This window comes from Paraburkholderia ultramafica, assembly GCF_902859915.1.
Taxonomy (GTDB): Bacteria; Pseudomonadota; Gammaproteobacteria; order Burkholderiales; family Burkholderiaceae; genus Paraburkholderia; species Paraburkholderia ultramafica.
The window spans coordinates 57,672-113,569 of the sequence record NZ_CADIKK010000025.1; the positions used below are offsets into that span (position 1 = coordinate 57,672).

Here is a 55,898-nt window from a genome sequence, read left to right on the forward strand (position 1 = left end):
AATCGCCTGTGGAAGCTCAGCTTGCCGCGTCTGGAGTTGCAGGCATTGGCATTGAAGCTCGGCGCGGATGTACCGTTTTTTGTTTTTGGAAAAAATGCGTTCGCACAGGGTGTCGGAGAAGCTTTGGACGTTGTACAATTGCCGCCGCGCCACTTTCTAGTGGTGACACCGAGGGTGCAGGTTCCAACTGCAGCGATTTTTTCCGAAAAAGCGTTGACAAGAGATTCAAAGCCCCTCATAATTACGGACTTTCCTGCAGAACTTAGCTGCAACACTGAATGGCCAGAAAGCTTCGGCCGGAATGACATGCAGCAGATTGTCGTAGGAAAGTACACGGAAGTAGCGCAAGTGCTGCGATGGTTTGAAAATATCGCGCCGGCGCGGATGTCCGGATCAGGTGCAAGTGTCTTTGCAGCGTTCCGCAGTAAAGCTGAAGCAGAAGCGGTGCAAGCCAAACTGCCTGGCGAATGGAACAGTGCAGTGGCCGCCGGTCTGGATCAGCATCCACTCTTTACTTTCGCGTCATAAGTTTTGCATCGCTGAACGAAACTCCACGTTCGGCGGAGCTCAGAGTTAGTGTAGGGGAGTCGCCAAGCTGGTTAAGGCACCGGATTTTGATTCCGGCATGCAAAGGTTCGAATCCTTTCTCCCCTGCCAAAATTTCTCGCATTTCCCCTCGCCCCCCAGCTTGAAGCAGGTGCATGATGAGCAGCCATGACGGCCTGATGGTTTTTACTGGCAACGCGAATCCCGCGCTTGCACAGGAAGTCGTCAAAATCCTCGGTATTCCCCTCGGCAAAGCAATGGTTAGCCGTTTCTCGGACGGTGAAATCCAGGTCGAGATTCAGGAAAACGTGCGTGGCAAGGACGTCTTCGTTCTGCAATCCACGTGCGCACCGGCGAATGACAACCTGATGGAACTGATGATCATGGTCGATGCGCTCAAGCGCGCATCCGCTGGCCGGATCACCGCAGCCATTCCCTACTTCGGTTATGCCCGTCAAGATCGTCGCCCGCGTTCCGCGCGCGTCGCCATCTCGGCGAAGATCGTGGCGAACATGCTGGAAATCGCCGGCGTCGAGCGGATCATCACGATGGATCTGCACGCCGACCAGATTCAAGGCTTCTTCGACATCCCGGTCGACAACATCTACGCTACGCCCGTGCTGCTCGGCGATCTGCGCAAGCAGAACTATGAGAACCTGCTGGTCGTTTCGCCGGACGTCGGCGGCGTGGTGCGTGCCCGGGCTCTCGCGAAGCAGCTCAATTGCGATCTCGCGATCATCGACAAGCGTCGTCCGAAGGCGAACGTCGCCGAAGTGATGAACATCATCGGTGAAGTCGAAGGCCGTACCTGCGTGATCATGGACGACATGGTCGACACCGCCGGCACGCTCTGCAAGGCAGCACAGGTTTTGAAGGAACGCGGTGCGAAGCAGGTGTTCGCTTACGCTACCCACCCGGTTCTGTCGGGCGGCGCGGGCGAGCGTATCGCGGCTTCCGCACTCGACGAACTCGTTGTCACGGACACGATCCCGCTCGGCGAAGAAGCCCGCTCGTGCGCAAAGATCCGTTCGTTGAGCAGCGCCGGCCTGCTTGCCGAAACGTTCTCGCGGATCCGCCGCGGCGATTCGGTGATGTCGCTGTTCGCTGAAAGTTAAGTATTTGCGAAGGCGCAGCGTATCGCTATAAGCGGCACGCCGCGCTTTTGCACAATCGGCATGAACGAACGAAGGTTCGTGCCGCAGCTCTGGGGCCTCAGCCATAACGGCTTGGAGGCCCTGTTTTTACTGCCTGGTCGCGGGCAGTGCATTGGAGATTCAACATGAAAGTAGTCGCTTTCGAGCGTTCTTTGCAAGGTACGGGTGCGAGCCGCCGCCTGCGTAACTCGGGCAAGACCCCGGGCATCGTATATGGCGCTGGTGCTGAAACGCAATTGGTCGAACTGGACCACAACGCGCTGTGGCACGCGCTAAAGAAAGAAGTCTTCCACTCATCGATTCTCGACCTGGAAGTGGCAGGCAAGTCGCAACAGGTTCTGCTGCGCGACGTGCAATACCACCCGTTCCGTCAGCTCGTGCTGCACGTGGACTTCCAACGTGTCGACGCGAAGAAGAAGCTGCACACCAAGGTGCCGCTGCACTTCATGAACCAGGAATCGAACCCGGCAGTGAAGCTGTCGAGCGCGGTGATCTCGCACGTCGTCAATGAACTGGAAATCGAGTGCCTGCCGTCGGCACTGCCGGAATTCATCGAAGTCGACCTGGCGAAGATCGAAGCAGGTCAATCGGTTCACGCTAAAGACATCCCGTTGCCGGCAGGTGTTGCGCTGGTCGCTCACCTCGAAGCAGAAAACCCGGTGGTCGCAGCTGCAACGATCCCGGCTGGCGCAATCGCTGAAGGCGACGCCGCCGCTGCTGCTGAAGGCGAAACGCCGGCTGCTTAAGGACCTTTCGGGTACCGAGCAAGCAATCCTCTCGATCCGTTTTCAATGAAACGGTCGATGTGACCCGCCGAGGTTCGCCACGGCGGGTTTTTTTTCGGTTTTTTCGGCTCGGCTGAGTTCGGCTCCCGGGCCAGATGGACCTACGCAAACATGATCAAGCTGATCGTCGGGCTCGGCAATCCGGGCGCCGAATACACCGCGACGCGCCACAATGCCGGTTTCTGGCTGGTCGATCAACTGGCGCGCGAAGCAGGTACGACGCTGCGCGACGAGCGGCGCTTCCACGGTTTCTACGCGAAAGCGCGACTGCACGGTGAAGAAGTGCATCTGCTGGAACCCCAGATGTATATGAACCGCTCCGGGCAATCGGTCGTGGCGGTAGCGCAATTCTTCAAGATTCTTCCCGACGAGATTCTGGTCGCTCACGACGAACTCGACATGCCGCCCGGCAGCGTCAAGCTGAAGCTCGGCGGCGGCAGCGGCGGCCATAACGGGTTGAAGGACATCACCGCGCATCTGTCGTCGCAGCAGTATTGGCGGCTGCGGATCGGCATTGGCCATCCGCGCGATCTGATTCCCGAAAGCGCGCGCGCCGGCGCCAAGCCGGACGTCGCCAATTACGTGCTGAAGCCGCCGCGGCGGGAAGAGCAGGAAGTGATTGACGCATCGATCGAGCGTGCGCTTGCCGTGATGCCGAAAATCATCACGGGTGAACTGGAGCGCGCGATGATGCAGCTGCATCGTAACCCCTGAGCTGCTGCGCCGCTTGCGGCCGTATCGATGCTGTATCGCTGCTGTATTGTTATCGTTAGCAACCATCTTGCATGGGACCAGAGTAAGCGCTGAAGCGCTAACTCCAGTCGACCGCGCATGGGACTGGAGCAGGCGCTAAAGCGCTAACTCTGGTCGACCGCGCATGGGACCAGAGTAAGCGCTAAAGCGCTAACTCCAGTCGACCGCGCATGGGACCAGAGTAAGCGCTAAAGCGCTAACTCTGGTCGACACAGGAGAATCGCTTGAGCCGCTATTGGAGTGACATCGTTCACCGTCTGACGCCGTATGTGCCGGGCGAGCAGCCCGTGGTCGCGCATCCGGTGAAGCTGAACACCAACGAGAATCCATATCCGCCCTCGCCGCGCGTGCTCGAGGCGATCCGGCAGGAACTGGGCGACGCCGGCGAGTCGCTGCGGCGCTATCCCGATCCGACCGCGCTCAAACTGCGCGAAGCGGTTGCCGCGCATCACGGCATCCGCGCCGAGCAGGTGTTCGCGGGCAACGGCTCGGACGAAGTGCTGGCGCTCACGTTCCAGGCATTGCTGAAGCACGACAAACCTTTGCTGTTCCCGGATATCACGTACAGCTTCTATCCGACCTACGCGCGGCTGTTCGAAGTCGACTACCGGACGATCGCGCTCGACGACAGCTTCGCAATCAATGTCGACGATTACACGGCGCCGAACGGCGGCGTGCTGTTCCCGAATCCGAATGCGCCGACCGGACGTCCTCTGCCGCTCGCCGAGATCGAGCGTCTGGTGGCGAGAAATGCCGATTCGGTCGTCGTGATCGACGAGGCCTACGTGGATTTCGGCGCCGAGTCGGCGATTGCGCTGATCGACCGCTATCCGAATCTGCTGGTCGTTCAGACGACGTCGAAGTCACGTTCGCTGGCCGGCATGCGCGTGGGCTTCGCGTTCGGCAATCCGGCACTGATCGATGCGCTGAACCGCGTGAAGGACAGTTTCAATTCGTACCCGCTCGACCGGCTGGCGCAAGCCGCCGCCACCGCCGCGTACGAAGACGACGCGTGGTTTCGCGACAGCTGCGCCAAGGTGATTGCGAGCCGTGAGCGGCTGGCCGCGGGACTGACGGCGCTCGGCTTCGAGGTGGTGCCGTCGGCCGCGAATCTGCTGTTCGCGCGCCATGAAGGCTACGACGCGGCAACGCTCGTACTGCGGCTCAAGGGCAAGGAGATTTTCGTGCGCCATTTCAAGGCGCCGCGAATCGACCAGCATCTGCGGATCTCGGTCGGCACCGACGCCGAATGCGACATTCTGCTGAACGCGCTACGCGACATCTTCAGCGCGTACGTCGGATAGCACCGCGCGCAACGGAAAGCGTCGCTGCAAAAGAAAACGGCGAGGCCAAGGCCTCGCCGTTCGGTCATTCAAACATCGAATCTCACGCGCCCTTCGCGGCCTGCAGCGCGTGGTACTTCGCCATCAAGCCATCGGGCGTCTCCAGATGTTCCGGGTCGCGCGGGATGCACTCGACCGGGCACACCTGAATGCACTGCGGCTCGTCGAAATGGCCGACACATTCGGTGCATTTCTTCGGATCGATCACATAGATTTCCGGGCCCATCGAAATTGCGTCGTTCGGGCACTCGGGCTCGCACACGTCGCAATTGATGCACTCGTCGGTAATCATCAAGGCCATACTTCTCTCACTTCGCGCCGGCCGAAGCCGGCTCTGATCCGTCAAACCGACAGTTTACGCCGGTTACAGTTGCGCCGCCGAAGCGCCGCTGTTCGGATCCAGCGCGGCGACCTTCTCTGTCAGCCATTTTTCGACCGACGGGAACACAAACTTGCTGACGTCGCCGCCCAGTTGAGCAATTTCGCGCACGATCGTGCCCGAAATGAACTGATACTGGTCGGATGGTGTCATGAACATGGTTTCGACGTCGGGCAGCAGATAGCGATTCATGCCCGCCATCTGGAACTCATATTCGAAGTCCGACACGGCGCGCAGACCACGCACGATGACCCGCGCGTTATTGGTACGCACGAAGTCCTTCAGCAGGCCCTTGAAGCTCATCACCTGGACGTTCGGGTAGTGCCCGAGCACTTCATGAGCGATGTCGAGGCGCTCTTCCAGCGTGAAGAACGGCTTCTTGTTGCGGCTATCGGCAACACCCACCACCAGCGTGTCGAAAATGCTCGACGCGCGCCGAACGAGGTCTTCGTGACCGCGCGTCAGCGGGTCGAACGTGCCCGGGTACACGGCGACTACCATGAAACTTCTCCTCTCTTCACACAAAGGGGCACGTCAAAGCGTCCACGCGACGCATTTGGCACCGACCGCGCGCGTGACGACCAACCGCCCGGCGCCCGTTTTGGAACGCGCATTATTCCTTATTTTCGCGCTGCAGCAAATGAAAGTGGACAGCGCCCGCTTTCCCTTGCCGCACGATTTCCCAGCCGGCGAGCGCCTCGTTCCCGTTGAGTTCGAGCGCGTCGCCTGCTTCCACATACAGAAAACCTTCCGCGCTGACGAGCGGCACGGTCAGCGCGAGCGCTTTGCCGAGCAAGTCGCCGTCAAACGGCGGATCGAGGAACACGACGTCGAACGATCCGGGCGCGAGACTCGCGGCAAGCCGCAAACCGTCTGCCTCAGCGATTTCGATCGTGCGCGCCGCGAGGCGTTCCTGGTTCGCGCGCAACTGGCCGGCGGCTCGCGCATTGCGTTCCACCATCAACACCCGCGCCGCGCCGCGCGACGCGGCCTCGAAGCCCAGCGCGCCGCTGCCGGCGAACAGATCCAGGCAGCGCTGGCCATCCAGACGCTGGCCGAGCCAGTTGAACAGCGTTTCGCGCACGCGGTCGGGCGTGGGGCGCAAGCCGTCGAGATCGAGCACGGGCAAGGGCGTGCGCTTCCAGTCGCCGCCGATGATACGGATGGCGTGCGGCTTACCGCCTTTGGACAAAGCGCCATGGGCGCGTGAAGGTGCGGAACGAGGCATGCAGTTTCAATAACGTTATGAATGCGCCCGCGACGTCGAGATACGCGGGCCGGAGCGCCAACGTTACCACAGGGGCGCCGCGCGTCCAGCCTGGCCGATCGGCCGATACGACGGGCGGCGGCGCGCCTGATAAAATGACCGGCTTCCAGCGCCCTGCATCCCGCATCGCAACGCTGCCTGCCGCTCCCGCCGGTCCTGTGCCGGCTGCGCGCATCGGCGCGCGCTCTCACCACGCCAGATCATGTTCAGCTTTTTCAAACGATTCAAGGGTTCGAAAGAGTCCGATACCGCGGCAGACGAGCCGCAGACGGCGCCGGAAGGCCAGGCGCCCGAACTCGCCGCAGAGGCGCCGGTAGCGCCTGTCGCAGCGTCGGCCCCGCGACCGGCGGCTCCGGTTAGCAGCGATACACCGGTAGCCGCACCGGCCACCATTGAGCCGGAACCCGAGCCGGAAGAAGCCGCGCTCGAAATCGTCGAAATTGTCCCGCCGCCAGAGCAAGATGCGAGCGCCAAGCGCTCTTGGCTGACGCGCCTGAAGACCGGCCTGTCGAAGACGAGCTCGAGCCTGACCGGCATTTTCGTCGGCACGAAGATCGACGAGGACCTGTACGAAGAACTCGAAACCGCGCTGCTGATGTCGGACGCGGGCGTCGAGGCCACCGAATTCCTGCTCGAATCGCTGCGCGAAAAAGTGCGCAGCGAGCGCCTCACCGATCCGCAACAGGTCAAGAGCGCGCTGCGCACGCTGCTGGTCGACCTGCTCAAGCCGCTGGAAAAGTCGCTGATGCTCGGCCGCGCGCAGCCGCTCGTGATGATGATCGCCGGCGTGAACGGCGCGGGCAAAACCACCAGCATCGGCAAGCTCGCCAAGCATCTGCAAAGTTTCGATCAATCGGTGCTGCTGGCCGCGGGCGACACGTTCCGCGCCGCCGCGCGCGAGCAGTTGGCCATCTGGGGCCAGCGCAATAACGTGACCGTGGTGTCGCAGGAAAGCGGCGACCCGGCGGCAGTGATCTTCGACGCGGTCGGCGCCGCGCGCGCGCGCAAGATCGACGTCATGATGGCGGACACGGCCGGCCGTCTGCCGACCCAGCTGCATCTAATGGAAGAACTGCGCAAGGTGAAGCGTGTGATCGGCAAGGCGCACGACGGCGCGCCGCACGAGGTGCTGCTGGTGATCGATGCGAACACCGGCCAGAACGCACTCGCGCAAGTGAAAGCATTCGACGACGCGCTCGGTCTCACCGGCCTGATCGTCACCAAGCTCGACGGCACCGCGAAGGGCGGCATTCTCGCCGCGATCGCGCGGCAGCGTCCGATTCCGGTGTACTTCATCGGCGTCGGCGAAAAGGTCGAGGACTTGCAGCCGTTCAGCGCGGAAGAGTTTTCGGACGCGCTGCTGGGCGGTTGAACGCCAGCGCAACGTTCGCATGCGAACCACGCAAAAGGGGCACTCCACCGAGTGCCCCTTTTTTCATTCAAGACATCGAGCGATCAACATACCATCACGTCATTCGGTGTCGGGCTGCACACCGGGCGCCGCACGGGCAAACGCGTCGATCTGCATCGCGTGATCGTAGATGCGCTGGATCGTCGGAAACTTCGCCGTGTCGACCTTGAAGCGCTGCGCGTTGAACACCTGCGGGATCAGACACGTATCGGCGAGCGTCGGCGTGTCGCCGAAACATAGCTTGCCGGTGCGCGCATCACCGGCCAGATGGGCTTCGAGCGTCGCAAAGCCCGCTTCGACCCAATGCCGGTACCAGGCGTCTTTCGCGTCGTCGTCGACACACAATGTGTGCTTCAGATACTTCAGCACTCGCAGATTGTTCAGCGGATGGATCTCGCACGCGACCTGCAACGCCAGCGACCGCACGTACGCGCGGTCGGCCGGCGCCTTGGGCAACAGCGGCGGCTCGGGATGCGTCTCCTCCAGATACTCGATGATCGCGAGCGACTGCGGCACCGTCTCGTTGCCGTCGACGAGCGTCGGCACGAGGCCGTCGACGTTCACCTTGCGGTATGCGGGCTTCAGTTGCTCGCCGCCGTCGCGCACGAGGTGCACGGGCACGTAGTCGTACGGCAGATTCTTCACGTTCAGCGCAATGCGCACGCGATAGGACGCCGAGCTCCGGAAATAGCTGTAGAGCTTCATGTTGTCTGTTTCCTCCAAGCCGCCGCCTGTCAGACGACGCGTACGCTGAACTCGCCGAGTCCTTCCACGCCGCCCTTCATCAGATCGCCCTGCACTACCGCGCCGACGCCTTCCGGCGTGCCGGTGAAAATCAGATCGCCGGGTTGTAGTTCGAACAGCGTCGACAGATAGGCGACCGTCTCGGCCACCGACCAGATCAGTTGCGACACGTCCGAGCGTTGCTTTTCCTCGCCGTTCACCGACAACCAGATCGCGCCCTTGCCAACATGGCCGACCGTAGTCACCGGATGAATCGGGCCGAGCGGCGCCGAGTGATCGAAGCCCTTCGCGGTATCCCACGGACGGCCCATCTTCTTCGCTTCGGCCTGCAGGTCACGGCGCGTCATGTCGAGACCGAGTGCGTAGCCGTAGACATGGTCGAGCGCGCTCTCCGCGGGAATGTTCTTGCCGCCTTTGCCGATCGCGGCCACCAGTTCCATTTCGAAGTGGACGTTTTTCGACAGCGTCGGATACGGGAATTCGCCGGTGGCGCCGGGCGCGATGTACAGCACGGCATCGGCGGGCTTGGTGAAGAAGAACGGCGGCTCGCGGTCGGGATCATGACCCATCTCGCGTGCGTGCGCCTCGTAGTTGCGTCCCACGCAGTAGATGCGACGCACCGCGAACTGCTCGCTGGCCCCCACAACCGGCACCGCCATCTGCGGTGCGGGCGCAAATACATAACTCATCCCGTTCTCCGTTGCTCGATTTGTGCCGCCGACGCGGCGAGAAAACATCGAGTGTAACGCGCGGCAAAGCGCTGCGCGCGGCACTCCGCCAGGCGCGCGTCAGGCCGGCGCTGCGGGCGAGCCGTCTCGCCGGATCGCTATAGATGCGATACTCACACCAGATAGCGTCCCTTGAATACCGTGGCGAACCGCTTCATCGCGGTACGCCACCCCGTCCCATTGCGCCCGATGACCGACACCGCCACCGACACCCCCTTCCCGTGCGCCCGCTTCATCAAGGAAATCGGCCGCGGCCCGAATGGCGCCCGCGCGCTGACCGCCGACGATACGCGCACGCTTTACACCGCGATGCTCGACGGCCGCGTGGCCGAGCTCGAACTCGGCGCGGTGCTGCTCGCGTATCGCGTGAAGGGCGAAACCGCCGACGAACTCGCCGCGATGCTGGCGGGCGCGCATGCGTCGTTCGCGCCGATCCATTTGCCGCACGGCGAGTTCCGGCCCGTGTCGATCCCCAGCTACAACGGTGCGCGCAAACAGCCAAACCTGGTGCCGCTGCTGGCCCTGCTGTTGGCGCGCGAAGGCGTGCCGGTGCTGGTGCACGGCGTCACCGAAGATCCGGGCCGCGTGACGAGCGCTGAAATTTTCGCGCATCTGCAGATTCCGCACGCGCGCTCGCACGCCGATATCGAAGACGGTCTCGCCGAGCGCCGTCTCGCATTCGCGTCGATCGACGTGCTCGCGCCGAAGCTCGCACGCCTTCTCGTGCTGCGCCGGCGCATGGGCGTGCGCAATTCGACGCATACGCTCGTGAAGATCCTGCAACCGTTCGCGCCCGCCGGGCTGCGCCTCGTGAACTACACGCACCCGCCGTATCGCGACAGTCTCACGCAGCTGTTCAACACGCATCCGGACGCGGCCGCTGGTGGCGCGCTGCTGGCGCGCGGCACCGAAGGCGAAGCGGTGGCGGACACGCGGCGTCAGGTGCAGGTCGACTGGCTGCACGACGGCGTGTGCGAAACGCGCGTGCCGCACCAGCGCTCGTCGCCCGATGCGCCGGAAGTCGAGTTGCCCGAAGCCCGCGACGCTCTCACTACAGCCGCGTGGATCAGCGCCGTGCTGCGCGGCGAAGCGCCGGTGCCAAGCGCGATCGAGCGGCAGGTCGAACTGATCGTGGACGTCGCGAAAATACCTGTATGAGGGGTTGATGCGAGCCGCCCTGCCACTTCCACGGTGGCGGTTATCGCGGGGGAGTTGACGGCCGCGGGTTGACACACTGCTTCATGCCGTCATACATTAGACGTATGCGTTCCCTTCCGAACACCCTCCGAATTACGTTCGGCCGCCTAGCGCGGCCCCTATCGCTACGCCTGGCGTAAGTCACGCGTAGCGCCGCGCGCTGGCAACCCGTGTTGCCGTCGAGCGGTCCTCCGAGCAGTTCCGCAGTTCCCGTTTCACCCCCAACCGCAGTTCTTCACAACCAGTAGTCGTTTGCATCCGTCCGTTTACCGTGCGGACGAAGCGCGAGGGTCAAATGCACGTTGCCTGGGCATCATCCACGTTCGTTTTCGTCGTCACCATGACGCTGTTCGTGCGCGCCCGTTCGTTGTTGCCGCTAGCCACCGGCTGGCGGACCGTGCATACGTGGCAGTCCGCCAACCGCTCGATGCCACCCCCTTTCGCATACGACACAACGAACAAGGCACATCATGTTGCGCAATCCCGCTGAGAAATACCGTCCCTTCCCCGCTGTGCGTCTTACCGGCCGCAAATGGCCGAGCCGCACGATCAACCAGGCGCCGGTCTGGATGAGCACCGATCTGCGCGACGGCAATCAGGCTCTGATCGAGCCGATGAACGCCGCGCAAAAGCTCGAATTCTTCGACATGCTGGTCGCGATCGGCTTCAAGGAGATCGAGGTCGGCTTTCCGTCGGCGTCGCAAACCGACTTCGATTTCGTGCGCAAGCTGATCGACGAAAGACGCATTCCCGACGACGTGACCATCGAGGTCTTCGTGCCGTCGCGCGCGGAACTGATCGCGCGTACGTTCGAAGCGCTCGACGGCGCGCCGCACGCTATCGTGCACCTGTACAACGCGATCTGCCCGTCGTTTCGCCGGATCGTCTTCAACCAGTCGAAGGCCGACATCAAGGCGCTGGCCGTGGACGGCACGCGCATCGTCAAGGAACACGCGCAGGCGCGGCCCGGCACGCACTGGACCTTCCAGTACTCGCCCGAAACCTTCAATACGACCGAGCTGCCGTTCGCCCGCGAAGTCTGCGACGCCGTCGCGCAGACGTGGCGGCCCACGCGCGATCACAAGATGATCGTCAACCTGCCGGCGAGCGTCGAGGCGGCGACGCCGAACGTGTTCGCCGACCAGATCGAATGGATGGACCGTAATCTCGGTTATCGCGACAGCATCGTGCTGTCGGTGCATCCGCATAACGATCGCGGCACCGCGGTGGCCGCGGCGGAACTGGCGCTGCTGGCAGGCGCGGACCGCGTCGAAGGTTGTATGTTCGGCAATGGGGAGCGCACGGGCAATGTCGATCTCGTCGCGCTCGCGATGAATCTCGACGCGCAAGGCGTCGATACCGGCCTTGATTTCTCCGACATCGCCACGGTCCGGCGCGTAGTGGAGCGCTGCAATCAGATTCCTGTGGATCCGCGGCATCCGTACGCGGGCGATGCGGTGATGCGGGCGGCCGGTGCGGCTCAGCGCCAAGGCGGCGCCGCGGATCAGCACGGCGCGGCGGCCGCAATCGACGGGGCGAATCGTCCCGAGCTCAGCGAAGAGGAGCAGCAGCACACCGCTGCGTGAGATTCCAGCGAGAGCGCGTACCCCGCGCTCTCATGCAGCCGGCGCGCTCACGACGCGCAACCGGCCAGACAGAGGGGGCTCAAAAGGGCTCACTCGATCGCGCAACGTGTCGCCTGCCACGCAATCAGGCGCCATTGACCGTCTTCCTGCGTATGAATCGCCGTGTAGGCAATCGGAAACAGCAGCGCGCCGTTATTCGCTTCCATCTCGATCAGCGCGCGGCCGGTGACGACGCACGTTTCCCGTCCAACCGGCAGCACTTCCTGCGACTGCACCTCGATCTGCCGATAGCGGCGGCGCCCTCCAGTAATCCCGTCGATGAACTGCTGCTTCGTTTCGCGCTTGCCGTTCGTGTGGACATAGCTCACGTTGTCCGCGAGCAGCATGTCGAGCGATTGCCCGTCGCCGTCGACCATCGCACGAAAGCGTTCTCGCTCGAGCCCGCGAATCGCTTCGATTATCTTTGCCGCCATTGCTCAGCCCCTCGCACCGGTGAGCCGAACGCGGCCTCGGTCATCAGAAGTTATATTGCAAATATAGCTGGCTGAAATTTATACCAGGATTGGGCTCTTTGATACCGCCGTTGGAAATATGCTGGAAGCGGTAGCCCGCGAGGTACTGCTGGCGGCTGCCGAACTGCGCGCCGAGGCCCGCCATGTTGGCGAACTGAAACGCGGTGCTGAGCGTGAAGGTCGAAGAAATCCGGGGGCTCGACAGCAGCCGGATGCCCGCGCCTACTTCGACGAAGGGGCGGATCGAACCCGCTGCCTTGATGAAGCGGATAACCGGCGTCACGCCGATCTCGCCGATGTCGTTGTGCACGTTCCCTTCGTTGGTTTGCCACCAGGCCGCGTGCGTTTCGCCGATCAGCGAAAAATGCCAGTCGCCGATGTGCCATCATGTCAGACCCGGATCCCAGGCCACGCAGAGATCGAACTTCTTGATGTGGAGGTCGCCCAAGCCGCCGGCCACCTGCACGCCAAACTGGTCAGCCGAGGCCAACCCGGAAGCCCCCGATAACAGGGCAGCCAACGCGCCTCTTAGCGCCAGACCACGCAAAACGTCCTTTTTGTTGTCCATCTGGCACCCGAGCCCGCTTAACGTTGAATGATGCGTAACTGTTTTGCTGATTTCAATACAATCTTCGCAGGATGAGTGCGTATCAATATGACGCCACTTTCGCAATTAGTCACTTCATATTCGAAAAATATCGGCCATTTATAAGAGCAAAGGCGCTCTGCCGGCTAAATTCTACGACCTGCGCGCGGCATCCAAAAGAGGCGTACGATGGCTATGGAAATCTGAATTTCAATAGCAATTTGTGGAACTTGGATGCCCCTACATCCTCTAAGTATTAGCACTCGACAAATCAGAGTGCTAACATCCAACGCTGGAGTCGTTTACTGAGTACGCTTTTGTCTGATTCCAAAGGAGTTTCCTACGTGAGCCATGCAATGACCCTTCGGAGTACTTTGAGCCCGTCGTCGGCTAAGGCCGCTTCGGCAGGTGCACTGGCGCTCTCGCATTCCTCGCTGCTGCCCGGTCAACTGGGCAATATCGACGCCTACATCCAGGCCGTTAATCGGATTCCGATGCTGACGCCGGCGGAAGAACGCCAGTTCGCCACCGAATTTCGCGAGCAGGACAATCTCCAGTCCGCGCGCCGTCTCGTCCTGTCGCACCTGCGGCTGGTCGTATCGATCGCGCGCAACTATCTGGGTTATGGACTGCCGCACGCCGACCTGATCCAGGAAGGCAATATCGGCCTGATGAAGGCCGTGAAGCGCTTCGATCCCGAGCAGAACGTGCGCCTCGTGTCGTACGCAATGCACTGGATCAAGGCCGAGATCCATGAATACATTCTGCGCAACTGGCGGATGGTGAAGGTCGCCACCACCAAGGCGCAGCGCAAGCTGTTCTTCAACCTGCGCAGCCACAAGCAGGGGCTGGGCGCGTTCACGCAGGACGAGATCGACGGTCTCGCCAAGGAACTGAACGTCAAGCGCGAAGAAGTCGCCGAAATGGAAACGCGCTTGTCCGGCGGCGACATCGCGCTGGAAGGCCAGGTCGAGGACGGTGAAGAGTCGTACGCGCCGATCGCCTATCTGGCCGATTCGCATAGCGAGCCGACCGCCGTGCTGGCTTCGCGTCAGCGCGACAAGCTGCAAAGCGACGGTATCGCCAGTGCGCTGGATGCGCTGGACGCCCGCAGCCGCCGCATCATCGAGGCCCGCTGGTTGAAGGTGGAAGACGACGGTTCGGGTGGCTCGACGCTGCACGAACTGGCCGACGAATTCGGCGTCTCCGCCGAACGTATCCGGCAGATCGAAGCGAGCGCAATGAAGAAGATGCGCGGCGCACTGATCGAATATGCGTAAGGCCTGAAAGCCGTCAGCATGCCGGTTCGCCCGGCACGTGCTACCCGGCGCAAAGCCCCGCCCTCGTAAGACGGCGGGGCTTTTTTTGCCCGCGCGGCGGCGCGTTCGCGCATGCCCACCTCCGCTTAACAAGATACAAGGCCGCCACACCTTTCTTGACGTATCACAAACCAGATAGCAATACTGGATCAACGCGGCGAGTTTCGCGACCCAATGCCGCACTGCCGAATCAATGTGCGCGGGGTTCCGCTCCTAAAATCGGGATGCACTCGCCAGACCGCCTGAGCGGCCTGGATCCAGCCGGATTCACCGGTGTGAAGTCGCTTTCGACCGATCATGACCATAGCCCTCAATCGCAATACCACCCTCCGGTCGCGCTGGCGCAAGCGGCTCACCAGGTGGGTGCGCGGTCCGACGCTGGCGCGGGATATCGCCATCGTCCTCACCATCAAATTCGCACTGTTGATGGTGCTCAAATTCACATTCTTCAATCATCCGCAGGCGGAGCATATGTCGCTGCCGCCTGAACAAGTCGCGCAGGCGCTGTTGTCCGCGCCTGCCTCGCATCCGTCTCAAGGTGATCAACATGCCCGTTAGCGAAGTCGTAGAACTGTCGCGCTTTCAGTTCGCCATCACGGCGCTCTATCACTTTCTGTTCGTGCCGCTCACGCTCGGCCTCGCATGGTTGCTCGTCATCATGGAGTCCGTCTATGTGATGACCGGCAAACAGATCTACAAGGACATGACCCAGTTTTGGGGCAAGCTGTTCGGCATTAATTTTGCGATGGGCGTCACCACCGGTCTCACGCTGGAATTCCAGTTCGGCACCAACTGGGCGTACTACTCGCATTACGTCGGCGACATTTTCGGCGTGCCGCTCGCCGTTGAAGGTCTGATGGCCTTCTTCCTCGAGTCGACCTTCGTCGGCCTGTTCTTCTTCGGCTGGAACCGGCTCTCGAAAGTGCAGCACCTGATCGTCACGTTCCTCGTCGCGCTCGGCTCGAACCTGTCGGCGCTGTGGATTCTGGTGGCCAACGGCTGGATGAACAATCCGGTCGGCGCCGTCTTCAACTACCAGACCATGCGCATGGAACTCGACAGCATCTTCTCCGTGCTGTTCAATCCGGTCGCGCAGGTGAAGTTCGTGCACACCGTATCAGCCGGTTACGTGACGGCCGCGATGTTCGTGCTCGGCGTGTCGTCGTGGTATCTGTTGAAGCGCCGCGATACCGAGTTCGCGCTGCGCTCGTTTGCGATTGCCGCGGGTTTCGGTCTGGCGTCGACGTTGTGCGTGATCGTGCTCGGCGATGAATCCGGCTATCGCACCGGCGAAGTTCAGCAGGTGAAGCTGGCCGCGATCGAATCCGAATGGGAAACCGCACCGGCCCCGGCCCCGTTCACGATCTTCGGCATTCCGAACCAGGCGGAACAGCGCACCGACTACGCGATCCGGGTTCCATACGCACTCGGCATCATCGCCACGCGCTCGATCAGTGAGCCGGTGGTCGGTCTGAGAGACCTGATGGCGCGCAACGAAGCGCGCATCAAGAACGGCATGCTGGCCTACGCCGCGCTGCAAAAGTTGAAGCAAGGTGACGCAACCGACGAAGCCCGCGCCGCCTTCGAAGCCCACAAGGACGATCTCGGCTACGGCCTGATGCTCAAGCAGTTCACCGCGAACGTCACCGACGCCACGCCGGATCAGATCGCCCAGGCGGCCAAGCGGACGATTCCGCCGGTCGCGCCGCTGTTCTTCTCGTTTCGCCTGATGGTCGGCCTCGGCCTGCTGTTCCTCGCGACTTTCGTGCTGGCGTTCTGGTTCTGCGCGCAACGCTCGCTCTTGCTGGAGAAGCGCCGCTGGTTCCTGCGCTGGGCCGTGTGGGCGATTCCGTTGCCCTGGCTCGCGGCCGAATTCGGCTGGATCGTCGCTGAAATGGGCCGTCAACCGTGGAGCATCGCCGGCATTCTGCCGACCAACCTGGCCGCGTCGAATCTGACGCCTCGTGATCTGTATCTGAGTATCGCCGGCTTCGTGCTGTTCTACACGGTACTGTTCATCATCGAAATCATGTTGATGTTCAAGTACGCGCGGCTTGGCCCTTCGTCGCTGCACACGGGCCGTTACCACCACGAAGTGGAGCAGCAGTTGCAACAGCCGCTGTCGACCAACCCGGCAGCATGATTCGCCGCCACTCTGTTCCAAGGGAAAGATCATCATGGATTACGCAACCCTCAAACTGATCTGGTGGGCGTTGATCGGCGTGCTGCTGATCGGCTTCGCGCTCACCGACGGCTTCGACATGGGCGCGGCGATTCTGCTGCCCTTCATCGGCAAGAACGACGCCGAGCGGCGCATCGTCGTGAACACGGTCGGCGCGACGTGGGAAGGCAATCAGGTCTGGTTCGTCACCGCAGGCGGCGCGATGTTCGCCGCGTGGCCGCTGGCCTACGCGGCATCGTTCTCCGGCTTCTACTTCGCAATGCTGCTGGTGTTGTTCGCGCTGTTTTTCCGGCCGGTCGGCTTCGACTACCGCAGCAAACGTGAAGACCCGCGCTGGCGCAATGCGTGGGACTGGGGCTTGTTCGTCGGCGGCTTCGTGCCGGCGCTGGTGTTCGGCGTGGCGTTCGGCAACCTGCTGCAAGGCGTGCCGTTCTCGTTCGACACCGATCTGCGCGTCACATATCACGGCGGCTTCTTCGGTCTGCTCAACCCGTTTGCGCTGTTGTGCGGCCTCGTCAGCGTATCGATGCTGGCTGCGCACGGCGCCGCCTTCGTCAAGATGAAGACGGATGGCGTGATCGCCCAGCGCGCGTCGCGGGCGCTGCGGATCGCGTCGCTCAGCGGCGTGGTGCTGTTCCTGGTGGCCGGCGCACTGGTCGCCACGATGATCGGCGGCTATCAGATCGTCGACGCGCCGCCGCTCGACGCGGTCGCCAATCCGTTGCTCAAGACCGTGATCGGCGCACCCGGCTTGTGGCTGACCAACTACTCGCTGTTTCCGTGGATGGTGATCGCGCCCGTGGCCGGCCTCGCCGGCGGCGTGCTGGCCGTGTTGCTCGCGCGCTCGCGCTTCGAGAAGAGCGCGTTTCTGTCGACCGGGCTGATGATCATCGGCGTGATCCTGACCGCGGGCTTTTCGATGTTCCCGTTCATCATGCCCTCGTCGCTCGACGGCCGCAGCAGCCTGACCATGTGGGATTCGACTTCGAGCCGCCTGACGCTGGAGATCATGCTGATCGCCGTGATCATCTTCCTGCCGCTCATCCTGCTGTACACGAGCTGGGTGTATCGCGTGATGCGCGGCAAGGTGACCTCCGCGGCGCTCAAAGAGAATCACCATTCGATGTATTGATCGACACTACGCTTAACAGGAGTTTGTGATGTGGTATTTCAGTTGGGTGCTCGGTATCGGCGTCGCGTTGGCGTTCGGCATCATCAATGTGATGTGGCTCGAATCAAGCCGGCCGGCGGAAGCGGCAAAGCCCAAGACGCGCTAACGCAGCACGCGCCGGCAGCATGCCGGTAAACGTAAAGCGGCACCTTGAATCAAGGTGCCGCTTTTTTATTGCCGCATTCCTGAATGCGCAGGAAGCGCAGAGCGCTTCCCTGGCAGCCCTGCATGCGCGTTATGCAGGCAAAGGCGTTGCGCCGCCGCTTTCCGACATCCGCGTCGCCAGCCTCGCGGCATAGCGCTGCGCAGCCTCGCCGACGACGATATGGAACGTGTCGCCGGAGACCCATGCGGTGTCGAGCGTTGCCAGACGCGGACGATCGACCGCCGACGGATCGCGCACGACGATACGCAGACGCGTCGACGCCACCGGATCCAGCGACACCACGTTGCCCGCGCCACCGAACACGGCGAGCCAGCGCAGCGGATCCGGATCGAGCGGGCCGCCGTGAGTATCCGTGGCAACCGGCGCCGGCGCGGCAGCAGCAGCCGGAGACGCAGCCGCCACCGGCTTCACCGCATCGCCGCCGCCCTGCGCGATCACCGTGCGCATCTCATCCGCGATGATGTCCGCTTCCGGTCCGATGATCACCTGCACGTTGGTCGCACCGCGCTTGAGCACGCCACGCGCGCCAATCGACTTCAGTTCGCTCTCGGAGACCTTGTTCGAATCGACCACCGACAGACGCAGACGCGTCGTGCACGCATCCACCACCGTCAGATTCGACGCGCCGCCGAGCGCCGCGATATAGCGCTGTGCGCGCGGTACAGCCGCACCGGCTGCCGGCGCCACGAAACCGCCCGCCGTGAACGAATCGACCTGCTCGTCGGCGGCAGCGGGTTCGCGGCCCGGCGTCGCCATGTTGAATTTGCGGATGAAGAAGCGGAACAGCCCGTAGTACACCACCGAGTACACGATGCCGACCGGAATCGCCCACCAGCCCTTGGTCGACAGACCGAAGTTCAGCACATAGTCGATGAAACCGGCGGAGAAGGTAAAGCCGAGGTGAATGCCGAGCGCCGAACAGATCGCCAGCGACAACCCCGTCAGCAACGCGTGGATCGCATACAGCAGCGGAGCGAGGAACATGAAGCTGAATTCGATCGGCTCGGTCACGCCGGTCAGAAACGACGTCAGCGCCATCGAGAACAGCAGGCCGCCGACCACCGCGCGGCGCTCCTTCGGCGCTTCATGGAACATCGCCAGACACGCGGCCGGCAGGCCGAACATCATGACCGGGAAGAAGCCCGTCATGAATGTGCCCGCAGTCGGGTCGCCCGCGAAGAAGCGATGCAGGTCGCCCGTCACCGCGACGCCGCCCGGCGGCGTGAAGGTGCCGAACACGAACCACGTCAACGAATTGAGGATGTGATGCAAACCCGTGACGAGCAGCAGACGGTTCAGCACGCCGAACACGAATGCGCCAAACGCGCCCGCGGTGGTCAGCCAGTGGCCCGCCGTATCGATCACGGCCTGCACCGGCTGCCACACGTAGCCGAACGCAATGCCGAGCGCGAGACAGACCACCCCCGTGGCAATCGGCACGAAGCGTTTCCCTCCGAAGAACGCGAGGTAGTCAGGCAGCTTGATGTCCTTGTACCGGTTGTACAGCAAGCCCGCGACGATACCCGCCACGATCCCGGACAACACGCCCATGTTGAGCTTGTCGTTGATGTCCTTCATCACCGCGGTCTGGACCAGATAACCGATCGCACCCGCGAGGCCCGCCACGCCATTGTTGTCTTTCGCGAAACCAACCGCCACGCCGATCGCGAACAGGAGCGGCAGGTTGTCGAAGATCGCGCCGCCGGCGTCGGCGATCATCTTGATGTTGAACACATCGGGCTGGCCAAGCCGCAGCAGCAGGCCGGCAACCGGCAGCACTGCGATCGGCAGCATCAGCGCGCGTCCCAGGCGCTGAATCTTCAGAAACGGATTCCCATCCATTGATATCTCCAATCTTTGTCTCGTGGTCGAACGTCGTCGTTGAGTTTTGTCGCTATACGTACTGACTGCGCGTAATGACTGAGCGAAGCTGGTTGTGGACCGTGTGAGGTTCAGTCCAAAGGCCAGGTTTCGCGGCTTGCTGCTCTTACCGCCTGCGCCGATTCCAGCGCCAGGGCATCCTGGGCGCGTTGGCGGCACAGCTGATAATCGAGGTTGCGTACCCGCGCCTTGATGCCCGGCACCGACACCGGGTCCACCGACAGCTCGGTCACGCCAAGGCCGACGAGCAGCGGCATCGCGAGCGGATCGCCCGCCAGCGCACCGCACACGCCGACCCATTTGCCATGCTTGTCCGCGCCTTGCACGGTGGCCGCGATCAGGCGCAAGACGGCCGGGTGCAAGCCATCGGCTTGCGCGGCGAGGTCGGCCTGGCAGCGGTCCATCGCGAGCGTATATTGCGTCAGATCGTTGGTGCCGATCGACAGGAAGTCCGCGTGCCGCGCGAGTTGATCGGCCAGCAGCGCCGCCGACGGCACTTCGATCATCACGCCGACTTCGATCGGCTCGGTGCGGCCCGACTCGCGGGCGAATTCATCGATACGCTTGCGGATGCGGATCAGCTCGCCGACGTCGGTGACCATCGGCAGCAGGATGCGCACGGCGCCGAGCGGCTGCACCGCGAGCAGGCCGCGCAACTGATCGTCGAGCAGATCGGGGCGTACCTGGGCGAGGCGAATGCCGCGCAGGCCGAGCGCCGGATTCGGTTCGGGCGGCAGCGTCAGATAATCGACTTCCTTGTCCGCGCCGACATCCAGCGTGCGGATGATCGCGGTGCGGCCGCTCAACGCATCGACAATCGCCTGATAGCTCTGCCGATGTTCGTCGGTGGTTGGCGCAGCGGGGCGATGAATGAACAGCAGTTCGGTGCGCAGCAGGCCGACGGAATCGGCGCCGTTCTCGACGGCGGTTTTCGCGTCGTCGAGCGTGGCGATGTTCGCGGCCACTTCAATCGCGCGGCCATCGGACGTCACCGCTGCCTGCTGCGAAGTGCGGCGGTTTGCTTCGCGCACATCGGCGAGGCGGCTGCGCTCCCGCCGCGCACGTTCGACATCGAGCTCGGTCGGCGCGAATTCGAGGCGGCCGGTGCTGGCATTCACCACCACTTGCGTGCCTGGCTCGATCGCATGCAACGCGTCGCCGACCGCCACCAGCGCGGGAATGCCCGCCTGGCGCGCGAGAATCGCCGCGTGCGAGGTCGCGCCGCCGCGCGCCATCACCAGCGCGGTAACCCGCGAGCGATCCAGCGAAGACAGATCAGACGGCGTGAACTCTTCAGCCGCGAGCACGGCTTCTTCCGGCAGCATGCGCGCCGCGGCGTTCGTATAACCGAGCGCGCGCAGCACACGCTTGTCGATGTCGCGCAGATCGGCGGCACGTTCCGCGAGCAGCGCATCTTCGATTTTGCTAAGGATTCCGATCTGTGCGCGGATCGCTTCACGCCATGCAAAGCCAGCACTCTTGCCGAGGCTGATCAGATCGCGCGCGGCGTCGAGCAGCGTCGGATCTTCCAGCAGCACGCGATGCACCGCGAAAATCCCCGCTTCGCCGACCGCGCCGCGTTGCGACGCATCGCGCACGGTCGTGTCGAGGTCGGCATCGACGCTGGCGATCGCCTTGTCGAGCAGGCGGCTCTCCGCAGCGGACGTGCCGCTCGCCTGTTCCGGCGGATCGACGTCCGCGTCGTCCCAGCGCACCAGCTTGCCGACCGCGACGCCCGGCGCCGCGCAGACACCGGCGAGCGTATTCGGCGCGAGCGGTTCGCCCGCCGGGCGCGACACCGTTTGCGGCGCCGGCGAACTTTGCCGCGCCGGTTTTTCTTCGACTTCGCCGTGCGCTTCGCGTGTCAGTTCGTGAGCGATCGCGTCGACTGCGGCTTTCGCTTGCGGACCGACGCCGAGCAACTCGACGGTCGCACCTTCACCCGCGCCGAGGCCGAGCAGACCGACCACGCTTTCGATCGCCGCCTTGCGCCCTTCATAGCGCACTTCGACGTGCGCATCGAAACCGCGCGCCGCTTCCCGCGCACGCGCCGCGGGGCGCGCATGCAGACCGCCCGCATGAACCAGCGTGACCTGCTGACGAGCTTCTTCGGTCACGTTCGTCGCGCTCGCCTCACGCGCGGCGTCGGCTGCCGCGCCGGCGCGAGCGCGCAGGATCAGCAGCGGCGTTTCACCCGCCTTCAACAAACCGTGTTGCGCACGCTCGACGATTTCGAACGCATCCGAATTGGCAATCGCGATCACCGACACGAGACTCGGCGCATTCAACGCGATCTGATCCTGATCGAACTCGATCAGCACGTCGCCGGCGCGCACGTGTACGCCCTGCTCGACCATCGGCGCGAAACCTTTGCCGTTCAGCTCGACCGTGTCGATACCGATGTGCAGCAAAATCTCCGCACCTTCGGCGGTCGCCAGCGTGAGCGCGTGACCGGTGCGCGCCAGATGGGTAACGGTGCCGTCGCACGGCGCGACGAGTCGCCCCTCGAGCGGATCGACGCCAATGCCGTCGCCGAACATGCCGCCCGAAAACACCGGGTCGGGCACCTTCGCGAGCGGCACGACCGGACCGGTCAGCGGCGCAAGCAAAACAATATGGCCTTCAGAATGGCTCATCAAGCGGGACTCCTCGACACGTCGCATCTGATTTCTCGTCAGTGAGTTTCGGTGACTTTGTTGAGATGGCGCGGCGCATCGGGATTGCGCCCGCGCGCGGCGGCAAGGCCGGCGGCCATCACGTAAAAGGACAGGATGGCGGAGATCGGATCGAGCGCCGCATGAGCGGTGGCGGCAAGCGGCAACGTCGCTTCCGGCACGTCGTCCGGTGCGGCGAGCAGCACGCGCGCGCCGCGCGCCTGCATGTCGCGCGCGAGTTGCAGCAGGCCGGCCTGTTCCGGTCCGCGCGGGGCGAACACCAGCAGCGGATAGTCGCGGTCGATCAGTTCCATCGGACCGTGGCGCACTTCCGCGCTCGAAAACGCTTCGGCCTGAATGCCGGAGGTTTCCTTGAGCTTCAGCGCGGCTTCCTGCGCGATCGCGAGACCCAGACCGCGGCCGATCACGATCATGCGCTCGATGCCGCGCAGTTCGTCGACGGCCTTCGACCAGTCGAGCTTGCCCGCGCTTTGCAACGCGTCGGGCAGCGTGTTCAGCGCGCCGAGCAGGTCGGCGTCGTTCTGCCAGTGCGCGACCAGTTGCGCGGAAATCGACAGCATCGCGATATAGCTCTTGGTGGCCGCGACGCTGAGTTCCGGACCGGCGACGAGCGGCAGATGCCATTCGCACGCATCGGCCAAAGGCGAGCTCGGCGCGTTCACGGCGGCAACGGTCAGCGCGCCCGCGTTACGCAGCGCTGCCATCGTGCCGACCAGATCCGGGCTCTTGCCCGATTGCGAGAACGCCAGCGCGAGCTGATCGCGCACCTGCAGCGGCGCCTGTTGCAGCGTCGCGACCGACATCGGCAGCGACGCAACCGGCACGCCGAGGCGGCTCATCGTCAGGCTCGCGAAGTAACTCGCCGCATGGTCCGAGCTGCCGCGCGCGACCGTCAGCGCGACATGGCGCGGCTGCGTGGCGAGCTGCGCCGCGAGGGCCTTGACGCGCGAGGTGTCCGTGAGTTGCGCGGCGACCGTTTCAGCGGACGCCAGCGCCTCTTTAAGCATATTCGACAATTGCTTCTCCTTCGACGTAAGTCGCGGTCAACGCCAGTTCACGATCGAACACGACCACGTCGGCCCAGGCGCCGCGCGCGATACGGCCGCGGTCCTCGATGCCGAGATAGTCGGCGGCATAGCGCGACAAACGGTTTGATACATCGGCGATCGGCAGGCCGATCGAGACGAGATTGCGCAGCGCCTGATCCATCGTCAGGGTGCTGCCGGCGAGCGTGCCGTCGGCGAGACGCACGCCGCCCAGGCACTTCGTCACGTGCTGGCTGCCGAGGCGGTATTCGCCGTCGGGCATGCCGGTGGCCGAGGTGCTGTCCGTCACCACGTACAGGCGCGGAATCGCGCGCAACGCGGCGCGGATCGCGCCCGGATGAACGTGCAGCAAGTCGGGAATGATTTCGGCGAACTCGGCGTGCGCGAGCGCCGCGCCGACCAGTCCAGGATTGCGGTGATGCAGCGGCGACATCGCGTTGAACAGATGCGTGAAGCCGCAGGCGCCGTGCTTGAGCGCGGCGACGGCGTCGTCGTAGGTGCCGAGCGAATGGCCGAGTTGCACGCGCACGCCGCGCGCCGCCATCGCGGAGATGATCTCCATATGGCCGGCGATTTCCGGCGCCAGCGTGACCACGCGGATCGGCGCGATCGACAGATACTTCAGCACTTCGCCCATCACCGCCGAGACAGCCGCGTCCGGTTGCGCGCCGAGCTTGCCGGGGTTGATGTACGGTCCTTCCAGATGCACGCCGAGCACGCGTGCGCCGCCTGGCGTGCGCACCTTGGCGTTGTTGCCCAGCCCGGCGACCACCTTCATCAGTTCATCGCGCGGCGCGGTCATCGTGGTGGCGAGCAGACTGGTCGTGCCGTAGCGCGCATGCGTGCGGGCGATGACTTCGATTGCGTCGCCGCCTTCCATCACGTCGGAACCGCCGCCGCCGTGCACGTGCAGATCGATGAAGCCGGGCAGGATGTACGGCGCGTCGTTCGTCGACGGATCGACGCGTTCGCCGATGAGCGCCGTGATGCGGCCGTTTTCGTATTCGAGCGTGCCGTGAATCCACCCATCGGTGGTGAGTATGTTTCCGTTCAGCATGATTCTCTCTGGTGAGGCTTGATACGGGTGTGACTGAATTGCGCTCGCCGTATTTGACGGCCGGCCGCGCGGGCCGCTCAGTTACGCAACTCAGGTGCGCAATTCAGCGACGAAGTCGTAGTAGTCATCGCGGCAATAGGTGTCGGTCAATTCGATTGCGCGCTGGTCGGCGCTATAGCCGATACGGGTAATGACCAGCAGCGCCGTGCGCGGTTCGATGTCCATCAACGCGGCGATCTCGCTCGACGCGTTGACCGCCCGAAAGTGCTGCAACGCGCGCACGACGGCGGCGCCACGTTGCTCCAGATAGCTGTACAGCGACACGCCGATCGCCTGCGGGTCGGGCACGATCGCCGCCGGCAGCGCCGAATGCTCGACCGCCATGACGATGCCGTCCGCGCGCCGCAGCCGCCGCAGACTGGCGACCGCCGCGCCGGGCGACAGCCCGAGGTGCACCAGCTCGTCCCGGTTGGCGGCGCGGATAGTGCGCTCGAGCCACACCGAGTCCGGCCGGAACCCGCGCTGCTGCATCTTCTTCGTGAAACCGGTGAGCCGCGACAGCGGATCTTCGACGCGCGGCGTAATGAAGCTGCCCGCGCCCCGCGCGCGCCGGATCAAGCCCTGCTCGACCAGCAGCTCGATCGCCTTGCGCGCAGTGATGCGCGACACGCCGATCGCGTCCGACAGCGTGCGCTCCGAAGGCAGCGCTTCACCCGCCGACCACACGCCGCAATGGATCGCCGTCGCCAGATTGCGCGCGAGCTGCAAATAGAGCGGCGTGACGTTGCGGGCGTCAGGCATCAGTGCGGACCAGCGAGTTTCCATGGGGCTCCGGCGGCCGCCGCGAATAGGTCGGCCTACGAAAAATGAGAGCCCATTATATAACCAACATAATACCAGTCAACCAACTGGTTCCATGCTGGTATGACGAGCCGCAAAGCCTTGCTGGATAAGGCTCCGAAGGGCTCGAGAGGGCTTCTGGGAGGGCGTTTGCACGATAAGGATTTACCCGTATTCGAGCCCGTCGGCGGATACCTGTGCGGCCCTCGCCGGATCCCGTCGCGGCCGGAGCCATGGTTGCTGATCGATACCTTTTTAATACCAGCTCGGTGCGCGCGTGGCCGGCGTGGCTTTGTTAACGACAGGCGTTCAAATATAGTGCGGGATACAAGCCATAGAAATTCCCCGGGGAGCAGCACTTGACTGATTCCGAGGCGCGCAGGCGCGCTCAGGCCGTCCGCCATTTCAACCGCTTCTATACCCAGCACATTGGCGCACTGCATGAGCATCTGACGAGGAGCGCGTTCTCGCTGACGGAGGTCCGCGTGCTGCACGAGCTTTCCCGCGAACGTGCGCAGACGGCGTCGGTGCTCGGGCGCTCCCTCGGTCTCGACAGCGGCTATCTCAGCCGGCTGCTGACCAGTTTCGAACGACGCGATCTGATTACGCGCCGCCCGTCCGACCTGGATGCGCGCCAGTCGCTGATCGCGCTCACCGATCACGGCCACGCGGCCTACGCGCCGCTCGATGCCGCCGCCATCGAAGAAGTGTCGGCGCTGCTCGGCAGCCTCACGGCGCTCTCGCAGGAACAGCTGATTACCGCAATGAAGCTCATCGAGCGGCTGCTCGGCGACAAACCGAAGCACGATCTCGTGACACTCCGGCAGCCGCGCGCCGGTGAGTGCGGCTGGCTCGTGCATCGGCAGGCGCAGTGGTTCGCCGCGGAATACGGCTGGGATCAATCGTTCGAGGGATTGCTGGCGCGAGTCGTCGCCGATTACACGCAGCGCAACGATCCGCTGCGCGAGATGTGCTGGGTCGCCGAGCAGGAGGGGATGGTGGTCGGCTCGGTGTGCATCGTCGGCGTGTCGACGACGGTGGCGGGCGTGCGCTTACTGTGGGTCGAGCCGGATGTGCAGCGCCTCGGCATCGGCACGCAATTGCTCAGCGAATGCGTGCGGTTCGCGCGACGCGCGGGTTATACGAAGCTCACGCTGACGACCGCCAGCATGCTCGCACAACCGCGGCGGCTATGCGAGCGCGCCGGCTTCAGGCTCGCCGGCACGGCGGCAGAGCGCCGCTTCGGCAAGGATCTGATCATCGAAAGATGGGAACTGGAGTTGTAGAGGCAGGCCCGGCGCGGACGTGGCAGCACGCGCCTGCCCGGCACTCGTCGCTTAGAACGACGGCACCATCGAACCCTTGAACTGGGTCTTGATGAACTGGCGCACGTCTTCCGACTGATAGGCCGCGACCAGCTTCTTGACCCACGGCTTGTCCTTGTCCTGCGCGCGCACCGCGATCAGGTTCGCATACGGGCTATGGATGTCTTCCAGCGCGATCGCATCTTTGGTCGGCTGCAGGCCGGCGGCCAGCGCGAAGTTCGTGTTGATCACGGCCGCGTCGACATCCGACAGCGAACGCGGCAGTTGGGCAGCGTCGAGTTCGACGAACTTGATCTTCTTCGGATTCTCAGCGATGTCGAGCGGCGTGGCGTTATTGCCGCCCGTGCCCGCACCGGCCTTCAGCTTGATCAGGCCTTGCGACTGCAGCAACAGCAGCGCACGGTTTTCGTTCGACGGATCGTTCGGCACCGCGACCTTCGCGCCCGGCTGCAGATCCTTCAGCGACTTCAGCTTCTTCGAATAGACGCCGAGCGGCGAGATGTACGTGAGACCGGCATTGACGAGCTTGTAGCCGCGTTGCTTGATCTGGCTATCGAGGTACGGCTGGTGCTGGAAGCTGTTCGCGTCGAGATCGCCTGCGTCGAGCGCGGCGTTCGGCTGCACGTAGTCGTTGAATTCGACGACCTTCACGTTCAGGCCTTCGCGCTTCGCCACCTTGGTGACGACTTCCCAGATTTGCGCATCCGGGCCGCCGATGGTGCCGACCTTGATCACTTTGTCGTCGGCGTGCGCGCCGAAGCTGGTCAGGATCGCCGCGCCGGCGATCACTGCGGAGAGGGCTTTGAGGAGGTTTCTGCGCTGCATGTAATTCTCGCTGTTTCTAATCGACTGTTTCTAACCGATTCTCTGATCGGTGTCAGACTCGGGTGGAAGCCGGCGGCGGCATTTACTGATGCGAGCGCGCCGCCAACCAAACCCGCGATGGTCTCATAGGCACGGCAAGATGGGAAATATCACGATCGCATATGGGTATGCGCATGAACGGCGCGGGACCGGACCGCGTGCGCGGAAAACCGGGCACGCGCGTGGCAAGGTGGTTAGAAGGTGGTCCAGTCGTTGTCGGTGGCGGTCGCGGTGGTTGTTGTGGTGGTCGACCTTGCCGCGTCGGCAGACGTGCGCGCCGGCGCGGGCCTCGCGCTCGCAGTTGCTCCAGCCGATGCGGACGATGCCGATGCCCGCGCGGACAACTGCGGCTCCGCTCGTGCGGACACCTTGCCCTGGGCCGCCGCGCCGCCGTCCGGTGTTGCAGCCGGAAGCCCCGCTGGCGCCACGCCACGCGCGGCACCCGCAACAGCGCGTTCAGCCGGGCCCGCGGCACCGTTCACTCGAAACGCGCTGACTGTGTCGCGCAAACGCCCCGCCTGATCCTGCAACGAGGCCGCCGCGGCCGCCGCCTGTTCGACCAGCGCGGCGTTCTGCTGCGTCACTTCGTCCATCTGCGTGACCGCGCGGCCGACCTGCGAGATGCCGCTGCTCTGCTCCTCGGACGCGGCCGCAATTTCGCCCATGATGTCGGTCACGCGCTGCACTGCCTGCAGAATCTCGCCCATCGTCGCGCCGGCCTGCTGGACCAGCGTCGAACCATTGTGCACGCGCTCGACCGACGCGCCGATCAACTGCTTGATCTCCTTGGCCGCCGTTCCCGAACGCTGCGCGAGACTGCGCACCTCGCCCGCGACGACCGCGAAACCGCGCCCCTGCTCGCCGGCGCGTGCCGCCTCCACCGCCGCGTTCAACGCGAGAATGTTGGTCTGGAAAGCGATCCCTTCGATCACGCCGATGATGTCCGCAATCTGCCGCGAGCTATCGTTGATCTCGCCCATCGTGCCGATCACGCGGCTCACCACGTCGTTGCCGCGGGTCGCGATGTCGGACGCGTTGTGCGCAAGCCCGCTCGCCTGGCGCGCGTTGTCGGCGTTCTGCTTGACCGTCGCGGTCAGCTGTTCCATGCTCGCGGCGGTCTCCTGCAACGACGCCGCCTGCTGCTCGGTACGCTGCGACAGATCGCCATTGCCGGCGGCGATCTGCTGCGTCGCCGACGCGATCGATTCCGCCGAGCGCCGGATCTCCCCGATCGTCCGCTGCAAACGGTTCTGCATTTCATTCATCGCGGCCATCATGCTGGTCGTGTCCTGCGCACGAACCTCGACCGCTTGCGTCAGATCGCCCTGCGCGATACTCGCCGCGAGCCGCGCCGCCTGATCCGGTTCGCCGCCGAGACTCGCGCGCACGTTGCGAATGATCAGCACCATCGCCAGCGAGATGACCGCGCCGATGACCAGCACCACGACGAGGTGGCCCAGCAGCGTTTCGTAGTACACCGTGTCGATGTCCTTGATGAACACGCCGCTCGTGATGTTCCAGTCCCACGGCGCGAAACGCACCACGTAACTGATTTTCGGCACCGCCGTTTCGCTGTGCGGCAGACGTCCGCGATACTGCGCGAAACCGCGCCCGCTTGCCTTGGCCGCGTCGACGATCGCCACGTACAGGAGCTTGCCGTCCGGATCCCTGAAGTCGCCGACCGGCTTGCCGGTCATTTGCGGCAGCGTTGGATGCATCAGCACGACCGGCTTCGAATCCATCACGAACAGATAGCCGGCTTCGCCGTAGCGCATGGTGGCAAGACGTGCGAGCGCTTCGCGCTGGGCGTCGGCCTCGCTCATCTTGCCGCTCTGCGACAGCGCGTAGTAACCGCTCACGACACCTTGCGCCGCCTCGACGAGGTTCACCATGCCCGACTTGCGCTCGGCCAGCATCGTGCTGCGCGTTTCGACCGCGCTCCACAGCCCGACGCCGAGCAGCCCCAGCCATACGAGCGCGAGCGACAGCCATAGTTTGCGATTCAGACTCATCCTGCTCATTGTTGTGGTCTCTCTGGTGTGATTCGTCTTCTGTCTGCGGCGCGAGCGTGTGGCGTCGCGATGGGCGAAAACGATTGCCATAGATATATCGGCATGCGAGGCGGCCAACTTGAGAGACCCGGACCCGGCGAGGAAACCGGTTGTGTTGCGAGGCAGCGGCATCATCCTGGCGGTGCGCATCGAGCGCGAGAAGCTGGATCAGATCCTCGCCAGCGACCCGTTCGCCGAGCAGAAACTCGCGCGTTACGAGGTGACGGAGTTCAAGACGACGCGTCTCGCGCCGGGGTTGAATTTGCCGATGCTGGCTTGAGGGTTGGGTTACAGCGAGGGGATTGAAAATGGGCTCGTGATTGGATCACGCGCCCATGGGTATTTTTCTGCGTATCAGTATCAGTCGAGCAGCAGTTTGATATCGTGCACCCACGGCGTAGCGCCCTGGCCATCACGCGCGAACAGACGCAGCTTGCCTTGCGTGTCGAACACGTAGCTCGCCGCAGTGTGATCCATCGTGTAGCTGTCGGGCGTCTTGCCCGGCACCTTCGCGTAGTAGATGCGGAAGTCTTTCGCGAGCTTGACGAGTTGCGCGTCATCGGCAGGACGCAAGCCGACGAAGGTCGGGTTGAACGCCGGCACGTACTGCGCGAGCAATTGCGGCGTGTCGCGCTCGGGGTCGACGGTGACGAACAGCACCTGCACACGCCTGGCGTCTTCCGGGCCGAGTTGCTGCAACGCTTGCGAGAGCTCGGCCATCGTGGTCGGGCAGACGTCCGGGCAATGCGTGTAGCCGAAAAACAGCACCACCACTTTGCCCTTGTAGTCCGCCATCGTGCGGATTTTGCCGGACGTGTCGGGCAGCGAAAAGTCGCTCGCGAATTGGGTATTGCCGGTGATGTCAAGATTCGTGAACGCCGGCGGCTGCTTGCCGCAGCCCGCTACCAGCACTGCGCCGCCCAGCGCGCAAGCGATCACAGCAGCACGCGCCGCGCGCGCGAAGCGGTTTTTGAACATGGTATTACGCGCCGATCACGACGCGCGCATAGTGGTCGATCAGCAGCGCGGCGAACAGCAGCGACAGATAGACGATCGAGTAACGGAAGGTTCTGCGCGCCAGATCGTCCGAGTAGTCCCGATAGATCTTCCACGCATACGCGAGAAACACGGCGCCCAGCAGCACTGCGGCGCCCAGGTACACTACACCGCTCATGCCGGAGACGAACGGCATCAGCGTGACCGCGAACAGGATCACCGTGTACAGCAGGATATGCAGGCGCGTGTACTTTTCGCCGTGCGTGTTCGGCAGCATCGGCAGGCCGGCGTTTTCGTAGTCTTTGCGGCGATACAGCGCGAGCGCCCAGAAATGCGGCGGCGTCCACACGAAGATGATCAGCACCAGAATCCATGCGTCACCCGGCACGTGGCCAGTGACCGCAGCCCAGCCGAGCGCCGGTGGCATCGCGCCCGACGCGCCGCCGATCACGATGTTCTGCGGCGTAGCCGGCTTGAGCAGCAGCGTGTAGATGACCGCATAACCGACGAACGTGGCCAGCGTGAGCCACATGGTCAGCGGATTGGCGAACGCGTAGAGCGTCCACATGCCGAGGCCGCCGAGCACGGCCGAAAACAGCAGAATCTGCGAGGTGGTGATCTCGCCGCGCGCGGACGGCCGCCACGAAGTGCGGCGCATCTTCGCGTCGATTTTCTGTTCGACGAGGCAATTGATGGCGAATGCGGCACCGGCCAGCAGCCAGATGCCGACGGTGCCGCCGATCAGCACCGTCCACGGCACCATGCCGGGCGTCGCCAGGAACATGCCGATGACAGCGCAGAACACGGCGAGTTGCGTGACGCGCGGCTTCGTCAGGGCGACGTACTGGGAGACCCGGCTACCGGGAGTTTGGGAGAGTGTTGTGCTGTCCATGTGGAGTCACGCTGGCGCGGCATCGCCCGCAGGGAGCACGGCGCGGCCGGGACGGCTATAAGCGATCCGAAAGTTTAACATAACGAGCAAAAGCAGCAGGATCGCGGCCCCGCCGTTATGCGCGACCGCAATCGGCAACGGCCACTGCAGGACGATGTTCGACAGCCCCGTGATGAACTGGATCAGCACCACCAGCAGCACGCCGTTCGCCGGGCGCCGCAGCGACTCGAAGCGGCGCAGTTTCAGCGCGAACCACAGCAGATAGGCGATCACCACGAACGCAAACGTGCGATGCGTCCAGTGAATCGCCACCAGCGCGTCCTGGGTAATCATGTCGCCGTCGCCGGTCATGCCGAGCGCGCGCCACAGGTGGAAGCCGTGCGCGAAGTCCATCGGCGGAATCCACTGGCCGTTGCAGGTCGGGAAGTCGGTGCACGCGAGCACCGCATAGTTCGTGCTGACCCAGCCGCCCAATGCGATTTGCGCGACCAGCAGCGCCAGACCCGCCAGCGCCGCCGCGCGCCTGCGCGCGGCTTCGGGCTCGTACGCGGGCAACGGCGTGAGCCGCGCGGCCAGCCAGCCGAGCGTGCCGAGCAGCGCGAGGCCGAGCAGCAGATGCGTCGTCACGATGATCGGCTGCAGCTTCATCGTCACGGTCCACGCGCCGAACGCGCCTTGCACCAGGATCAGCAGCAGCAGCGACGTCGGCCACCACGGCGACACATGCAGCGGACGGCGCTTGATGCGCGCCGTCCACGCAATGATCGTCTGCGCGATGATCAGCACGCCGATCGCCATCGCGAAGTAACGGTGGATCATTTCGATCCAGGCCTTCGTCATGCTGACCGGCCCGGTGGGCATTGCCTGATGCGCGGCCGAAATCGCCGCGTGCGCGATGAACGGCGACGAGGTGCCGTAGCAGCCCGGCCAGTCCGGACAGCCGAGCCCGGAATCGGTGAGACGCGTGAAGCCGCCGAACATCGCCAGATCGAGCGTCAGGAAGGTGGTCAGCCAGACCAGCTTGCGGAATTTGTTGTCGTCGGCCTTGACCCACACGTAAGACAGCGGCAACAACGCGATACACAAGCCGATCAGGGCCAGTTGCAGTACAAACATCTTTTTCTTACCCTGGTTGCGGCTTCAGCCGATGCTCGACCATTTGAGCAGCTTGGTCACGTCGCCCTTGATCTTGCTGGGGTTCGGATCTTTCGGGAAACGCATCATCAGATTGCCGTTCGGATCGATCATGTAGATGTGGTCGGTAACCTGGGTGCCTGTGTCGGCGGGCAGCCATGCGGACACCTGCGCCGGATCGGCGATCAGCATGTTGGTGTCGGGATAGGCGGTTTGTATCACGTCGGCGACCTTGCCCGTATCGGTGCGCAGCCACACTTCCACGACGCGCTCGCGTTCCGGGCCTTGGGCTGCGCGGATCTGCCGCATGAAGTAGAGCTTCGTGACGCACGCTTTGTCGCACGCGCTGTTGTCGACCGAGATCAGCAGCCAGTGGCCGCGCAGCGTGGCGAACTTGAGCGGCTTGCCGTCCTCGCCCGTGACCACGAGCGAGTCGGGAATCGGCCGTTGCGGGTCGACCAGTGTGCCGTAGCTCGTGCTGCCGCCGGTCGGCTTGACCACGTAGTACATGAAATACGACACGGCGATAGGCGCAGCGCAGATGATCGCCAGCAGCAGCAGGATCCAGCGGCCGCGCTGCCACGAACCTTTGCCATTGGGTTGACCGGGCATCGGTTTCGAAGCGGCGGGTTTGCCGGCTTGCGGCGAACGGGGAGATTGCGTCGACACTACAGGACCTCTTTCAATGATTGCGCGGCTTGCCGGTTCTTTGCCGGACCGGCAAGCCGCATGTGCTGCGTCACGCGTGGCGCGCGTGCTCTTTCCCACTACGCGCCGGGCGCGTGCTGTTTCCTCGCGGCGCGGCGCGCGGCATACAGGCCGAACACCAAGGCCGCGGCTGCCATGCCCCACCACTGGAACATGTAGCCGTAGTTGCGCTCGACGCCGCTGGTCGGCGCAGGCCAATCGCGGACCAGTTTGTCGCCGTCGTCGCTCAATTGCTGAATCACGAACGATTGCAGCGGCAGCCCGGTTTCCGCTGCATACGCGGCGGTATCCAGATTCTGACGGATCAGCTGGTGCGTAGCCGAGCCACCCTGCCCCAGCTCGAAGGCGCGCGACGCGTCGGCCCGCGCGATCCCTTCGATCTCGATCTCGCCTTGCGGCGTCGTGTACGGCGCGATGGTCTCGCGACTGCTCATGTTGCGCGGCAGCCAGCCGCGATTGACCAGCACGTAGCCGCCGTCAGCCAGCTTAAAAGGCATCACGACGTAAAAGCCCGGCTGATCGTTATACGGCCGATTATCCAGGTACACGATCTTGTCCGCGACGAAACTGCCGCGCGCCTTCACGCGATGAAATTCGATGTCCTTCAGTTCGACCGGCGCGGCGCTCACAGGCTGCGCGGGCGCGTTTTCGAATTGCGTGATGTGCGCTTCGAGCGCTTCCTTCTGATGCGCGCGGTCGCGCTGCCAGAAACCGAGCCGCACCGTCACGACGACCACCAGCAGAATCAGCAGCGCGGGAATCAGGCGAATCTTCATTGGATGTGCTCCAGCACCGCTAGCGGCGCCCTCTGGAACCCACGGCAAACGCCTGCGCGCGGTGCGATAATAAACCTCCTGCTTCTGCGCTTCCTGGTTTCAGCTGGTTCCATGCACATTCTCGTTCCCATCGCCTTCGTCCTGATCATCGCCAGCATGGTGTCGGCGCTGTATTTCATGATGCATGACAAGGGCAAAACCAAGCGGATGGTCTGGTCGCTCGCCACGCGGGTGGGCCTGTCGATCTCGCTGTTCCTGTTCATCCTGTTCGCACACTGGATGGGTTGGATTCAGTCGACCGGTATTCCTTACGGGCGTTGAGTCCGGCGGAACAATCCTCGCACTGCCAAACAAAACGCCGCCCTGACAGGGTCGAGGGCGGCGCTGCTTGTGTGCCTGCATACTGCTCGTGCGCCCCGCCCCGAAGGACGTCGCGCGAACGGCCCGCACACATTCCGGATAGCCGGTCGGCGCAGGCCAGACTGCGTTACAGCCAGTACACGACGACGTACAGCCCGAGCCACACGACGTCCACAAAGTGCCAATACCAGGCGGCGCCTTCGAACGCGAAGTGATGCTCCGCCGTGAAGTGGCCGCGAATCAGCCGCGCCAGCACCACCGCCAACATCGTGCCGCCGAGGAACACGTGGAAACCGTGGAAGCCCGTCAGCAGGAAGAACGTCGAACCATACACGCCCGACGCCAGCGTCAGATTCAGTTCGTTGTACGCGTGGAAGTATTCGAAGCCCTGCAGGAACAGGAAGCAGACGCCCAGCACGAGCGTGGCCGCCAGCCAGACGATCGCCTTCTTGCGATGATTCTCACGCAGCGCGTGGTGCGAAACCGTCAGCGTGGCGCCCGAGGACAGCAGCAGCGCCGTGTTGATGGTCGGCACCGGCCACGGCTGCATCGACTTGTAGGTCGACACCAGCGCTGCCGGACCGTTGTTCGGCCATACCGCCGAGAAATCCGGCCAGATCAGCTTGTAATCGAGACTGCCGAGCTGATGCATCGCAATTTCACGCGCATAGAACAGCGCGCCGAAGAACGCACCGAAGAACATCACTTCGGAGAAGATGAACCAGCTCATGCTCCAGCGGTACGACTTGTCGACATTCTTGCCGTACATGCCGCCTTCCGACTCGGCGATCGCGTCGCCGAACCAGTGCCATAGCGTAAAGAGCAGCCACAACAAACCGGCGACGACGCCGAGCGGCGCCCAGTCATGTTCGTTGATCCAGGCCGCAAGCGATCCGAGCATGACCAGCAATCCGGCAGCGGCGCTGATCGGATGCCGCGACGGATGCGGTACGAAATAGTACGGGCTCTCGTTTTGACCGCTCATTCTTGATTCTCCACTTCAGTCCAGTTGTTCCGGAAGCTCCGGCTGTATCTTCGGCGGCGCGTCGATACCGCACCGCTTCACTCCAATTCGTGGGCCCTGCGTCGCCCCGCCCTGCTCGCACACCTGAACGTCTCAACCCACCACGGCGCGCACGATCAGGATCAACACGACGATAAATATCGCCGCACTGATTAGCGCGGCCGCGATCACATGCAGCGGGTTCAGCTGCGTTGCATCCGCTTCCAGATCGCGGCGCTTGCGCACGCCGAAAAACGACCAAAGCACGGCGCGCATCGACTGACCAAAACTGCTCTTGCGCGGACTGCCGCCGTTATCACTCATCTTGTCTCGTCTTCCTTCGCCTGCGGCTCGCGCCTTCAGGCGGGATTGGCGGCGCTTGCCGCCGGGTTGGCCGTGGGCGCCGCGCTGCCGGCCGTCGCCGCGGCCGGCGTACTCAATTCAAAGAAGGTGTACGACAACGTGATCGTTTTCACATCCTTCGGCAACTTCGGGTCGACCACGAACACCACCGGCATCCGCCTGGTCTGATTCGCCGTCAACGTCTGCTGCGTAAAGCAAAAACACTCGATCTTCTTGAAGTACTCGGTGGCCTGCTTCGGCGCGTAGCTCGGAATGGCTTGCGCCTGAATCGTGCGCGCCTGTTCGTTGCTGACCTCGTACATCACTGTTGTCACTGCGCCCGGATGCACGTCGAGGCTGTGCTGCTGCGGCTTGAAACCCAACGGGCCGCGCGCGTTCGCGTCGAATTCGATCGAGATCGTGCGGCTCATGTCGACCTGCGTATTCTTCGCCTCGCGCGCCGTGGCATCACGCTGCACGAGGTTGTTGACCCCGGTGATCTGGCAGATCGCGCGATACATCGGGATCAGCGCGAAACCGAAACCGAACATCATCAACGCGACGATGAACAGCTTGATCAGCATCGAACGGTTGAAAGAGCGGTCGGCTTGAGCCGGCGGTTGCGTCGACATCTCAATCCTCAACAAACCTGCAAACAGACTTGAACGGCTACGGCTGCCTCAGGCGAACCAACACTGCTTGATGATGACGCTCGCGAAAAAGATCGCCGCGATGGCGAACATCACAAGACCTATCCGCCTGTTGCCCGCGCGGATCTGTTGCGGTGTACGTCGTTCCTGTGGATTGCGCGTCATGCTCGACTTTCTGAAAACTTTCCGTGACTGGCGGATGGCAGCCGCCGCCCGGCGGCGGCCCGGTTCCACGTAGCGACATAGCGCGCCGCCGGAACCGGGCATCTCGCCGCTGACCGCTTACTCGACGGTCGGCGGGTGTTCGAACGTGTGGAACGGAGCCGGGCTCGGCACGGTCCATTCGAGGCCCGTTGCGCCGTCCCACGGCTTGTCGCCAGCTTCTTCGTGCTCGCCGCCGCCACGGTAGGCCGGCAACGCAACCGCGAACAGGAAGTAGACCTGCGCGAGACCGAAGCCGAACGCGCCGATCGAGATGACCTGGTTCCAGTCAGTGAACTGTGCCGGGTAGTCAGCGTAACGACGCGGCATACCTGCGAGACCGACGAAGTGCATCGGCAGGAACGCGAGGTTGAAGAAAAACATCGACGCCCAGAAGTGAATCTTGCCGCGCGTTTCGTTGTACATCCAGCCGGTCCACTTCGGCGACCAGTAGTACCAGCCGGAGAACAGTGCGAACAGCGAGCCCGCCACCAGCACGTAGTGGAAGTGCGCCACCACGAAATAGGTACCGTGATACTGGATGTCGAGCGGCGCCATGGCCAGCATCAGACCCGACAGGCCGCCAAACGTGAACACCAGCAGGAAGCCGACCGCGAACAGCATCGGCGTTTCGAAGCTGAGCGAACCGCGCCACATCGTCGCGACCCAGTTGAATACCTTCACGCCGGTCGGCACGGCGATCAGCATCGTCGCGTACATGAAGAACAGTTGCCCCGTCACCGGCATACCGGTCGTGAACATGTGGTGCGCCCAGACCATGAACGACAGAATCGCGATCGACGCGGTTGCGTACACCATCGAGCTATAGCCGAACAGCGGCTTGCGCGAGAACGCCGGGATCACCTGCGACACGATCCCGAACGCCGGCAAGATCATGATGTACACCTCGGGGTGCCCGAAGAACCAGAAGATGTGCTGGTACATCACCGGGTCGCCGCCGCCTGCCGCGTTGAAGAACGACGTGCCGAAGTGGCGGTCGAACAGCACCATGGTGATCGCGCCTGCCAGCACCGGCATCACGGCGATCAGCAGGTACGCGGTGATCAGCCACGTCCAGACGAACATCGGCATCTTCATCAGCGTGAGGCCGGGTGCGCGCATGTTCAGGATCGTCACGACGATGTTGATGCCGCCCATGATCGACGAAGCGCCCATCAGGTGGACCGCGAAAATCGCGAAGTCCATGCCCGGGCCCATCTGCGTGGACAATGGCGCGTAGAGCGTCCAGCCCGCGGCGGTCGCGCCGCCCGGAGCGAAGAACGAACCCACCAGCAGGACAGCCGCGACCGGCAGCAGCCAGAAGCTGAAGTTGTTCATCCGCGCGAAAGCCATGTCCGATGCGCCGATCTGCAGCGGCACCATCCAGTTCGCGAAACCGACGAACGCCGGCATGATCGCGCCAAACACCATGATCAGGCCGTGCATGGTGGTCAACTGGTTGAAGAACTCGGGACGCATGATCTGCAGGCCCGGCTCGAACAGCTCGGCACGGATCATCAGCGCCATCACGCCCCCGGAGAGGAACATGGTGAACGAGAAGATCAGGTACAGCGTACCGATGTCCTTGTGATTGGTTGCGAACAGCCAACGGCGCCAGCCATGCGGCGTTGCGTGGGCATGGTCGCCGTGCACGTGCTCGTGGCCCGCGACTACATCGTGTCCGATGCTAGACATGACAATCTCCTAAAGCGAATTCTGCGGTGCTGACCATGAACACGTCAGGCAGCCGGGCTGATCTGGACACGCCGGGCTTCTTTCGCGTCGGTGCCGCCCGTGATCGTTTCCGGCTTCTTCAAAATGATGTGGTCTTCGGCAATGCCGGCTGCCTTCAGCGCGTCGCGCACGGCTTCGGCACGACTCTTCGCGAGCTTCGCGTTGAGGTCGGCAGAACCCGTGGCGTCGGTGAAGCCCGACAGCGTGAATTTCGCGTCCGGATGCGCCTTCGCGTAGGCTGCGGCTGCGTCGACCGCCGCTTGCGCGTCGGCCGGCAGCGTGCTCTTGCCGGTATCGAAGTAGATGTTGGCCGGCAGTGCGGCCGGCGCTGCCGCCGCGCTGTCCGAACCAGCCGCCGCAGCTTCTGCACCCGAAGCCGCCGCCGCACCGCTTGCAGCCGCGCCCGCGTCGGCCAGATGGTTGCCGCCTTCCGGCAGCTTGCCGTTACGGGCGTCCGTCACCTGCTTCGGCTGGAGAATGTCGCCTGTGTGGTTGCCCCACGAGTTACGTTCGTACGTGACCACCGACGCGATTTCGACGTCGTTCAACGTCGGCGCCCACGAAGGCATCGCGTTCTTGCCCTTCAGCACCAGGCTGACGTGCTCGGCGATCGCGCCGTTGGCGATCTTGCTGCCGTCGAGCGCCGGGAACGCGCCCGCGCCCTTGCCGGTCGGCTGGTGGCAGACTGCGCAGTTCGCCGCGTACACCTTGCCGCCGCGCTCCATCAGCTCGGCCATCGTGTAGGTCTTGTTCGGATCGTCCTGGCCGGCGGCCATTTTCTTCTTCTGCGCGTCGACCCACTTTGCGTAGTCGTCGGCGGACAGCACCTCGACCACCACCGGCATGAACGCGTGTTCCTTGCCGCACAGTTCGGTACAGAAGCCGCGAAACGTGCCGACCCGGTTAGCCTTGAACCACGTGTCGCGCACGAAGCCCGGAATCGCATCCTGCTTCACGCCAAACGCCGGCACATACCAGGAGTGGACCACGTCGTTCGCGGTGGTGATGATGCGGATTTTCTTGTCGACCGGGACGACCAGCGGATTGTCGACTTCCTGCAGATACAGCGTGGAAATCGGTTTGCGGCCTTCAGTTTCCGCCCGCGGCGTAGCCAGCGTGGACAGGAAGTTGATGCCCTCGCCCGGGCCCTTCACGTAGTCGTAGCCCCATTTCCACTGGTAGCCGGTGACCTTGACGGTGAGGTCGGCGTTGGTGGTGTCCTTCATCGCGACGACGGTGCGGGTGGCGGGCAGCGCCATCAGCACGACGATCACGAACGGCACGATCGTCCAGATGATTTCGACGGTGGTGCTTTCGTGGAAATTCGCAGCTTTGTGGCCCTTCGATTTGCGGTGAGCAAAGATTGAATAGAACATGACGGCGAACACGCCGACAAAGATCACTGTGCAAAGAGCCAGCATGAACATGTGGAGGCTGAAGAGCTCCTCGGCGATTCTCGTTGCAGGCGGCTGGAGATTGATCGCGTTGACGGCAGGGCCGCCCGGAGCATCGCCCACTGCCAGGGCGGCACCGGCGAAAAGCAGTCCGCTCATCGCCAGCACGCTCATGAGCGCTCGCTTGATTGTTTTCATAGCTTCCTTACCCAAATTTTCCATTCAAACCCTCGACCCCGCTGGCAGCCTGTCTCGCGCTCCCCTTGAACGCCGCGTGTCCCGCCCCATCTAACAGAGGGAGAGCCACATACGCAATTCGCCTGCGAACTGCGCGCGCCGATCCTGCGCGAGATGTTGCCCGATCATGATCGTCTGGCCGCGCGAGACCAGTTTGATCTGGTCACGCGGCGTTGCGCCCGGCTCGATCCGCACCCAGCGCGGATTGAATTCAAACTGCGTGATCTGCTCGGCACTGACCTGCTCGATGACCAACCGGTTCGGAAACAGCCGGATGCGCTCGTAATCGACAGCATGACGCGCATAGACGGCAAACGCGATGCCCACCGCGAGCAATTCGATTCCGGTGAACGGCAACACCAGCCAGGCGCCGACCAGAACCGGCATGCAAGCAATTGCCAACGAGAACAACGCAAGCGACACGTAGAGACATACGAACTGCCGCGGCGACATCGAACAGTTGCGCTTCATGGTCCAGTCTTTGAGAACTGGTTCTGAATCCGCCAGCAGATCTGATGCGCCCACCGCTGCCTCCCGCGAATCGCCGACTTCGGCCATCCCTTGCGGCCATCGATTCCGGCCGCGCGAATCCCTACCGCGTCACCTCATGTTGCAGCCCTGCGCCTCGGGCCTGTCGCCCCAAATGTGGGAACTCCGGGCGACAAACTGACGCATTATAGGCGCGATCCATAGCATCCACAAGCAAGCCCCGATTGGCCCGCAAGCCAGGTGTGACAAGCCTCCGGGCCGTTTTGACGCAGCTTTTACAGGTCTTTTGAAGCGGAAATCTCAGACATAACAGATGCCCTCTTTACCGCTTCAACGATTCCTCGACGAGCCTCGTCCGATATCCTCGATTCGCACGATGCCGTGTCCTTCGGCGGTGGTGCGCGGCACGGCTTTCCATGCGTGTCCGTAGATCACCTCGAAGGTCAGCGCGATCGTGCCGTCGGCCCGGCGGCGGGCTTCGAGGGCCGCCAGCAAAGCCTTGTGCAGCCTGCGCGCGGCAGCGCTCGACGACGCTTCGCGCTCGAACGGATACGCGCCCCAGCGGCGCACGTCCGCGAGCAGCGACTCCGGCGACTTGTAGGTGATCGTGAGCGTCTCCTGGTCCATCACGGGGATTTCGAAGCCACTTTCGACCAGCATGTCGCCGAGATCGTGCATGTCGACAAAGTCGATCACATGCTTGCGCGACGCCACGCCGTGCGCGGCCTCGACCTCGGCATAGGCGCCGCGCAATTCCTTGAGCGTGTCGGGGCCGAGCGTGCTGAACATCAGCAGACCGTTGACCCTCAGCACCCGCTGCCACTCGGGGAACACGAGGTCAGGCCGCGAGTGCCAGTGCAGCGCGAGGTTGGACCAGATGAATTCGAAGGCGCCGGACGCGAACGGCAGCGCCGAGAAATCGGCTTGCGCGAACCGCGGGCCACGAGCGCCGAGCGCCTTGCCGAGCGAAGCCGGCAGGAAGCGCCGCCAGCTGGTGTCGCCGGAATCGTGATGCAGCGCGCGCGCCAGCATACCGTGCGAGAGATCGGAACCAAACACCGGCGCCTCGGGGAAGCGCTCGCGCAGCGCGGGGATGTCTTCGCCGGCACCGCAGCCGGCGTCGAGCACGCTCGACGGCGCGACCTTGATGTAATCGAGACGCTCGCGCATGCGCTGCGCGATCTCGCGCGGCAGGAACGCAACCTCGCCGAAGGTTGCGGCGCGACGGTCGAAAATACGCCTGAGGCGCCGGGAATCATAGGCCGGACGGCCTGATTGAGCGGGAGTTGGGGACATGTGTGTCGTGCTGGCGGAGAGCACGAAGTATACTCGTTCGCTTCCCCGCATTCAGCGTGAAAGCCCCTCTCGGGCGCCCACTCGTGCCATTCCGACCATTTTCTTCGTTTTCAGCCGGCAGATTCGCGCGTTTCACATGCGGCTTGCATTTGGCATGGCCGCACGTGATGCACGCGGCATTGCCGAACCTCTGCGCACTATGCGGCAATTTGTCGCATAAGACGTTGTGCGCCGGCTGCGGCGAAGCCTACTGGAACGAGAGCCGGTTGCGCTGCACCGTGTGCGCGGTCCCTTTGCCGGCAACCCGATGGGCGAGTCACGCGCGCTATCGCTGTGCGGACTGCATCGCCGAACCGCCTCCGTTCGACGCGACCTTCGCCCTCGCCGACTACCGCGCACCGCTCGACACGCTGGCAGTCGGCCTGAAATTCCGCGCGCGGCTGATGCTGGCGCGCGAGTTTGCGCAACGCCTCGCGCGGCTCGCGCACGACGCCTGGCAGGATGAATCCGACTGGCCCGATGTGATCGCGCCGGTGCCGCTGGCCGGCCAACGTCTCGCTGAGCGCGGCTATAACCAGGCATGGCAGATCGCCAGGCCGTTGGCCCGCGCGCTTGATGTGCGCAGCGACGCAAGCTTGCTGCAGCGGGTGATCCACACCGCGCCGCAGTCGCGGCTCGACCTCGATGCGCGCCGGCTGAACGTCGGCCGCGCATTCAGGGTCGCGCAAGCGGTGCGCGGTCTGCACGTCGGCGTGGTCGACGATGTGATGACGACCGGCGCGACGCTCGAAGCGCTCGCGCATACGCTGAAGGCAGCCGGCGCGCGGCGGGTCACGAACTTCGTCGCCCTGCGCACACCGAAAAACTAGTCTCCACCTGATCTCACCATGTTCAATGTCGTTCTCGTAGAACCGGAAATTCCGCCGAACACCGGCAACGTGATCCGCCTGTGCGCCAACACCGGCGCCCGGCTGCATCTGATCGAGCCGCTCGGCTTTCCGCTCGACGACGCCAAATTGCGGCGCGCCGGCCTCGATTATCACGAGTACGCGCAAATGAACGTGCACGCCGATTGGGCCGCGTTCGTCGCTAAAGAAATGCCGGACCCGGCACGCATGTTTGCCTTCACTACGCGCGGCTCAGGCCGCTTTCACGAGCACGCATTTCAAGCCGGCGACTGGTTCGTGTTCGGCGCCGAAACGCGCGGCCTGCCCGACTCGGTGCTCGACCAGTTCGCCAATCAACAGCGCGTGCGTCTGCCGATGCGCCCGGGCAACCGCAGCCTGAATCTGTCGAATACCGTCGCGATCGTGGTGTTCGAAGCGTGGCGTCAGACCGGCTTCGACGGCGGCGCCTGACGGCGCTTCAATTCGGCCTCGTAGCGCGCGAACATCGGGGCGTCGAAACAGGCGAACACCACCTGTTCGATCTGCGGCGTACGCGGCAACGTGTCGAGCACCGTGGCGAGTGCGATCCGTACCGCGTCATCAACGGGAAAATGGTAGATGCCGCAACTGATCGCGGGAAACGCAATGCTCTTGCACTGCGCGTCGTGCGCCAGTTCCAGCGAGCGCCGATAGCAGGAGGCCAGCAGCTCGGCTTCGCCATGCGCCCCACCCCGCCAAACCGGGCCGACCGCGTGAATCACATGCTTCGCCGGCAAGCGGTAGCCGCCGGTGAGCTTCGCGTCGCCGGTCGCGCAGCCGCCCAGCGTTTCGCATTCGCGCAGCAAATCTTTGCCGGCCGCGCGATGAATCGCGCCGTCCACACCGCCTCCGCCCAGCAGCGACGTATTCGCGGCGTTGACGATCGCATCCACCGCGAGCGTCGTGATGTCGACCACGCGCGCTTCCAGCGTGCAAGCATTGAATCTGAGCATGGGAACCTCGCTGATCCGAAGCGTCGATGAAAACGTGGACCGCGATAAAGGGCAGCCGTTCAACGCGGATTCGCGCTAAACGGCTGAAAGACAACGCTTATTCAGCTTTGGAATCGCGCCGCAGCAGGGCGCTGACGGCGTCGCGAGGCGCTACGCCGTCGAACAGCACGGCGCAGACCGCTTGCGTGATCGGCATCTCGATCGCGTGCGCGCGGGCAATCGCGAGGACAGCTTGCGCACAACGGACGCCTTCGGCCACGTGGCCGAGGCCGCCGAGAATGTCGTCGAGTGTACGGCCCGCGGCGAGTTGCAAGCCGACCGTGCGATTGCGCGACAGATCGCCGGTGGCGGTCAGGATCAGATCGCCCAGGCCGGTCAAGCCGGTGAACGTTTCCGCCCGTCCGCCGAGCGTCACGCCGAGGCGCGACATTTCGGCCAGCCCGCGCGTAATCAACGCCGCACGTGCGTTGAGACCGAGCCCGAGACCGTCGGCAATGCCCGTCGCGATGGCCAGCACGTTTTTCACCGCGCCGCCCACCTCCACGCCGACGACGTCGTCACCGGTGTAGATGCGCATCGCGCCGTGATGGAACGCGGCGACCGTGTGCTCGCGACATGCCGCCGACGCGCTCGCGATCGTCAGTGCGACCGGCAAGCCCTGCCCGACTTCGCGCGCGAAGCTCGGACCGGACAGCACGCCGTTGCTGCGATGCGCCGGCAGTTCAGCCGCGACCACCTGATGCGGCAGCAACTGCGAATCGGCTTCGAAACCCTTGCACAACCACACCACGTGCGCCGGCACTTTGCCCGCGTCGCGCATCGCCCGGAACAGATCACGCAGGCCGGCCACGGGTGTCGCCACGACGCATAAAGCGTCGTCGGCGAGCGCGTGGTCGAGCGCCGCGCTCAGGTCCGCTTCGTAGCGAAGCGCCGGCGGCAAAGCAACGCCCGCCAGATAGCGGGCGTTTTCATGCGCAGAGGAAAGATCGGCAATGAGCGCGGGCTCGCGCGCCCACAACACCGTGTCGTGCCGTAAGGCCAGATGGCCGGCGAGGGCCGTGCCCCACGCGCCGGCGCCGAGGACAGCAACCTTCATAGCCGGCACCGCCTGCGACACGTTAGTGCGTCACGCCGTTCTGCGCCGAGCCTTCCTGGCTGCCCATCTGCGCGAGACGTTGCTCGTACAGCGCCTGGAAGTTGATTTCGGCGAGGTGGATCGGCGGGAAGCCGGCGCGGGTGATCGCGTCGGCGATGTTCGAGCGCAGGTACGGGAACAGGATCGTCGGGCAGGCGATGCCGACCAGCGGATCGATCTGCTCGGCCGGGATGTTGCGGATGTCGAAGATGCCGGCTTGCTTGGCTTCGATCAGGAACGCAACCTTGTCCGACACCTTGGCCGTGACGGTGCCGGTGACGAGGATTTCGAACACGGTGTCGGCGAGGCGCTCGGCCTTTACGTCGACTTCGACTTCGACCGACGGCATTTCCTGCTCGAGGAAGATGCCCGGCGAATTCGGCTGCTCGAGCGACATGTCCTTCAGGTAGATACGCTGGATGTTGAAGAACGGCTGGTTATTCTCGTCGGACATGATTGAGTGATTCCCTGATAGGTATGCATGGTGGCGGCCCATGACTCCATGGGCCGCCAGATCGTTGCGGCGCGCCGCCCGCCCCGACAGGACAGGCATGCGCCGGCTTGTGTTTCACCCGCCCGCTCACGCGCCCACAGGCGCGCGCATTCAGGCGGCGTCGAGCAGCGGCGTCAAACCGCCCGCGCGATCCAGCGCGGAGAGATCATCGTACCCGCCGACGTGCGTCTCGCCGATGAACACCTGCGGCACCGTGCGACGGCCGGTCCGGGTCATCATCTCCTCACGACGGGCCGGGTCTTTGTCGATCAGTACCTTTTCAACGTGCTCGACGCCGCGCGACTTTAAAAGACGTTCGGCCATCTGGCAATACGGACACACCTGGGTGCTGTACATGATCACTTTGTTCACTTGGCTGCTCCTTGTTTCACAACCGGCATTCCGGCTTTCTGCCAGGCGTCGACACCGCCTTCGAGAACGTGGACTTCCGCGTATCCGGCATCCTGCACGATACGCGCTGCCTTGTTCGACTGCTGGCCGGTCTGGCACACCAGCAGCACCGGGTTGCTCTTGTTCTTCACCAGTTGCGCGACCTTCGCCTGCAACTCCGCGAATTCAAGGTGCCGTGCCGCGGGCAAGTGCCCTTTGGCGAAGTCGGCGGACGAACGAAGATCGATGACCGCCGCATTGCGGCGGTTGATCAGTTGGGTGGCTTCAGCGGCCGACAGGCCGCCGCGGCCACGCCGGCTGATCGTCGGCCACAGCAGCAACCCACCGGAGATGAGGACGATCGCGATCAGTACAAGGTTTGTGTAATCAGTGAAAAACTTCACGGAAAATCCGCCGAAAAAGAGAGAAATCGAAAAGGGCAATGCACCCATTATAAAATAACCGTCTGACGCGATGGCGGCGCTCCTCTAGAGGACCCTCGCAGCGCTTTACCGCTTCCTTACTACCGACCGGCAATCTCATGTACAAACTCGTTCTCATCCGCCACGGCGAATCGACGTGGAACAAGGAAAACCGCTTCACCGGCTGGGTCGACGTCGACCTCACCGAACAAGGCAATAGTGAAGCGCAGCAAGCGGGCCTGCTGCTGAAGGAATCCGGTTACACGTTCGATATCGCCTACACGTCGGTGCTCAAGCGCGCGATCCGCACGCTGTGGCACGTGCAGGACAAGATGGACCTGATGTACCTGCCGGTCGTGCACTCGTGGCGTCTGAACGAACGCCACTACGGCGCGCTGTCGGGCCTGAACAAGGCGGAAACCGCCGCGAAGTTCGGCGACGAGCAGGTGCTGGTCTGGCGCCGCAGCTACGACACGCCGCCCCCGGCGCTGGAGTCGGCCGACGAACGCGCGCCGTACAGCGATCCGCGTTACGCCAAGGTGCCGCGCGAACAGTTGCCGCTTACCGAGTGCCTCAAAGACACGGTTGCTCGCGTATTGCCGCTGTGGAACGAATCGATCGCGCCGGCCATCCAGTCGGGCCGCAAGATCGTGATCGCCGCGCACGGCAACTCGATCCGCGCGCTGGTCAAATATCTCGACAATATCTCGGACGACGACATCGTCGGCCTGAATATCCCGAACGGCGTGCCGCTCGTCTATGAACTCGACGAGAACCTGAAGCCGATCAAGCACTATTATCTGGGCGACCCGGAAGCGATCGCAAAGGCCCAAGCCGCGGTCGCCAAACAAGGCAAGGCGGGCTGATTCCGCCATCTGGCCGCGGCCTGGCGCTGAACAATGCGGCAGAGCCGCGGTCCACGGCCCGCGCAGACCGGCACCACGTACTGGCTAGCGCGTCGGGCCTCGTGCGAATGGGTCTTTCTGGTCGCCATCTGCGTATTACGGCACATTACTTGGCGAGTGCGGGCCCTATCTTACGAACCAGGTCCGGTCCGTACTGTCGAATCACGATTGCCCGCACCGCCCCCCTGACCAGGCGGGTGTGCAGTTATACTTGTCCGTCCAAATCTCAAATCGACGCTGCCACGCGCTTCCGACCGCAACAGACTCTATGCGAAAGAACCTGAAAAATATCGGCCTGATTGCCGCGGGCCTTGCTACCGGTGCATTTGCCACCCTGCAACTCTCCGCCTCGGCCCAGCAACCCGCTAGCGCCGCCGCCGCACCGCTGCCGCTAGACCAGCTCAGGCTCTTTGCCGAAGTGTTCGGGCAAATCAAGCACGAATACGTCGAACCGGTCGACGATAAAAAGCTCCTCACCTCCGCAATCAAGGGCATGGTGTCGAGCCTCGACCCGCACTCGTCGTATCTCGACAAGACCGATTACGAGGAACTGCAGGAGCAGACCAAGGGTCGCTTCGCAGGTCTGGGCATCGAAATTTCGTCGGAAGACGGCCTGATCAAGGTGATTTCGCCGATCGAAGATACCCCCGCGTTTCGCGCCGGCATCCGTCCGGGCGACCTGATCACGCGCATCAACGACAAACCCGTGCGCGGCATGACGCTCGACCAGGCGGTCAAACAGATGCGTGGCGAGCCGGGCACCAAGGTTACGCTCACGATCTTCCGCAAGTCCGACGACCGCACGTTCCCGCTCACGGTGACGCGCGCGATCATCAAGGTCCAGTCGGTCAAGGGCAAGGTCATCGCGCCGGGCTTCGCGTATGTCCGTGTCACCAGCTTCCAGGAACGCACCACGCCTGATCTGGCCGCGAAGCTGCAAGACATCGCGCGTCAGGAGCCGAACCTGAAGGGTCTCGTGCTCGACCTGCGCAACAACGGCGGCGGTCTGCTGCAAAGCGCGGTCGGCGTGGCCGGCGCGTTCCTGCCGCCGAATTCGGTGGTGGTGTCGACCAATGGTCAGATTCCGGATTCGAAGCAGGTCTATCGCGACACGTACGACAATTACCGCCTGCAATCCTTCGACACCGATCCGCTGAAAGACATCCCGGCGATCTTCAAGACCGTGCCGATGATCGTGCTGACCAACGCGTACTCGGCATCGGCTTCGGAAATCGTCGCGGGCGCGCTGCAGGATCAGCATCGTGCGCTGATCGTCGGCAAGACCACCTTCGGCAAGGGCTCGGTGCAGACCGTGCGCCCCATGACAGCGGAAACCGCGCTGCGTCTGACCACCGCGTACTACTACACGCCGAGCGGCCGTTCGATCCAGAACAAGGGCATCCGTCCTGACATCGCGGTCGATCAATACGCGGAAGGCGATCCGGACGACGCGCTCGTGACCCGCGAAGTCGATTACTCGAACCACCTTGCGAACACGCAAGACCCGAACGAGAAGAAGGAAGCGGAGCAGCGCGAGCAGGAACGCATGGACCAGTTGCGCCAGCTTGAAGAGCAGAACGACAAGAAGACCCCGGAACAGCGTCAGAAGGATCGTGAGCGCAAGCCGGTGGAATTCGGTTCGGCCGACGACTTCATGCTGCAACAGGCGCTGGCCAAGCTCCAGGGCAAGACGGTGCAGGAATCGAAGTCGCTGACCGAGCGCCGTCTCGCGCAGAGCAAGCCGGCCACGTCGGCGTCCGCGCCGGTCGCGGTGAAGCCGACGCAACCGGTTCCAGGTGCATCGGGAGCGGCTTCGGCGCCCGCCGCGGCCCCGGCTACGCAAAGCAAGTAAGCAGCAAACCCCGGTGGGTCTTCGCAGCGAATCATGCTGCGAAGACTCGCGGTAGGACCCGCAACGAGCCCCACCCTTCGCGCGATTAAAATAACAACCACGAAACGCGCGCTGCGGAGCGCAGGTCTGCCTCCCATTGCGCGACACACTCACGCGCCCCGCCATGAATGACGATCAACTCCTCCGCTACTCCCGCCATATCCTCGTCGACGAAATCGGCATCGAGGCGCAGCAGCGCTTTATCGACGCCCATGCGATCATCGTCGGCGCGGGCGGTTTGGGTTCGCCCGCCGCCATGTACCTCGCGGCGGCCGGCGTCGGCCGTTTGACGCTCGTCGATGCCGATACGGTCGACCTGACCAATCTGCAGCGGCAGATCCTGCATGTGAGCGCATCGGTCGGGCGCAAGAAGGTGGAGTCCGGGCGCGACGCGATCGCGCGGCTCAATCCCGAGGTGGTGGTGAACGCGGTGGCCGAGCGCGTCGACGATGCGTGGCTCGATCGCGAAGTGCCGCATGCCACCGTCGTGCTCGACTGCACCGATAACTTCGCGACGCGCCACGCGATCAACCGCGCCTGCGTGAAGCATCGCGTGCCGCTGGTGTCGGGCGCGGCATTGCGCTTCGACGGCCAGATCAGCACGTTCGACTTTCGCGATGAAGCATCGCCCTGCTATGCGTGCGTGTTTCCCGAAGACCAGCCATTCGAGGAAGTCGCGTGCGCGACCATGGGCGTGTTCGCGCCGACGGTCGGCATCATCGGCTCGATGCAGGCCGCTGAAGCGCTCAAGGTGATCGGGCCAATCGGCACGCCGCTGCTGGGCCGTCTGATGATGCTCGATTCGCTGCGGATGGAATGGAACACGATGCGCGTTGGGCGTCAGCCGGATTGCCCGGTGTGCGGGCAAGCGCAACGACCTTGATGCCTATGCCTGCGCGTACGGAACGCTGAATGGAAAACGCCGCACATTGTGCGGCGTTTTCCATGCGGTGCAACCAACCTCGCGCTTCAGACCTGCGCGACCCGCTTGAGCGCAGCCTGCACTTCCTCCGGTTCGAACGAAGCCAGCACATCGGCCACCGGCTTCTCCAGCGTCTTCAGATGCGAGCGCAGCACCTCCTGCTTGACCTCCAGCAGTTGGCTCGGGTGCATCGAAAACTCGGTGAGGCCCATGCCGAGCAACAGACGCGTCAACGCCGGATCTCCCGCCATCTCACCGCACACCGACACCGGCACACCGGCGCGCTTCGCCTCGCGCAGCGTGAAGGCGATCAGATGCAGCACCGCCGGATGCAGCGGGTCGTACAGGTGCGCCACCGAGTTGTCCGCGCGATCGATCGCCAGAGTGTACTGGATCAGATCGTTGGTGCCGATCGACAGGAAATCGAGCCGCTTCAGGAACAGCGGCAATGCGATAGCGGCCGCCGGGATTTCGATCATCGCGCCGACCTGCACGTTCGGATCGTAGGCGATGCCCGCGTCGTCCAGTTGACGCTTGGCTTCGCGAATCAGATCGAGCGTCTGGTCGATCTCCTGCGCATGCGCGAGCATCGGAATCAGAATTTTCACCATGCCGAACGCCGACGCGCGCAGAATCGCGCGCAATTGCGTCAGGAACATTTGCGGCTCCGACAGGCTCCAGCGAATCGCTCTGAGTCCCAACGCGGGATTCGGGGCGGTTTCGTAGCCGTCGCCGCCGCTCATCGAATCGAGCGGCTTGTCGGCGCCGACATCGATGGTGCGGATCGTCACCGGCAGGCCATTCATCAACTCGACCGCCCGACGGTATGCGCTGAACTGCTCTTCCTCCTCCGGCATGCGGTCCTTGTGATTCATGAACAGGAACTCGGTGCGGAAGAGGCCCACGCCGGTCGCACCCGAGTTGATCGCCGCGTGCGCGTCTTCCGGCAGTTCGATGTTCGCGCACAGTTCGATGCGGGTGCCGCACAGCGTTTGCGTCGGCGAGAATTTGAGCCGCTGCAGCTTGCGCTGCTCCAGTTCCTTTTCGCTTTGACGGTACGAGTACTCCTCCAGCACGATCGGCGCGGGATCGACGATCACGATGCCGTGATCGCCGTCGACAATGATCAGATCGTCCTGACGGATCAACGCGCTCGCGTGCTGCACGCCGACCGCGGCCGGAATGCCCAGGCTGCGCGCGACAATCGCCGTATGCGACGTGCGGCCGCCGAGATCCGTGACGAAACCCTGAAACGTCTGCGTCTTGAACTGCATCATGTCGGCCGGCGCGATGTCGTGCGCGACCACGATCATCTCGTCGCACGCGCCATGCACGCCATCCACCAGCGTCGCCGACGCGCCCGCGAGCGCCTTCAGCACCCGCTCCACCACCTGCTCGATGTCGGCTTTGCGCTCACGCAGGTACTCGTCTTCGATATCGTCGAAATGGCGCGACAGACGCTCGAGTTGTTCGGTCAGCGCCCATTCCACGTTGTAGCGGCGCGTGCGGATCAGGTCGATGGCCTCCTGCACGAGCATCGGATCGTTCAGGATCATTGAATGAACGTTGATGAACGCGCCCATTTCGCTGGGCGCATCCGCCGCGAGATCGGCGCGCAGCGCGTCGAGCTCATGATGCACGTGTTGCTGGGCCGCGCGAAAACGCTCGACCTCCCCTTCGATCTGGGCGGGTTCGATCAGATAGTGGTCTACGTCAAGTGCTGCCGGGGCGATCAGATAGGCCCGCCCGATGGCGATACCGCGTGACACGGGAATTCCATGCAGCGTGAAGGACACGCGCACCTCCTCTAGTTGTGTGATGCCGCGGCAAACCGCTGCAATGCTCTCAGACTCTGTTCGTCATTATAAATTCCGCGCCCTTTGCGGGTACTTCAGGGCTGTGTGCAGCGCAGCACGAATTATCGTAATCAACACGACAATGCGCCTTCAGCACGCCTGCGTGACGGCGACATGAATCGCGCATACGCGCCAGTGCGAAAAACCGGCTCACTCGCTCTCCCGAGTTTTTATCGGCCCATTGTCGCGCGCTAAAAAAAACGCCGCGGACAGCCGCGGCGTGGGTGCTCATCGCAAGGCGCACGCGCTACTTCACTGACCCTCACCGAATTTATCGGCAATCAGTTTCAGCAATGCGTCCATCGCGTCTTTTTCGTCAGCGCCTTCAGTTTCGATCAGCACCGTACTGCCGATGCCCGCGGCCAGCATCATCACGCCCATGATGCTCTTCGCGTTGATACGACGGCCATTGCGGCTCATCCAGATTTCCGCCTGGTAGTTGCCCGCGAGTTGCGTCAACTTGGCCGACGCGCGCGCGTGCAGCCCCAGCTTGTTCACAATAGTCGTTTCCTGTTGCAGCATGTGATGGTCCGAAGCGCGGGTAAGTGTGGTTGTGAAGGATGAAACTGCAAACCGGTTGCAATGCGTTTGAAGCTTTGGGCGACGCCCGGTCTGCTTACAGACCGGCCGAGTCGGCCTTCTGGGTCAGATCGGCGTCAGGCGGCAACGCGGGCAGACAGTCGCCGGGAGCCGTTTCGGGCGGCAAAACCGGCAAGCATTCGCTGCCAGCCGCCGCGCAGGCGACGGGCGCCGGCATTGCGGGTCCGATTGCATGCACGCCCTTGGTGGCGCCGGCGAGCGCCTTGTCGACCAGCGTGTCGAGCGGCGTGGCGCGATAACAGACCGCGCGCACCAGCATCGGCAAATTGACGCCGCACAGCACGCGCACATTCGGCACCGTGGCGAGCCGCCCCGCGATATTCGCGGGCGTCGCGCCGAACATGTCCGTGAGCACGAGCGCGCCGTTCTCTTCCTTGAGCCGCTCGATTTCCGAGTTCGCAAACTCGACCTGTTGTACGGGATCGCAATCCGGCGATACGTCGATCACGCCGATGCGAGCCGGCAAGCCACCGTAGATGTGCGAAATACAATCGCGCAACGCGGTGGCGAACGGAGCGTGCGCAATGATCAGAATGCCTGCCATGTCAGCCTTACTGCATAAGAACGGCCCCGAACCGTGGACCGGGACAAAGCCCGGTTCGTAAGCGCCCTCGACCGGCCGTGGGTCATGAGAGCCGGAACGCATCATTTGACGAGCGGCTCGCGGCGTATGACGCCGTGCCAGCGCCAGCGAGAAAACTGCTCGTTCACCGTCCGCAATCCGTGCCGATGCCACCTGTCAGACGACATCGATCCTGCTTGGCGCGGAAGAGCGGGCATTGTATCAGGCTCATTTTCGCGCCAACGCCGGCGCTGCGCTTGATGCGGATTTACTACACAGGTTGGGCGCCATGGCGGGCATTCAAGGGGCGCACGTCAGGCCGCCGCGCGCTCCAGTGCGTCGATGAACATCGCAGCTACGTCGAAGCCGGTCTGATCCATGATCTCGCGGAAACATGTCGGGCTCGTCACGTTGACTTCGGTCAGCCAGTCGCCGATCGCATCCAGCCCGACCAGCAGCAACCCGCGCGCGGCGAGCACCGGCGCGAGCGTGTCGGCGATCCTGCGATCATGGTCGGTGAGCGGGCGCGCCACGCCGAGGCCGCCGGCCGCGAGGTTGCCGCGCACCTCATTACCCTGCGGAATGCGCGCGAGCGAATACGGCACCGCTTCGCCGCCGATCAGCAAAATGCGCTTGTCGCCCTCTTTGATCTCCGGGATGAACTTTTGCGCCATCACCGAACGCGCGCCGTCGTGGCTCAACATTTCGATGATCGAGCCGAGGTTCATGCCGTTGGCCTTCACGCGAAACACGCCCATGCCGCCCATGCCGTCGAGCGGCTTGAGGATCACGTCGCCGTGTTGCTCATGGAACGCGCGCAGGCGGGTCGCGTCGCGCGTGACCAGCGTGGGCGCGACGAACTGCGCGAACTCGCCGATCGCCAGCTTTTCCGAATGGTCGCGAATCGCCTGCGGCTTGTTGAAGACGCGCGCGCCGCCGCGCTCGGCTATTTCGAGCAGCCACGTCGACGTCACATATTCCATGTCGAACGGCGGGTCTTTGCGCATCACCACTGCGCTGAAGCTCTTCAGCGTGCGCGGCGCGGCGGGTTCCGCGGCGTACCAGGCGTCGCGATGCAGATCGGTCACGTCGCCGACGATCGCAAAACGCTGCACGTTCGCCTCGACGTCGCCGCCCGTCCACGCCAGATGCTTTGGCTCGCAGGTGTACACCACGTGACCACGGCGCGCCGCTTCGGCCATCATCGAGTAAGTCGAATCTTTGTAGATCTTGAATTGGCTGAGCGGATCGGCGATGAAAAGAATGTTCATGAAGATTCCGGTGCGCCCTGACGGGCTTGGCATTGATCGTAAATATAGTCGTTGAAAATGGCGATGGCGGCACGCATGCCGCCATCGACCACCCTGGGTGGCTTAGACCTGGATCGCTTCCGGATCGGTCTTTTCCAGTTCGACCGATGCGGCCAGCAGTCCGAGCCGCGCCACCACGCCATACATGTAGAAGCGGTTCGGCGGCGCCGCGCCGGGCTTCGCGTGCGCGTCCGGCAGCGCCGTGTGCTCGAAGCCGAGCGGCACGAAGTGCATGCCGGGTGCGTTCAGATTCTGGTCGCGCTCGCGGCTGCCGTGCACGCGGTAGAAGCCGCCCACCACATAGCGGTCGATCATGTAGACGACCGGCTCCGCGACCTCTTCGCCGATGCGCTCGAACGTGTACACGCCTTCCTGCACGATCACGTCGTGCACTTCGAGGCCGTCTTTGGTGGTCGCCATCTTCGCGCGTTCGCGCTTGGTGAGCGCCGCCACTTCCGACGCGTCGTGCACGGTCATCACACCCATGCCATAGGTGCCCGCATCCGACTTGATGACGACATACGGTTTCTCGGAGATCCCGTACTCGCGATACTTCTTGGCGATCTTTTTGAGGACACCGTCGATCGCATCGGCCAGCGCTTGCTCGCCGGTACGCTCCTGGAAATCGACGCCTTCGACGTGCGCGAAGTACGGATTGATCATCCACGGATCGATTTCGACCATCTTCGCGAACTTCTTCGCGACGTCGTCATAACAGGAGAAATGCGTCGATTTACGGCGAACGGCCCAGCCGGCATGCAGCGGCGGCAGCAGATACTGCTCGTGCAGATTTTCGAGCACGGGCGGAATGCCGCCGGACAGGTCGTTGTTCAGCAGAATCGAGCATGGGTCGAAATTCTTCAGGCCGAGCCGCCGCTGCGAACGCTCGAGCGGTTCGAGCACGAGCTTCTGGCCATCGGACAGCGCGATCGTGACCGGCCCGTTGATGCTTTCGTCGAGCGTGCCGAAACGCACGTTCAAGCCGGCCTGACGCATGATCGCAGCCAGACGGGCGACATTTTCGAGGTAAAACGCGTTACGCGTGTGGCGCTCGGGAATCACCAGCAGATTCTTGGCGTCCGGGCAGATCTTCTCGATCGACGCCATCGCGGCCTGCACGGCGAGCGGCAGCACTTCCTGCGGCAGATTGTTGAATGCGCCGGGGAACAGATTGGTGTCGACCGGCGCGAGCTTGAAACCCGCGTTACGCAGATCGACGGAACAGTAGAACGGCGGCGTGTGCTCCTGCCATTCGAGCCGGAACCAGCGTTCGATGGCGGGTGTGGCGTCGAGGATCTTCCGCTCAAGATCGAGCAGCGGGCCGTTTAACGCCGTAACTAGGTGCGGAACCATTGATCACTCGCAGACTGGAGAAAAAAGATTGTAGAGCAAATGCTTTGTCCATTTGGGGACGGTTTCTCCATACGCAAGCGGACGCGAATGCAATCTCGCTATTGCCATGATAGGCGGGGAAATCTACCGGTCACAAGAGAGGCTGCAAGAAAAAGCCCGCCATGAAGGCGGGCCAAATCGCTGCGCTTGATCGTGATCCATCGAGCCCGCGAGCGCGGGCTCGCAGAGCATGCGTGGTCGATGCGTTATTCGACGTGTTCGCCGTGCAGGCTCACGTCCAGACCTTCGCGTTCCTCCTCTTCCGTTACGCGGATGCCCATCACCATGTCGATGATCTTTAGCAGCACAAAGCTCACCACGCCGCTGTAGATCAGCGTCGTCAGCACGCCCTTGGCTTGCA

General features: G+C 63.5%; 56 protein-coding genes, 1 tRNA gene and 3 pseudogenes (2 of these 60 cut by a window edge). 22 read left to right on the top strand and 38 right to left on the bottom strand.

The features are described from left to right. The 6 genes from ispE to hisC all read left to right on the top strand — a co-directional run. Window positions 1–528: the 3' portion of a 4-(cytidine 5'-diphospho)-2-C-methyl-D-erythritol kinase gene (gene ispE / locus HV744_RS24295; protein ID WP_175151936.1), read on the top strand. 354 nt of this gene lie to the left of the window's left edge; only the last 528 of its 882 coding nucleotides appear in the window; its start codon lies beyond the left edge, outside the window; it ends in the stop codon at window positions 526–528. Window positions 529–580: 52 nt separating this feature from the next. After that, window positions 581–657: transfer RNA gene (locus tag HV744_RS24300), tRNA-Gln, on the top strand. A gap of 47 nt (window positions 658–704) precedes the next feature. Further along, a complete protein-coding gene (locus tag HV744_RS24305; protein ID WP_028199080.1) occupies window positions 705–1,661 on the top strand; it encodes a ribose-phosphate pyrophosphokinase in 957 nt (318 codons plus the stop codon). Window positions 1,662–1,825: 164 nt separating this feature from the next. Further along, the gene (locus HV744_RS24310) at window positions 1,826–2,446 is read left to right on the top strand and encodes a 50S ribosomal protein L25/general stress protein Ctc (protein WP_175151937.1); all 621 of its coding nucleotides are present in this window, start codon (window positions 1,826–1,828) and stop codon (window positions 2,444–2,446) included. A gap of 150 nt (window positions 2,447–2,596) precedes the next feature. Next, entirely contained in the window at window positions 2,597–3,199 is a 603-nt protein-coding gene (pth, locus tag HV744_RS24315; protein WP_175151938.1) for an aminoacyl-tRNA hydrolase, read from the top strand. A gap of 263 nt (window positions 3,200–3,462) precedes the next feature. After that, entirely contained in the window at window positions 3,463–4,542 is a 1,080-nt protein-coding gene (gene hisC, locus HV744_RS24320) for a histidinol-phosphate transaminase (RefSeq protein WP_175151939.1), read from the top strand. 82 nt (window positions 4,543–4,624) lie between these two features. Here the strand turns inward: hisC and HV744_RS24325 are convergent, their stop codons facing one another. The 3 genes from HV744_RS24325 to rsmD all read right to left on the bottom strand — a co-directional run bounded on the left by HV744_RS24325 (window position 4,625) and on the right by rsmD (window position 6,188). Then, complete coding sequence (locus HV744_RS24325; RefSeq protein WP_175151940.1) at window positions 4,625–4,882, bottom strand: YfhL family 4Fe-4S dicluster ferredoxin; 258 nt, start codon at window positions 4,880–4,882, stop codon at window positions 4,625–4,627. A 63-nt stretch (window positions 4,883–4,945) separates the two neighbouring features. Next, window positions 4,946–5,461 (bottom strand): pantetheine-phosphate adenylyltransferase, encoded by a 516-nt coding sequence (gene coaD / locus HV744_RS24330; RefSeq protein WP_175151941.1) that lies wholly within the window; start codon window positions 5,459–5,461, stop codon window positions 4,946–4,948. A 112-nt stretch (window positions 5,462–5,573) separates the two neighbouring features. Next, window positions 5,574–6,188, bottom strand: a complete 615-nt coding sequence (gene rsmD / locus HV744_RS24335) for a 16S rRNA (guanine(966)-N(2))-methyltransferase RsmD (protein ID WP_175151942.1) — start codon at window positions 6,186–6,188, stop codon at window positions 5,574–5,576. Between the two features lie 241 nt (window positions 6,189–6,429). Between rsmD and ftsY the strand changes: the two genes are divergently transcribed. Beyond that, on the top strand, window positions 6,430–7,599 hold the full coding sequence (gene ftsY, locus HV744_RS24340) for a signal recognition particle-docking protein FtsY (RefSeq protein WP_175151943.1): 1,170 nt from the start codon (window positions 6,430–6,432) through the stop codon (window positions 7,597–7,599). A gap of 99 nt (window positions 7,600–7,698) precedes the next feature. Here ftsY and maiA read toward each other — a convergent pair whose 3' ends face one another. Then, entirely contained in the window at window positions 7,699–8,343 is a 645-nt protein-coding gene (gene maiA / locus HV744_RS24345) for a maleylacetoacetate isomerase (protein ID WP_175151944.1), read from the bottom strand. Between the two features lie 29 nt (window positions 8,344–8,372). Next, on the bottom strand, window positions 8,373–9,071 hold the full coding sequence (locus HV744_RS24350; RefSeq protein WP_175151945.1) for a fumarylacetoacetate hydrolase family protein: 699 nt from the start codon (window positions 9,069–9,071) through the stop codon (window positions 8,373–8,375). Between the two features lie 228 nt (window positions 9,072–9,299). On the opposite strand from HV744_RS24350, the gene ybiB reads away from it, so the two are divergent. Further along, the gene (gene ybiB, locus HV744_RS24355) at window positions 9,300–10,268 is read left to right on the top strand and encodes a DNA-binding protein YbiB (RefSeq protein ID WP_175151946.1); all 969 of its coding nucleotides are present in this window, start codon (window positions 9,300–9,302) and stop codon (window positions 10,266–10,268) included. Between the two features lie 509 nt (window positions 10,269–10,777). Further along, window positions 10,778–11,776, top strand: a pseudogene (locus HV744_RS24360) (2-isopropylmalate synthase); the annotation flags it as partial. Window positions 11,777–11,982: 206 nt separating this feature from the next. On the opposite strand, the gene HV744_RS24365 reads toward HV744_RS24360, so the two are convergent. After that, on the bottom strand, window positions 11,983–12,366 hold the full coding sequence (locus tag HV744_RS24365; protein ID WP_175151948.1) for a nuclear transport factor 2 family protein: 384 nt from the start codon (window positions 12,364–12,366) through the stop codon (window positions 11,983–11,985). A 43-nt stretch (window positions 12,367–12,409) separates the two neighbouring features. Further along, window positions 12,410–12,973: pseudogene (locus HV744_RS24370) on the bottom strand (acyloxyacyl hydrolase). Window positions 12,974–13,335: 362 nt separating this feature from the next. On the opposite strand from HV744_RS24370, the gene rpoH reads away from it, so the two are divergent. The 5 genes from rpoH (at window position 13,336) to cydX (ending at window position 17,769) form a co-directional block, all read left to right on the top strand. Next, entirely contained in the window at window positions 13,336–14,271 is a 936-nt protein-coding gene (gene rpoH, locus HV744_RS24375; protein ID WP_175151949.1) for an RNA polymerase sigma factor RpoH, read from the top strand. A gap of 336 nt (window positions 14,272–14,607) precedes the next feature. Then, window positions 14,608–14,868 (top strand): cytochrome oxidase putative small subunit CydP, encoded by a 261-nt coding sequence (gene cydP / locus HV744_RS24380; protein WP_175151950.1) that lies wholly within the window; start codon window positions 14,608–14,610, stop codon window positions 14,866–14,868. Next, entirely contained in the window at window positions 14,858–16,453 is a 1,596-nt protein-coding gene (locus HV744_RS24385) for a cytochrome ubiquinol oxidase subunit I (RefSeq protein ID WP_175151951.1), read from the top strand. The genes cydP and HV744_RS24385 overlap by 11 nt, the downstream gene beginning before the upstream one ends. Before the next feature lie 34 nt (window positions 16,454–16,487). Next, window positions 16,488–17,624 carry a cytochrome d ubiquinol oxidase subunit II gene (cydB, locus tag HV744_RS24390; RefSeq protein ID WP_175151952.1) on the top strand — a complete coding sequence of 379 codons (1,137 nt, stop codon included), beginning with the start codon at window positions 16,488–16,490 and terminating at the stop codon, window positions 17,622–17,624. A 28-nt stretch (window positions 17,625–17,652) separates the two neighbouring features. Beyond that, a complete protein-coding gene (gene cydX, locus HV744_RS24395; protein ID WP_175151953.1) occupies window positions 17,653–17,769 on the top strand; it encodes a cytochrome bd-I oxidase subunit CydX in 117 nt (38 codons plus the stop codon). A 129-nt stretch (window positions 17,770–17,898) separates the two neighbouring features. On the opposite strand, the gene nagE is transcribed toward cydX, so the two are convergent. The 5 genes from nagE to HV744_RS24420 form a co-directional block, all read right to left on the bottom strand. Next, complete coding sequence (nagE, locus tag HV744_RS24400; protein WP_175151954.1) at window positions 17,899–19,671, bottom strand: N-acetylglucosamine-specific PTS transporter subunit IIBC; 1,773 nt, start codon at window positions 19,669–19,671, stop codon at window positions 17,899–17,901. Window positions 19,672–19,781: 110 nt separating this feature from the next. Further along, the gene (gene ptsP, locus HV744_RS24405; RefSeq protein WP_175151955.1) at window positions 19,782–22,346 is read right to left on the bottom strand and encodes a phosphoenolpyruvate--protein phosphotransferase; all 2,565 of its coding nucleotides are present in this window, start codon (window positions 22,344–22,346) and stop codon (window positions 19,782–19,784) included. Window positions 22,347–22,384: 38 nt separating this feature from the next. Further along, entirely contained in the window at window positions 22,385–23,392 is a 1,008-nt protein-coding gene (locus HV744_RS24410) for an SIS domain-containing protein (protein WP_175151990.1), read from the bottom strand. Continuing rightward, window positions 23,385–24,488, bottom strand: a complete 1,104-nt coding sequence (gene nagA, locus HV744_RS24415) for an N-acetylglucosamine-6-phosphate deacetylase (RefSeq protein ID WP_175151956.1) — start codon at window positions 24,486–24,488, stop codon at window positions 23,385–23,387. Before nagA ends, HV744_RS24410 begins: the two co-directional genes overlap by 8 nt. 90 nt (window positions 24,489–24,578) lie before the next feature. Continuing rightward, on the bottom strand, window positions 24,579–25,313 hold the full coding sequence (locus HV744_RS24420) for a GntR family transcriptional regulator (RefSeq protein WP_175151957.1): 735 nt from the start codon (window positions 25,311–25,313) through the stop codon (window positions 24,579–24,581). Between the two features lie 374 nt (window positions 25,314–25,687). Here HV744_RS24420 and HV744_RS24425 point away from each other — a divergent pair, with 374 nt between their 5' ends. Further along, window positions 25,688–26,614 carry a bifunctional helix-turn-helix transcriptional regulator/GNAT family N-acetyltransferase gene (locus HV744_RS24425; protein WP_175151958.1) on the top strand — a complete coding sequence of 309 codons (927 nt, stop codon included), beginning with the start codon at window positions 25,688–25,690 and terminating at the stop codon, window positions 26,612–26,614. Window positions 26,615–26,665: 51 nt separating this feature from the next. On the opposite strand, the gene HV744_RS24430 is transcribed toward HV744_RS24425, so the two are convergent. Together HV744_RS24430 and HV744_RS24435 are read right to left on the bottom strand one after the other, a co-directional pair. Next, window positions 26,666–27,478, bottom strand: coding sequence for a MetQ/NlpA family ABC transporter substrate-binding protein (locus tag HV744_RS24430; RefSeq protein WP_175151959.1), 813 nt, complete (start codon window positions 27,476–27,478; stop codon window positions 26,666–26,668). A gap of 233 nt (window positions 27,479–27,711) precedes the next feature. Then, window positions 27,712–29,529 (bottom strand): methyl-accepting chemotaxis protein, encoded by a 1,818-nt coding sequence (locus tag HV744_RS24435; protein ID WP_175151960.1) that lies wholly within the window; start codon window positions 29,527–29,529, stop codon window positions 27,712–27,714. Window positions 29,530–29,665: 136 nt separating this feature from the next. On the opposite strand from HV744_RS24435, the pseudogene HV744_RS24440 reads away from it, so the two are divergent. Further along, window positions 29,666–29,848, top strand: a pseudogene (locus tag HV744_RS24440) (YciI family protein); the annotation flags it as partial. Between the two features lie 80 nt (window positions 29,849–29,928). On the opposite strand, the gene HV744_RS24445 reads toward HV744_RS24440, so the two are convergent. The 5 genes from HV744_RS24445 to HV744_RS24465 all read right to left on the bottom strand — a co-directional run bounded on the left by HV744_RS24445 (window position 29,929) and on the right by HV744_RS24465 (window position 34,074). Then, window positions 29,929–30,546 (bottom strand): SCO family protein, encoded by a 618-nt coding sequence (locus HV744_RS24445; protein WP_175151961.1) that lies wholly within the window; start codon window positions 30,544–30,546, stop codon window positions 29,929–29,931. Window positions 30,547–30,550: 4 nt separating this feature from the next. Continuing rightward, window positions 30,551–31,456: a heme o synthase gene (gene cyoE, locus HV744_RS24450; protein WP_175151962.1), complete on the bottom strand. Its 906-nt coding sequence runs from the start codon at window positions 31,454–31,456 to the stop codon at window positions 30,551–30,553. Between the two features lie 6 nt (window positions 31,457–31,462). Next, window positions 31,463–32,572, bottom strand: coding sequence for a COX15/CtaA family protein (locus HV744_RS24455; protein WP_175151963.1), 1,110 nt, complete (start codon window positions 32,570–32,572; stop codon window positions 31,463–31,465). A 24-nt stretch (window positions 32,573–32,596) separates the two neighbouring features. Beyond that, complete coding sequence (locus HV744_RS24460) at window positions 32,597–33,259, bottom strand: SCO family protein (protein ID WP_175151964.1); 663 nt, start codon at window positions 33,257–33,259, stop codon at window positions 32,597–32,599. A gap of 98 nt (window positions 33,260–33,357) precedes the next feature. Beyond that, a complete protein-coding gene (locus tag HV744_RS24465; protein ID WP_175151965.1) occupies window positions 33,358–34,074 on the bottom strand; it encodes an SURF1 family protein in 717 nt (238 codons plus the stop codon). Window positions 34,075–34,185: 111 nt separating this feature from the next. On the opposite strand from HV744_RS24465, the gene HV744_RS24470 reads away from it, so the two are divergent. Continuing rightward, window positions 34,186–34,395 carry a twin transmembrane helix small protein gene (locus tag HV744_RS24470; RefSeq protein WP_007179452.1) on the top strand — a complete coding sequence of 70 codons (210 nt, stop codon included), beginning with the start codon at window positions 34,186–34,188 and terminating at the stop codon, window positions 34,393–34,395. A 166-nt stretch (window positions 34,396–34,561) separates the two neighbouring features. On the opposite strand, the gene HV744_RS24475 is transcribed toward HV744_RS24470, so the two are convergent. The 8 genes from HV744_RS24475 to HV744_RS24505 all read right to left on the bottom strand — a co-directional run bounded on the left by HV744_RS24475 (window position 34,562) and on the right by HV744_RS24505 (window position 41,780). Beyond that, a complete protein-coding gene (locus tag HV744_RS24475; protein ID WP_175151966.1) occupies window positions 34,562–35,419 on the bottom strand; it encodes a cytochrome c oxidase subunit 3 in 858 nt (285 codons plus the stop codon). A 132-nt stretch (window positions 35,420–35,551) separates the two neighbouring features. Then, entirely contained in the window at window positions 35,552–35,761 is a 210-nt protein-coding gene (locus tag HV744_RS24480; protein WP_175151967.1) for a DUF2970 domain-containing protein, read from the bottom strand. A gap of 35 nt (window positions 35,762–35,796) precedes the next feature. After that, the gene (locus HV744_RS24485; RefSeq protein ID WP_175151968.1) at window positions 35,797–36,411 is read right to left on the bottom strand and encodes a cytochrome c oxidase assembly protein; all 615 of its coding nucleotides are present in this window, start codon (window positions 36,409–36,411) and stop codon (window positions 35,797–35,799) included. A 48-nt stretch (window positions 36,412–36,459) separates the two neighbouring features. Continuing rightward, entirely contained in the window at window positions 36,460–36,594 is a 135-nt protein-coding gene (locus HV744_RS36830; protein ID WP_217469153.1) for a cytochrome oxidase small assembly protein, read from the bottom strand. Between the two features lie 117 nt (window positions 36,595–36,711). Beyond that, on the bottom strand, window positions 36,712–38,325 hold the full coding sequence (gene ctaD, locus HV744_RS24490) for a cytochrome c oxidase subunit I (protein ID WP_175151969.1): 1,614 nt from the start codon (window positions 38,323–38,325) through the stop codon (window positions 36,712–36,714). Window positions 38,326–38,369: 44 nt separating this feature from the next. After that, entirely contained in the window at window positions 38,370–39,980 is a 1,611-nt protein-coding gene (gene coxB, locus HV744_RS24495; RefSeq protein WP_175151970.1) for a cytochrome c oxidase subunit II, read from the bottom strand. Window positions 39,981–40,046: 66 nt separating this feature from the next. Next, on the bottom strand, window positions 40,047–40,520 hold the full coding sequence (locus HV744_RS24500; protein ID WP_175151971.1) for a DUF2244 domain-containing protein: 474 nt from the start codon (window positions 40,518–40,520) through the stop codon (window positions 40,047–40,049). 294 nt (window positions 40,521–40,814) lie between these two features. Further along, on the bottom strand, window positions 40,815–41,780 hold the full coding sequence (locus HV744_RS24505; protein WP_175151972.1) for a methyltransferase domain-containing protein: 966 nt from the start codon (window positions 41,778–41,780) through the stop codon (window positions 40,815–40,817). Window positions 41,781–41,947: 167 nt separating this feature from the next. Here HV744_RS24505 and HV744_RS24510 point away from each other — a divergent pair, with 167 nt between their 5' ends. Further along, window positions 41,948–42,649 carry a ComF family protein gene (locus tag HV744_RS24510; protein ID WP_175151991.1) on the top strand — a complete coding sequence of 234 codons (702 nt, stop codon included), beginning with the start codon at window positions 41,948–41,950 and terminating at the stop codon, window positions 42,647–42,649. Between the two features lie 18 nt (window positions 42,650–42,667). Next, complete coding sequence (gene trmL, locus HV744_RS24515; RefSeq protein ID WP_175151973.1) at window positions 42,668–43,138, top strand: tRNA (uridine(34)/cytosine(34)/5-carboxymethylaminomethyluridine(34)-2'-O)-methyltransferase TrmL; 471 nt, start codon at window positions 42,668–42,670, stop codon at window positions 43,136–43,138. On the opposite strand, the gene HV744_RS24520 is transcribed toward trmL, so the two are convergent. From HV744_RS24520 to HV744_RS24540, 5 genes are all read right to left on the bottom strand, one after another. Next, window positions 43,111–43,659 carry an O-acetyl-ADP-ribose deacetylase gene (locus tag HV744_RS24520; RefSeq protein WP_175151974.1) on the bottom strand — a complete coding sequence of 183 codons (549 nt, stop codon included), beginning with the start codon at window positions 43,657–43,659 and terminating at the stop codon, window positions 43,111–43,113. The genes trmL and HV744_RS24520 overlap by 28 nt on opposite strands. 97 nt (window positions 43,660–43,756) lie before the next feature. Further along, window positions 43,757–44,755 (bottom strand): NAD(P)H-dependent glycerol-3-phosphate dehydrogenase, encoded by a 999-nt coding sequence (locus tag HV744_RS24525; RefSeq protein ID WP_175151975.1) that lies wholly within the window; start codon window positions 44,753–44,755, stop codon window positions 43,757–43,759. 22 nt (window positions 44,756–44,777) lie between these two features. Then, entirely contained in the window at window positions 44,778–45,248 is a 471-nt protein-coding gene (gene secB / locus HV744_RS24530; RefSeq protein ID WP_175151976.1) for a protein-export chaperone SecB, read from the bottom strand. A 150-nt stretch (window positions 45,249–45,398) separates the two neighbouring features. Next, complete coding sequence (grxC, locus tag HV744_RS24535; protein ID WP_175151977.1) at window positions 45,399–45,659, bottom strand: glutaredoxin 3; 261 nt, start codon at window positions 45,657–45,659, stop codon at window positions 45,399–45,401. Further along, window positions 45,656–46,081, bottom strand: coding sequence for a rhodanese-like domain-containing protein (locus HV744_RS24540; protein WP_149668531.1), 426 nt, complete (start codon window positions 46,079–46,081; stop codon window positions 45,656–45,658). Before HV744_RS24540 ends, grxC begins: the two co-directional genes overlap by 4 nt. 137 nt (window positions 46,082–46,218) lie before the next feature. Here HV744_RS24540 and gpmA point away from each other — a divergent pair, with 137 nt between their 5' ends. The 3 genes from gpmA (at window position 46,219) to HV744_RS24555 (ending at window position 49,778) form a co-directional block, all read left to right on the top strand. After that, complete coding sequence (gene gpmA, locus HV744_RS24545; protein WP_175151978.1) at window positions 46,219–46,965, top strand: 2,3-diphosphoglycerate-dependent phosphoglycerate mutase; 747 nt, start codon at window positions 46,219–46,221, stop codon at window positions 46,963–46,965. Window positions 46,966–47,272: 307 nt separating this feature from the next. After that, window positions 47,273–48,856 (top strand): S41 family peptidase, encoded by a 1,584-nt coding sequence (locus HV744_RS24550; RefSeq protein ID WP_175151979.1) that lies wholly within the window; start codon window positions 47,273–47,275, stop codon window positions 48,854–48,856. A 163-nt stretch (window positions 48,857–49,019) separates the two neighbouring features. Then, complete coding sequence (locus HV744_RS24555) at window positions 49,020–49,778, top strand: HesA/MoeB/ThiF family protein (protein ID WP_175151980.1); 759 nt, start codon at window positions 49,020–49,022, stop codon at window positions 49,776–49,778. A gap of 86 nt (window positions 49,779–49,864) precedes the next feature. Here the strand turns inward: HV744_RS24555 and ptsP (HV744_RS24560) are convergent, their stop codons facing one another. The 6 genes from ptsP (HV744_RS24560) to HV744_RS24585 form a co-directional block, all read right to left on the bottom strand. Continuing rightward, on the bottom strand, window positions 49,865–51,613 hold the full coding sequence (gene ptsP / locus HV744_RS24560; RefSeq protein WP_175151981.1) for a phosphoenolpyruvate--protein phosphotransferase: 1,749 nt from the start codon (window positions 51,611–51,613) through the stop codon (window positions 49,865–49,867). 312 nt (window positions 51,614–51,925) lie between these two features. Beyond that, entirely contained in the window at window positions 51,926–52,195 is a 270-nt protein-coding gene (locus HV744_RS24565) for an HPr family phosphocarrier protein (RefSeq protein WP_085482323.1), read from the bottom strand. Window positions 52,196–52,289: 94 nt separating this feature from the next. Then, window positions 52,290–52,817 carry a PTS sugar transporter subunit IIA gene (locus tag HV744_RS24570; protein WP_175151982.1) on the bottom strand — a complete coding sequence of 176 codons (528 nt, stop codon included), beginning with the start codon at window positions 52,815–52,817 and terminating at the stop codon, window positions 52,290–52,292. A 332-nt stretch (window positions 52,818–53,149) separates the two neighbouring features. Beyond that, window positions 53,150–54,106, bottom strand: a complete 957-nt coding sequence (gene gshB, locus HV744_RS24575; protein WP_175151983.1) for a glutathione synthase — start codon at window positions 54,104–54,106, stop codon at window positions 53,150–53,152. 102 nt (window positions 54,107–54,208) lie between these two features. Next, entirely contained in the window at window positions 54,209–55,498 is a 1,290-nt protein-coding gene (gene gshA, locus HV744_RS24580; protein WP_175151984.1) for a glutamate--cysteine ligase, read from the bottom strand. A gap of 245 nt (window positions 55,499–55,743) precedes the next feature. Continuing rightward, window positions 55,744–55,898, bottom strand: the 3' portion of a protein-coding gene (locus tag HV744_RS24585) for an ammonium transporter (RefSeq protein ID WP_246279179.1). It continues 1,198 nt past the right edge of the window; only the last 155 of its 1,353 coding nucleotides appear in the window; its start codon lies off the right edge, out of view; it ends in the stop codon at window positions 55,744–55,746.

What these genes read in the sequence shown, in the direction of transcription:
- HV744_RS24350 (WP_175151945.1), bottom strand. Translation starts at nt 9,071, where the DNA reads ATGAGTTATGTATTTGCGCCCGCACCGCAGATGGCGGTGCCGGTTGTG.
- coxB (WP_175151970.1), bottom strand. Translation starts at nt 39,980, where the DNA reads ATGGAAAATTTGGGTAAGGAAGCTATGAAAACAATCAAGCGAGCGCTC.
- HV744_RS24570 (WP_175151982.1), bottom strand. Translation starts at nt 52,817, where the DNA reads ATGGCAGGCATTCTGATCATTGCGCACGCTCCGTTCGCCACCGCGTTG.
- HV744_RS24510 (WP_175151991.1), top strand. Translation starts at nt 41,948, where the DNA reads ATGCACGCGGCATTGCCGAACCTCTGCGCACTATGCGGCAATTTGTCG.
- pth (WP_175151938.1), top strand. Translation starts at nt 2,597, where the DNA reads ATGATCAAGCTGATCGTCGGGCTCGGCAATCCGGGCGCCGAATACACC.
- HV744_RS24430 (WP_175151959.1), bottom strand. Translation starts at nt 27,478, where the DNA reads ATGCAGCGCAGAAACCTCCTCAAAGCCCTCTCCGCAGTGATCGCCGGC.
- maiA (WP_175151944.1), bottom strand. Translation starts at nt 8,343, where the DNA reads ATGAAGCTCTACAGCTATTTCCGGAGCTCGGCGTCCTATCGCGTGCGC.
- HV744_RS24525 (WP_175151975.1), bottom strand. Translation starts at nt 44,755, where the DNA reads ATGAAGGTTGCTGTCCTCGGCGCCGGCGCGTGGGGCACGGCCCTCGCC.
- gshB (WP_175151983.1), bottom strand. Translation starts at nt 54,106, where the DNA reads ATGAACATTCTTTTCATCGCCGATCCGCTCAGCCAATTCAAGATCTAC.
- HV744_RS24385 (WP_175151951.1), top strand. Translation starts at nt 14,858, where the DNA reads ATGCCCGTTAGCGAAGTCGTAGAACTGTCGCGCTTTCAGTTCGCCATC.
- coaD (WP_175151941.1), bottom strand. Translation starts at nt 5,461, where the DNA reads ATGGTAGTCGCCGTGTACCCGGGCACGTTCGACCCGCTGACGCGCGGT.
- HV744_RS24485 (WP_175151968.1), bottom strand. Translation starts at nt 36,411, where the DNA reads ATGTCGACGCAACCGCCGGCTCAAGCCGACCGCTCTTTCAACCGTTCG.
- cydP (WP_175151950.1), top strand. Translation starts at nt 14,608, where the DNA reads ATGACCATAGCCCTCAATCGCAATACCACCCTCCGGTCGCGCTGGCGC.
- HV744_RS24555 (WP_175151980.1), top strand. Translation starts at nt 49,020, where the DNA reads ATGAATGACGATCAACTCCTCCGCTACTCCCGCCATATCCTCGTCGAC.
- HV744_RS24470 (WP_007179452.1), top strand. Translation starts at nt 34,186, where the DNA reads ATGCACATTCTCGTTCCCATCGCCTTCGTCCTGATCATCGCCAGCATG.
- HV744_RS24435 (WP_175151960.1), bottom strand. Translation starts at nt 29,529, where the DNA reads ATGAGTCTGAATCGCAAACTATGGCTGTCGCTCGCGCTCGTATGGCTG.
- nagA (WP_175151956.1), bottom strand. Translation starts at nt 24,488, where the DNA reads ATGCTGAACGGAAACATACTCACCACCGATGGGTGGATTCACGGCACG.
- HV744_RS24305 (WP_028199080.1), top strand. Translation starts at nt 705, where the DNA reads ATGAGCAGCCATGACGGCCTGATGGTTTTTACTGGCAACGCGAATCCC.
- HV744_RS24365 (WP_175151948.1), bottom strand. Translation starts at nt 12,366, where the DNA reads ATGGCGGCAAAGATAATCGAAGCGATTCGCGGGCTCGAGCGAGAACGC.
- HV744_RS24420 (WP_175151957.1), bottom strand. Translation starts at nt 25,313, where the DNA reads ATGGAAACTCGCTGGTCCGCACTGATGCCTGACGCCCGCAACGTCACG.
- HV744_RS24445 (WP_175151961.1), bottom strand. Translation starts at nt 30,546, where the DNA reads ATGTTCAAAAACCGCTTCGCGCGCGCGGCGCGTGCTGCTGTGATCGCT.
- HV744_RS24475 (WP_175151966.1), bottom strand. Translation starts at nt 35,419, where the DNA reads ATGAGCGGTCAAAACGAGAGCCCGTACTATTTCGTACCGCATCCGTCG.
- cydB (WP_175151952.1), top strand. Translation starts at nt 16,488, where the DNA reads ATGGATTACGCAACCCTCAAACTGATCTGGTGGGCGTTGATCGGCGTG.
- secB (WP_175151976.1), bottom strand. Translation starts at nt 45,248, where the DNA reads ATGTCCGACGAGAATAACCAGCCGTTCTTCAACATCCAGCGTATCTAC.
- gshA (WP_175151984.1), bottom strand. Translation starts at nt 55,498, where the DNA reads ATGGTTCCGCACCTAGTTACGGCGTTAAACGGCCCGCTGCTCGATCTT.
- gpmA (WP_175151978.1), top strand. Translation starts at nt 46,219, where the DNA reads ATGTACAAACTCGTTCTCATCCGCCACGGCGAATCGACGTGGAACAAG.
- HV744_RS24325 (WP_175151940.1), bottom strand. Translation starts at nt 4,882, where the DNA reads ATGGCCTTGATGATTACCGACGAGTGCATCAATTGCGACGTGTGCGAG.
- HV744_RS24465 (WP_175151965.1), bottom strand. Translation starts at nt 34,074, where the DNA reads ATGAAGATTCGCCTGATTCCCGCGCTGCTGATTCTGCTGGTGGTCGTC.
- HV744_RS24310 (WP_175151937.1), top strand. Translation starts at nt 1,826, where the DNA reads ATGAAAGTAGTCGCTTTCGAGCGTTCTTTGCAAGGTACGGGTGCGAGC.
- ptsP (WP_175151955.1), bottom strand. Translation starts at nt 22,346, where the DNA reads ATGAGCCATTCTGAAGGCCATATTGTTTTGCTTGCGCCGCTGACCGGT.
- rsmD (WP_175151942.1), bottom strand. Translation starts at nt 6,188, where the DNA reads ATGCCTCGTTCCGCACCTTCACGCGCCCATGGCGCTTTGTCCAAAGGC.
- HV744_RS24550 (WP_175151979.1), top strand. Translation starts at nt 47,273, where the DNA reads ATGCGAAAGAACCTGAAAAATATCGGCCTGATTGCCGCGGGCCTTGCT.
- HV744_RS24410 (WP_175151990.1), bottom strand. Translation starts at nt 23,392, where the DNA reads ATGCTTAAAGAGGCGCTGGCGTCCGCTGAAACGGTCGCCGCGCAACTC.
- HV744_RS24480 (WP_175151967.1), bottom strand. Translation starts at nt 35,761, where the DNA reads ATGAGTGATAACGGCGGCAGTCCGCGCAAGAGCAGTTTTGGTCAGTCG.
- HV744_RS24455 (WP_175151963.1), bottom strand. Translation starts at nt 32,572, where the DNA reads ATGTTTGTACTGCAACTGGCCCTGATCGGCTTGTGTATCGCGTTGTTG.
- ftsY (WP_175151943.1), top strand. Translation starts at nt 6,430, where the DNA reads ATGTTCAGCTTTTTCAAACGATTCAAGGGTTCGAAAGAGTCCGATACC.
- HV744_RS36830 (WP_217469153.1), bottom strand. Translation starts at nt 36,594, where the DNA reads ATGACGCGCAATCCACAGGAACGACGTACACCGCAACAGATCCGCGCG.
- HV744_RS24565 (WP_085482323.1), bottom strand. Translation starts at nt 52,195, where the DNA reads ATGCTGCAACAGGAAACGACTATTGTGAACAAGCTGGGGCTGCACGCG.
- ybiB (WP_175151946.1), top strand. Translation starts at nt 9,300, where the DNA reads ATGACCGACACCGCCACCGACACCCCCTTCCCGTGCGCCCGCTTCATC.
- HV744_RS24520 (WP_175151974.1), bottom strand. Translation starts at nt 43,659, where the DNA reads ATGCTCAGATTCAATGCTTGCACGCTGGAAGCGCGCGTGGTCGACATC.
- nagE (WP_175151954.1), bottom strand. Translation starts at nt 19,671, where the DNA reads ATGGATGGGAATCCGTTTCTGAAGATTCAGCGCCTGGGACGCGCGCTG.
- cyoE (WP_175151962.1), bottom strand. Translation starts at nt 31,456, where the DNA reads ATGGACAGCACAACACTCTCCCAAACTCCCGGTAGCCGGGTCTCCCAG.
- trmL (WP_175151973.1), top strand. Translation starts at nt 42,668, where the DNA reads ATGTTCAATGTCGTTCTCGTAGAACCGGAAATTCCGCCGAACACCGGC.
- ctaD (WP_175151969.1), bottom strand. Translation starts at nt 38,325, where the DNA reads ATGTCTAGCATCGGACACGATGTAGTCGCGGGCCACGAGCACGTGCAC.
- HV744_RS24505 (WP_175151972.1), bottom strand. Translation starts at nt 41,780, where the DNA reads ATGTCCCCAACTCCCGCTCAATCAGGCCGTCCGGCCTATGATTCCCGG.
- cydX (WP_175151953.1), top strand. Translation starts at nt 17,653, where the DNA reads ATGTGGTATTTCAGTTGGGTGCTCGGTATCGGCGTCGCGTTGGCGTTC.